This window comes from Chromobacterium vaccinii, assembly GCF_000971335.1.
Lineage (GTDB): Bacteria > Pseudomonadota > Gammaproteobacteria > Burkholderiales > Chromobacteriaceae > Chromobacterium > Chromobacterium vaccinii.
In genome coordinates this window covers 1-49,896 of record NZ_JZJL01000037.1, presented here as the reverse complement: position 1 = coordinate 49,896, position 49,896 = coordinate 1, and the positions used below count along the sequence as shown (strand labels likewise).

44 protein-coding genes and 1 riboswitch are annotated in these 49,896 nt (G+C 62.8%); of the genes, 26 read left to right on the top strand and 18 right to left on the bottom strand.

Features of this window, described 5'->3' with window-relative positions; genetic code table 11:
• Positions 1 to 371 (top strand): hypothetical protein (locus VL52_RS16935; protein WP_235429320.1); only part of this gene is annotated, 371 nt, incomplete at its 5' end.
• Between the two features lie 173 nt (positions 372 to 544).
• On the opposite strand, the gene VL52_RS16930 is transcribed toward VL52_RS16935, so the two are convergent.
• Entirely contained in the window at positions 545 to 1,309 is a 765-nt protein-coding gene (locus VL52_RS16930; RefSeq protein ID WP_046158134.1) for a response regulator, read from the bottom strand.
• 190 nt (positions 1,310 to 1,499) lie between these two features.
• Here VL52_RS16930 and VL52_RS16925 point away from each other — a divergent pair, with 190 nt between their 5' ends.
• The 6 genes from VL52_RS16925 to VL52_RS16900 all read left to right on the top strand — a co-directional run bounded on the left by VL52_RS16925 (position 1,500) and on the right by VL52_RS16900 (position 7,800).
• Positions 1,500 to 2,567, top strand: coding sequence for a response regulator (locus VL52_RS16925; RefSeq protein WP_046158133.1), 1,068 nt, complete (start codon positions 1,500 to 1,502; stop codon positions 2,565 to 2,567).
• Between the two features lie 643 nt (positions 2,568 to 3,210).
• A complete protein-coding gene (locus tag VL52_RS16920) occupies positions 3,211 to 4,257 on the top strand; it encodes a DNA-binding protein (RefSeq protein ID WP_052729371.1) in 1,047 nt (348 codons plus the stop codon).
• Between the two features lie 98 nt (positions 4,258 to 4,355).
• The gene (locus VL52_RS16915) at positions 4,356 to 4,985 is read left to right on the top strand and encodes a hypothetical protein (protein ID WP_046158132.1); all 630 of its coding nucleotides are present in this window, start codon (positions 4,356 to 4,358) and stop codon (positions 4,983 to 4,985) included.
• 140 nt (positions 4,986 to 5,125) lie between these two features.
• Positions 5,126 to 5,854, top strand: a complete 729-nt coding sequence (locus VL52_RS16910) for a pseudouridine synthase (protein ID WP_046158131.1) — start codon at positions 5,126 to 5,128, stop codon at positions 5,852 to 5,854.
• 32 nt (positions 5,855 to 5,886) lie between these two features.
• Positions 5,887 to 6,870: a hypothetical protein gene (locus tag VL52_RS16905; protein WP_160298957.1), complete on the top strand. Its 984-nt coding sequence runs from the start codon at positions 5,887 to 5,889 to the stop codon at positions 6,868 to 6,870.
• Positions 6,871 to 7,107: 237 nt separating this feature from the next.
• The gene (locus VL52_RS16900) at positions 7,108 to 7,800 is read left to right on the top strand and encodes a hypothetical protein (RefSeq protein WP_144410308.1); all 693 of its coding nucleotides are present in this window, start codon (positions 7,108 to 7,110) and stop codon (positions 7,798 to 7,800) included.
• 66 nt (positions 7,801 to 7,866) lie between these two features.
• Here the strand turns inward: VL52_RS16900 and VL52_RS23505 are convergent, their stop codons facing one another.
• From VL52_RS23505 to VL52_RS16885, 3 genes are all read right to left on the bottom strand, one after another.
• Complete coding sequence (locus tag VL52_RS23505; RefSeq protein WP_144410307.1) at positions 7,867 to 8,358, bottom strand: hypothetical protein; 492 nt, start codon at positions 8,356 to 8,358, stop codon at positions 7,867 to 7,869.
• The gene (locus tag VL52_RS16890) at positions 8,312 to 8,818 is read right to left on the bottom strand and encodes a hypothetical protein (RefSeq protein ID WP_046158128.1); all 507 of its coding nucleotides are present in this window, start codon (positions 8,816 to 8,818) and stop codon (positions 8,312 to 8,314) included. The genes VL52_RS23505 and VL52_RS16890 overlap by 47 nt, the downstream gene beginning before the upstream one ends.
• A gap of 212 nt (positions 8,819 to 9,030) precedes the next feature.
• Positions 9,031 to 9,900 carry a hypothetical protein gene (locus VL52_RS16885; RefSeq protein ID WP_046158127.1) on the bottom strand — a complete coding sequence of 290 codons (870 nt, stop codon included), beginning with the start codon at positions 9,898 to 9,900 and terminating at the stop codon, positions 9,031 to 9,033.
• 190 nt (positions 9,901 to 10,090) lie between these two features.
• Here VL52_RS16885 and typA point away from each other — a divergent pair, with 190 nt between their 5' ends.
• The gene (typA, locus tag VL52_RS16880) at positions 10,091 to 11,908 is read left to right on the top strand and encodes a translational GTPase TypA (RefSeq protein WP_046158126.1); all 1,818 of its coding nucleotides are present in this window, start codon (positions 10,091 to 10,093) and stop codon (positions 11,906 to 11,908) included.
• Positions 11,909 to 11,966: 58 nt separating this feature from the next.
• Here typA and VL52_RS16875 read toward each other — a convergent pair whose 3' ends face one another.
• Positions 11,967 to 12,524 carry a hypothetical protein gene (locus VL52_RS16875; protein WP_046158125.1) on the bottom strand — a complete coding sequence of 186 codons (558 nt, stop codon included), beginning with the start codon at positions 12,522 to 12,524 and terminating at the stop codon, positions 11,967 to 11,969.
• A gap of 256 nt (positions 12,525 to 12,780) precedes the next feature.
• Here VL52_RS16875 and nrdD point away from each other — a divergent pair, with 256 nt between their 5' ends.
• The gene (gene nrdD / locus VL52_RS16870; protein ID WP_052729369.1) at positions 12,781 to 14,919 is read left to right on the top strand and encodes an anaerobic ribonucleoside-triphosphate reductase; all 2,139 of its coding nucleotides are present in this window, start codon (positions 12,781 to 12,783) and stop codon (positions 14,917 to 14,919) included.
• A 7-nt stretch (positions 14,920 to 14,926) separates the two neighbouring features.
• Positions 14,927 to 15,430 carry an anaerobic ribonucleoside-triphosphate reductase activating protein gene (gene nrdG, locus VL52_RS16865; RefSeq protein ID WP_046158124.1) on the top strand — a complete coding sequence of 168 codons (504 nt, stop codon included), beginning with the start codon at positions 14,927 to 14,929 and terminating at the stop codon, positions 15,428 to 15,430.
• Here the strand turns inward: nrdG and VL52_RS16860 are convergent.
• Positions 15,374 to 17,089, bottom strand: coding sequence for a hypothetical protein (locus tag VL52_RS16860; protein ID WP_046158123.1), 1,716 nt, complete (start codon positions 17,087 to 17,089; stop codon positions 15,374 to 15,376). The two genes, nrdG and VL52_RS16860, sit on opposite strands and share 57 nt — an antisense overlap.
• A 359-nt stretch (positions 17,090 to 17,448) precedes the next feature.
• On the opposite strand from VL52_RS16860, the gene VL52_RS16855 reads away from it, so the two are divergent.
• Entirely contained in the window at positions 17,449 to 18,645 is a 1,197-nt protein-coding gene (locus VL52_RS16855) for an MFS transporter (protein WP_046158122.1), read from the top strand.
• Positions 18,646 to 18,708: 63 nt separating this feature from the next.
• On the opposite strand, the gene VL52_RS16850 is transcribed toward VL52_RS16855, so the two are convergent.
• A complete protein-coding gene (locus VL52_RS16850) occupies positions 18,709 to 19,410 on the bottom strand; it encodes a glutathione binding-like protein (RefSeq protein WP_046158121.1) in 702 nt (233 codons plus the stop codon).
• Between the two features lie 138 nt (positions 19,411 to 19,548).
• On the opposite strand from VL52_RS16850, the gene VL52_RS16845 reads away from it, so the two are divergent.
• Positions 19,549 to 20,193 (top strand): SOS response-associated peptidase, encoded by a 645-nt coding sequence (locus VL52_RS16845; protein WP_046158120.1) that lies wholly within the window; start codon positions 19,549 to 19,551, stop codon positions 20,191 to 20,193.
• A 50-nt stretch (positions 20,194 to 20,243) separates the two neighbouring features.
• Here VL52_RS16845 and VL52_RS16840 read toward each other — a convergent pair whose 3' ends face one another.
• Positions 20,244 to 21,251 (bottom strand): class 1 fructose-bisphosphatase, encoded by a 1,008-nt coding sequence (locus VL52_RS16840; protein ID WP_046158119.1) that lies wholly within the window; start codon positions 21,249 to 21,251, stop codon positions 20,244 to 20,246.
• Positions 21,252 to 21,390: 139 nt separating this feature from the next.
• Here VL52_RS16840 and VL52_RS16835 point away from each other — a divergent pair, with 139 nt between their 5' ends.
• The gene (locus VL52_RS16835) at positions 21,391 to 22,173 is read left to right on the top strand and encodes a substrate-binding periplasmic protein (protein WP_052729368.1); all 783 of its coding nucleotides are present in this window, start codon (positions 21,391 to 21,393) and stop codon (positions 22,171 to 22,173) included.
• On the opposite strand, the gene VL52_RS16830 is transcribed toward VL52_RS16835, so the two are convergent.
• Positions 22,170 to 23,486 (bottom strand): voltage-gated chloride channel family protein, encoded by a 1,317-nt coding sequence (locus tag VL52_RS16830; RefSeq protein WP_046158118.1) that lies wholly within the window; start codon positions 23,484 to 23,486, stop codon positions 22,170 to 22,172. The two genes, VL52_RS16835 and VL52_RS16830, sit on opposite strands and share 4 nt — an antisense overlap.
• Positions 23,487 to 23,564: 78 nt before the next feature.
• Positions 23,565 to 23,631, bottom strand: a riboswitch (Fluoride riboswitch).
• A gap of 39 nt (positions 23,632 to 23,670) precedes the next feature.
• Positions 23,671 to 24,570 carry a transcriptional regulator GcvA gene (gene gcvA, locus VL52_RS16825; protein ID WP_046158117.1) on the bottom strand — a complete coding sequence of 300 codons (900 nt, stop codon included), beginning with the start codon at positions 24,568 to 24,570 and terminating at the stop codon, positions 23,671 to 23,673.
• 190 nt (positions 24,571 to 24,760) lie between these two features.
• On the opposite strand from gcvA, the gene acnB reads away from it, so the two are divergent.
• From acnB to VL52_RS16800, 4 genes are all read left to right on the top strand, one after another.
• The gene (gene acnB / locus VL52_RS16820) at positions 24,761 to 27,349 is read left to right on the top strand and encodes a bifunctional aconitate hydratase 2/2-methylisocitrate dehydratase (protein ID WP_046158116.1); all 2,589 of its coding nucleotides are present in this window, start codon (positions 24,761 to 24,763) and stop codon (positions 27,347 to 27,349) included.
• 310 nt (positions 27,350 to 27,659) lie between these two features.
• The gene (locus tag VL52_RS16815; RefSeq protein ID WP_082113807.1) at positions 27,660 to 28,292 is read left to right on the top strand and encodes a PAS domain S-box protein; all 633 of its coding nucleotides are present in this window, start codon (positions 27,660 to 27,662) and stop codon (positions 28,290 to 28,292) included.
• Between the two features lie 39 nt (positions 28,293 to 28,331).
• Positions 28,332 to 30,875, top strand: coding sequence for a chemotaxis protein CheB (locus tag VL52_RS16810; protein ID WP_200896041.1), 2,544 nt, complete (start codon positions 28,332 to 28,334; stop codon positions 30,873 to 30,875).
• Positions 30,876 to 31,388: 513 nt separating this feature from the next.
• Entirely contained in the window at positions 31,389 to 31,958 is a 570-nt protein-coding gene (locus VL52_RS16800; RefSeq protein ID WP_052729367.1) for a GNAT family N-acetyltransferase, read from the top strand.
• Positions 31,959 to 31,961: 3 nt separating this feature from the next.
• On the opposite strand, the gene VL52_RS16795 is transcribed toward VL52_RS16800, so the two are convergent.
• The 4 genes from VL52_RS16795 to VL52_RS16780 all read right to left on the bottom strand — a co-directional run bounded on the left by VL52_RS16795 (position 31,962) and on the right by VL52_RS16780 (position 35,170).
• Positions 31,962 to 32,315, bottom strand: coding sequence for a hypothetical protein (locus tag VL52_RS16795; RefSeq protein WP_046158112.1), 354 nt, complete (start codon positions 32,313 to 32,315; stop codon positions 31,962 to 31,964).
• A gap of 142 nt (positions 32,316 to 32,457) precedes the next feature.
• Entirely contained in the window at positions 32,458 to 33,468 is a 1,011-nt protein-coding gene (locus VL52_RS16790) for a BMP family lipoprotein (RefSeq protein WP_082113806.1), read from the bottom strand.
• A 292-nt stretch (positions 33,469 to 33,760) separates the two neighbouring features.
• Complete coding sequence (locus VL52_RS16785) at positions 33,761 to 34,561, bottom strand: siderophore-interacting protein (RefSeq protein WP_046158111.1); 801 nt, start codon at positions 34,559 to 34,561, stop codon at positions 33,761 to 33,763.
• Positions 34,562 to 34,570: 9 nt separating this feature from the next.
• Positions 34,571 to 35,170: a PadR family transcriptional regulator gene (locus tag VL52_RS16780; RefSeq protein ID WP_052717343.1), complete on the bottom strand. Its 600-nt coding sequence runs from the start codon at positions 35,168 to 35,170 to the stop codon at positions 34,571 to 34,573.
• Between the two features lie 200 nt (positions 35,171 to 35,370).
• Here VL52_RS16780 and VL52_RS16775 point away from each other — a divergent pair, with 200 nt between their 5' ends.
• Positions 35,371 to 37,005, top strand: a complete 1,635-nt coding sequence (locus VL52_RS16775) for a methyl-accepting chemotaxis protein (RefSeq protein WP_046158109.1) — start codon at positions 35,371 to 35,373, stop codon at positions 37,003 to 37,005.
• 3 nt (positions 37,006 to 37,008) lie between these two features.
• Here the strand turns inward: VL52_RS16775 and VL52_RS16770 are convergent, their stop codons facing one another.
• Entirely contained in the window at positions 37,009 to 37,923 is a 915-nt protein-coding gene (locus VL52_RS16770; RefSeq protein WP_046158108.1) for a TIGR02285 family protein, read from the bottom strand.
• A 282-nt stretch (positions 37,924 to 38,205) separates the two neighbouring features.
• On the opposite strand from VL52_RS16770, the gene VL52_RS16765 reads away from it, so the two are divergent.
• The 5 genes from VL52_RS16765 (at position 38,206) to VL52_RS16745 (ending at position 43,775) form a co-directional block, all read left to right on the top strand.
• A complete protein-coding gene (locus tag VL52_RS16765) occupies positions 38,206 to 38,706 on the top strand; it encodes a metal-dependent hydrolase (RefSeq protein ID WP_046158107.1) in 501 nt (166 codons plus the stop codon).
• 168 nt (positions 38,707 to 38,874) lie between these two features.
• Complete coding sequence (gene hlyD / locus VL52_RS16760; protein ID WP_046158106.1) at positions 38,875 to 39,855, top strand: secretion protein HlyD; 981 nt, start codon at positions 38,875 to 38,877, stop codon at positions 39,853 to 39,855.
• The gene (locus VL52_RS16755) at positions 39,852 to 41,570 is read left to right on the top strand and encodes an ATP-binding cassette domain-containing protein (protein WP_046158105.1); all 1,719 of its coding nucleotides are present in this window, start codon (positions 39,852 to 39,854) and stop codon (positions 41,568 to 41,570) included. Before hlyD ends, VL52_RS16755 begins: the two co-directional genes overlap by 4 nt.
• Positions 41,567 to 42,679 carry an ABC transporter permease gene (locus VL52_RS16750; RefSeq protein ID WP_046158104.1) on the top strand — a complete coding sequence of 371 codons (1,113 nt, stop codon included), beginning with the start codon at positions 41,567 to 41,569 and terminating at the stop codon, positions 42,677 to 42,679. Before VL52_RS16755 ends, VL52_RS16750 begins: the two co-directional genes overlap by 4 nt.
• Before the next feature lie 4 nt (positions 42,680 to 42,683).
• A complete protein-coding gene (locus tag VL52_RS16745; protein ID WP_046158103.1) occupies positions 42,684 to 43,775 on the top strand; it encodes an ABC transporter permease in 1,092 nt (363 codons plus the stop codon).
• A gap of 6 nt (positions 43,776 to 43,781) precedes the next feature.
• Here the strand turns inward: VL52_RS16745 and VL52_RS16740 are convergent, their stop codons facing one another.
• Positions 43,782 to 44,393: a TetR family transcriptional regulator gene (locus VL52_RS16740; protein ID WP_046158102.1), complete on the bottom strand. Its 612-nt coding sequence runs from the start codon at positions 44,391 to 44,393 to the stop codon at positions 43,782 to 43,784.
• Positions 44,394 to 44,508: 115 nt separating this feature from the next.
• Here VL52_RS16740 and VL52_RS16735 point away from each other — a divergent pair, with 115 nt between their 5' ends.
• The 3 genes from VL52_RS16735 (at position 44,509) to VL52_RS16725 (ending at position 48,143) form a co-directional block, all read left to right on the top strand.
• Positions 44,509 to 45,882, top strand: a complete 1,374-nt coding sequence (locus VL52_RS16735; protein WP_046158101.1) for an MATE family efflux transporter — start codon at positions 44,509 to 44,511, stop codon at positions 45,880 to 45,882.
• A gap of 66 nt (positions 45,883 to 45,948) precedes the next feature.
• Complete coding sequence (locus tag VL52_RS16730; protein ID WP_046158100.1) at positions 45,949 to 47,160, top strand: M24 family metallopeptidase; 1,212 nt, start codon at positions 45,949 to 45,951, stop codon at positions 47,158 to 47,160.
• Between the two features lie 275 nt (positions 47,161 to 47,435).
• A complete protein-coding gene (locus tag VL52_RS16725; protein WP_144410306.1) occupies positions 47,436 to 48,143 on the top strand; it encodes a hypothetical protein in 708 nt (235 codons plus the stop codon).
• Positions 48,144 to 48,205: 62 nt separating this feature from the next.
• On the opposite strand, the gene VL52_RS16720 is transcribed toward VL52_RS16725, so the two are convergent.
• Positions 48,206 to 49,279 carry an acyl-CoA desaturase gene (locus tag VL52_RS16720; RefSeq protein ID WP_046158098.1) on the bottom strand — a complete coding sequence of 358 codons (1,074 nt, stop codon included), beginning with the start codon at positions 49,277 to 49,279 and terminating at the stop codon, positions 48,206 to 48,208.
• Positions 49,267 to 49,896 (bottom strand): sterol desaturase family protein (locus VL52_RS16715; protein WP_046158097.1); only part of this gene is annotated, 630 nt, incomplete at its 5' end. The genes VL52_RS16715 and VL52_RS16720, both read right to left, overlap by 13 nt.

Genomic DNA, 49,896 nt, shown 5'->3' with positions numbered 1-49,896 from the left:
CGGAGCGGCGAATTTCACGGCCGCCATGGGGAATCGTTCCTAATTCCACGAATGCGCCGCCTTCGCCGAAGACACCTCCCCAAAAAGGCCATGCGATGCCGTTGACTATCCTGACGAAATGCCTCAAGGACTGCCTGACCGAGAATGATGGCGTCAGTTATTGCCTGTTCCGGATCGCAGGCATGACTCTGGCCGGCAGCGGCATTCCCACATTCATCTGGGGCACCGTCCATACGGTATTGATGACGGGCGCGCTCGATTATGTCGCTTTCGCGACAGGCTTTGGCGGCATGCTGACGGGGCTGACCGTATTGTGCGCCGGCATCGCATTAAAGGCCAAGACCGACACGCCTGCGTCTGAAGACAAATGATTATCGGGATGCGCTCATCGCGATCGCTCTGGTTCTGACAATGCGGGCTGTCTCGGCGGAACTGGGTTCACAATGGATCTCGCCAAGCGCGCGGCGGGCTGACGACCCACGCTTCGTTCTTCAGCTCAAACCGCCAGACTGGGCGAAACCATTGACCGTCGCCGGAGGCACCATCAGTTCTCGTGGTTTTCCATCCACCGCTGAAGCTGGCAAAGCAGTTCATCCAACTCCGCGCGAAAAACATCGAGGCGAGACTCTAGATTCTCATCACCCTGACGAACTGCATGCTCCAGATCCAGCGTCAGCCGCACGAAATCTTCGTAGGCAAACGTGCCCAGAGAACCGCGGTAACGGTGTATCAACCGCGCGGCGGCCTCCGAGTCGCCTTGCCTCCATTGTTGGCAGGCTTGGTCGAAGTCCTGGCGGCAGGTGTCGATGGCTTCCTGCAGCGTGCTGCGCAGCCGGGTCGCCGAGGCGCGGTGCAGCAACTTCAATGTGTCCAGTTTCAGCTTGCCGTATTCTTCGCCGGCCCGGCGGCTAGCACGGTAGTGGTCGATCAGCCGCAGAAGGGCCTCGCCATCCACGGGCTTGCGCAGAAAACCATTCATGCCGGCCAGGCGGCAGCTCTCCTGATGATCCGGCTCGGCGCTGGCGGTCAACGCGATGATGGGCAATTTCAGCTTCAGCTCTTCGCGGATCGCGCGGGTCGCTCCCAATCCATCCAGCACAGGCATCTGCAGATCCATCAGCACCAGCTGGTAACGCCGGCTATCCTCGCGGAGCCGTTGCAGGGCTTCGGCTCCATTGTTGGCGCAATCGAGCGAAATGCCCAAATCCTCAGCCAGGCTGGAAACGAACAGCTGGTTGATCTGACTGTCATCCACCAGCAGAACATGCAGCTTGGCGAGTTCTGCGCCAGCGGAATGCCCTTGTTCCATAAGCCCTCCAAAGGTGTGCGCGTTCCATTTTCGATGAAATGCCGTCCGCATCATTCAGACGCCGGTGCTACAAGCCGAAGGAAGAGCTATAGCTGTAATACCGGGATAACGCTGCGGCCGGGGGGGGCCGTGAACGCGACAAGTTAAAGCTTAGACAAGCGAAAGGGCGGGCGAAATGGAAAAACACAGGATGCTGGTGATCGATGACGACCCCATTGTGAGCCAAGTCATGCAGATGTTGTTCGAGACGGAGCTGCAACTGACCTGCAAAGTCACCGGCGAAGAAGGCTTGAAGGCGGTGGCGGAAGAAAAGCCGGAGATCGTGCTGCTGGACATCGAAATGGAGGGCATGGATGGATATGAGGCCTGCCGGCGCATCCGCCAGCTGGACCTGCCATTCCAGCCTTACGTCATATTCGTATCGGCTCATAGCGATCCGGTGAAGCGGCTGGCCGCATACAGCGTCGGCGGCGAAGATTTCGTCAGCAAGCCGCTGCAACCGGAAGAGTTGGTCCGCAAGGTGGAGCAAGCTTTACGTTACCGACGGGAGATACACGAGCTGAAAAGCCAGGCCCGGGGCGCGATGTCGGTCGCCATGTCTGCGATGACCGACAGCAGCGCGCTGGGCATCTGCCTGCAGTATTTCCGTCGGCTATTCCAGGCAGTCGACTCCGGGCAGCTGATGCGGACCACACTGGACGCGCTGAGAGAGTTCGGGTTGGCCGCATCGGTGCAGTTTCGCGACAACGGCGAGGTGAAAACACTGAGTTCCGAATCAGGCAATAGCCAGTTGGAATCGCTGTTGCTGCAGGATCTGTCCGCAGAGCGGCAGCGCATCGTCTGCTACGACAGCCGTTGCGCATTCAACTACGGGCCGGTGTCCTTGCTGATCAACAATATGCCGGTGGACGACATTGAGCGTTGCGGCAAGCTTAAGGACTATCTGGCGTTGATGGCGGAAGGCGCCGCGGAACGGGCGGAAGTCATGATTCAGGACGGCGCTGCTGGGCAGGGTCAGGCGGGCGCCACGCTGGCCGCCATGATAGAGAGTCAACGCACAGCGCAGGCCGACGCGCGCGCGCTATTGGACGCGATGCGAGCCCGCATGGAGGATATGCTGGGCAATGAGCCTCGGGCGGCGCTTTTGCTGGGTTTGGTGGACGAAGCGCAAGACTCGCTGGGCAAGCTTCAGCTTCGGCAAATGAGAGAACTCGAGTCGCTTGGGCGGCGGCTGAGGGGTGTCGCGCTGCGAGAGTAGCGCTTAAATTCCGCAGCGCGCAGCCTGTCCGGGCCGCCGGCAAAACCTCCGGGCGTGCCCGAGTCAAAACCCGCCGACGTGGATGGAGCAAGTCGCGCGGCACGTTGGCGCGTCGCTGTTTTTTTGACAGTACCTGTCCGGCAAGACATCCATTCCACATGGGCGGAACTACGGCCCAATTGCAAATAGGTTACAAATTGGTTGCCGCAGGCCGATATGGCCGCGATGGAGCCAACTCGATCTCTTTCATCTCAAGCCCGGACTGCGCATGAGCCGTCGCCACCGGACTTCGGGACCGCGTTGCGACAGGCCAAGCGCGCAATCGCATAAGCCAACCCGCTCAGCCTGATATAACCCGAGAAGCCCGGCTGCCTGGCTCGCCTTCTCGGTTGAGCATGAGTGCGATGATGCCCTGCGCTCAAAACCAGCGGCCAGTTAGTGGTTTCGTATTTGAGAGAGCAGGGCGCTCATCTGCTCGACAGGCAGCTTTCACTGACGCGCATTTGAGAAATAATTCCGATAAGTATAATTATAGGAAAATTTTAGCTATATTGATAAATATAAAATGTTATACGTAATATATTTATCAATTCATGTCTGCTACACTCCAGGCCGAACATAAAGTGCGCAAAGGGAGGCCAAAGTGACGGCCGATATTTATTCGCGGATACGCCAGGCGGCGTTCGAACTGGTGGCGGAAGGAGCCTGGCCCACCGTGGTAGACGTGCGAGCCCGTCTTGGCAGCGGCTCCAACACCACCATCAACAACACGTTGAAAACCTGGCGGCAGGAATTCCTGAGCAAAGTGGCCGTTTCCTCAAGAAGGCCAGACTGGCCCCCCGCGCTGGCCGAGGCCTTTGACCAGATATGGCAGAAGGCATGTGATGAAGCCGATCAACAGCTGGCCTCGGTTCGCGAGGAGGCCGAAGCCGAGGCGGAGGCGCTAGGCAAGCAACTGGCCGAACTGGCGCACAAGCACGAGCTAGCCAAGGCCGAGACGCAGTCGCTGCGGCATGAGCTGGAGCTGCGCGCCGCACGCCAAGTCGAGCTGGACAGCCTGCTGCAACGGGAAAAACTGCTGACCGAGTCTCTAGAGAAGGAGCGCGCGGAGCTGCAAGGCGCAGCCGCGCAACTGCGCGACGAGCTGAAGCAGGAGCGCAAGCGCGCGAATGAGCGGCTGGAGGAGCAGGAAAGCCAGCATCAGCAGCAACTGCAGGCCGAGCGGGAGGAGTCGGAGCGCAAAGAAGCGCTTGCCTACGAGCGACTGGAAGGGCTGCGCGTCAGGTTGTACCAGCAAGTGGAAGAGGAGCGCCGGGACATGAAGCTGCAGACGCAAAAACTGGAGGACGCGCTGAGCCAGGCCCGACAGGATGCCGCAGCGGTGGAGAACCTGTGGCGCGAGCGCCTGCTGGAGCGGGAGCGGGAAAACGGCGGCCTGCAGGCTCGGCTGGAATTGATGGCGCAAAGAGAAGAAGCCCTGCGCCAGGAGGCGCAAGCCCGGCAGCAGGCGCTGGATGCCGGCAACGCCCAGCTGCAGGAACTGGCCGCGCAATGCGCCCGCCTGGAAGAGCGGGGCAGGCAAGAGCGCGCCAGAGGCATGGAGAGAGCGTGCGCAGCCTGGGAAGCGGGAGGGCGGCCGGCGCCGCAGCAAACCCTGCGCGACTGGCTGGGCGAACAGCTCGCGGACTGACCAAGCCGCCTGTCCGACGGAACAGGCCGGATCGGCAGAAATCGCGCATTACTTGGCTATGCTGAATGAGTTTCGCCCACTCACAGCAGGGAGTCGATATGACCATGCAAGGCTATGCCGTACTCTACTCGGCGCTTGTCATCGCGCTGTTCGCCGCCGTCGTCTGGAAAACGGACATCCTGCGCGATCGCGGCCCGCTCGCGCCCGGCGTCGCCAATGGGCAGCAAACCTTCAGCCTGGCGCGCAGCCAGCTGATCTGGTGGACCTTCCTGGTCGCCGTGATTGCCGGCTGGACGCTGCTCACCACCAACAATCTGCCTGCGCCGACGCTTGAACTGTTGGGTTTGCTGGGCATCAGCGTGGCCACCTCCGGCGTCGCCTCGTTGATTGACGCCCCCGCCGGAGCGGCGCCGGCGCCGGCACTGCGCAGCCGCGGCTGGCTGCAGGATATTCTTGACGATGGCCAGGGCGTGTCCATTCATCGCTATCAGGCCCTGCTGGCCAATATCGGCATAGGCGTCGCATTCTTGTACAAGTCGGTACAGTTGCAGAGCTTCTATCCGATAGACGCAAACTGGCTGGTTGTCCTGGGCTTGAGCAGCATCACTTACGTCGGCATGAAGTCCAGGGAGGGTGGCGCCATGGCCGCGCAGACCGCCCCCATCCCGGCGCAGCAAACGAGCGGCCCGGCAAGCGCGCCGCCGTCCACGCCAGCGGTGCCAGCCTGAAACCAGCCGTCCAACTGGTCAAATTTTCCGCCCCGCATGGTCAGCCGGGCGGCAATCTCTTACAATAACGGTCGATTCAATGGCGGTCTCCATGCGCGAATGCGTGTCCGGAGCCCGCTTTTTCATTACGGAAAGACCAAATGGAACCTGTACGACTGTCCAAGCGAATGGCCGAATTGGGGCTGTGTTCGCGCCGCGAAGCCGACAGCTATATCGAGCAGGGCTGGGTCAAAGTGGATGGCGAAGTGGCCATCCTGGGCCAGAAAGTCCTGCCGCATAACCAGATAGAAGTCGACAGGAAGGCGCAGGATGCGCAGTCTGCGCGCGTGACTATCCTGCTGAACAAGCCGGTCGGCTATGTTTCCGGCCAGGCCGAGGATGGCTATCTGCCCGCCGTGGCGCTGGTGAAGCCGGAAAACCGCTGGGCCGAAGACGGCAGCCGCAAACGCTTCCAGCCGTCGCACTTGCGCGGCCTGGCCCCAGCGGGCCGCCTGGACATCGATTCCGTCGGCCTGCTGGTGCTGACCCAGGATGGCCGCATCGCCAAGCAACTGATCGGCGAACACTCCGAGGTGGAAAAAGAATACCTGGTGCGCGTCGAGGGCGAGCTGTCGGCCGACGGCCTGAAGTTGCTCAACCACGGACTGTCCCTGGATGGCAAAAAGCTGCTTCCCGCCAAAGTCGGCTGGCAGAACGACGATCAGCTGCGCTTCGTGCTGCGCGAAGGCAAGAAGCGCCAGATTCGCCGCATGTGCGAGCTGGTTGGCTTGAGAGTGATCGGGCTGAAGCGGATCTCCATCGGCAATGTCAAATTGGGCAACCTCCCCACCGGACAGTGGCGCTACCTTAGAGACGACGAGCAGTTTTGACTAGCGGCGGGAGGGTGAGCATGTTCGAATTCTTGCTGCGCAAACTGGGATGGGATGCCGCCAGCCGGCAACAGGCCCGGGAGCTGGCGCGGCAAGTTGAGCAATTGCTTGAGGCTTGCGACCGACGGCTTTGCCTGCTGCCCGGGCATCAGCACGCGCTAATGCCCGGCATGCGCATCGCGCAGTCCTACCTTGCCACGCTGAGCGACAAACTGCCCCCGGCGCTGGAATTGTCGCTACAGAGTTTTTCCCGCGATCCCAGGCTGGGCCTGCTGTTCGCCGGCCCATCCAGTCTGCTGGATGTCCTTGAGGGCTGCGAGTCCTTGCGGGCGTTTTTCTCATCAGCCTCGAACGGTGATGAGGCCTGGGCGCTGATGACCATGCAGCGCAGCGAAACCGTCAGATTCGGCGTCGCCATGGAAAATGGCGAGCTGCGCAACGATGTCGCCCAGACCGTCGTCAGCTTCGACTGCCATGGATTGCAGCTGCCTTGCGCCAGCGAGGAGGCGTTTCGCACACAATCCGGAGAGCGGGCGCTGCACGTACTGACGGCGGTCATCGCCCGCCAGCTTGGATTGTTGGAGCAGACCCGGCTCCAGTTGGAGGCGGAATTGGGGCGCCTGCAGTTGCGCAGGCTGACGCTGCAATCCCCCTCGCGGATCGTGGTGGATGGACAGGGCGGCGACGATCTCCCCGATACGCTGGCCGATCTGGACAAGCGCCTGTCGGAAGTGCGCCCGCAACTGGAAAGCCTGCGGGAGCTGAATAGTCTGGAAGGGGCCCTGGACACGGTTCGCCATGTGCTTGAGCACCCGGACGACTACTTCAGCCTGGAGAATGTGACGCTGCGCCTCAATCGGATGGGCATCAAATGCGATGCCGGCGAAGATGGCGCGACCACATTGCAGCTGGAAGAGCTCGTTCTGGGCCGGGAGCGGCCGACCCGCCGGGCGCTGATGCCGGTGAAAATTCGCCGGGAGAGCATTGCCGAACTCCGCCGGCAATTTCGCGATTGACAAGACCTGGGCCGGGCGGCTCCGCTCGCCAAAATCATTACGACCGCCCGCAGACGGACTATGCTGAATATGGAACAAGTTTCAATCGACCTCAGGGCGGTCGGTTGAATCTGCCCCGACCTTCTGGCCGGGGCTTTTTTCTGTCCAGGCGCTCTTTTGCCAAAGGAATGGAAACGCCAAATTCGGGATGCTTGCCAAGTGCGATAGAATTTCCACCTCATCATTTCGGAGCCGGCAATGAAAAAAACGATATTGGCGTGCATGTTGGCATGGCGCGGCTTGGCTTCGGCCGCGAGCCTGGAAGCGCCGCCGCTGAGCGGGCATTACTATCTGCAGGATGTGAGGGAGCTCGGCGCGGAGCTGCTGCTGAAACCAGATGGCAGCTTCGAATGGGGAATGAGTTACGGCGCCGTGGATCAATACGCCCAAGGAAGCTGGAAAGCCCTAGGCGGCAAGGTGGAGCTGCATAGCGCCGCCCAGGAAACGGCGCCGATTTTCCGTCTGTTCCGCGATGAAGAGTTTCGCATTCGCCGGCCGGCGGAAGAGGGAGGCTGGCTGGCGATCGTCGGCATGCCCGGCGCAGGCCCGATGGCTGGCGTGGAAGTCAGCTTCCAAAGCCGGTCCGGCAAGGTGCTGACGGCCGTCACCGACCGCAATGGCGACGCCATGGTCAGCGCGCCGGAGGGAGAGACTTGGAGCAGGGCGGGCTTGCGCCGAAGCGGCGGCAAGGATCAGGCGCAATGGTTCGATGTACCCGAGGAGCGCTCCGCGCAGCGCCTGGCCGCCTTTGCCGTCGACGATCCCGCCTACCTGAGGCTGCCGCCGTTCCAGAACCTGATCCTGACGGTGCGGAAAGACGGCAAGCTCGAGGTCGACGACGGCGCCGGACGCATGGTCTATGCCCGTCAGAATGCGGGCAAGGAAGAATAAAAAAACCGCCATGGAGACAGGGGGGCTGCATAACCACGGCGGCGGTTAAATCGGAATGCGCGCTGATCAATAGCTGAGCGCGGTAGCGGCGGCGCTGGCGGCCGCGTGGTAGTTGCAGCCGCCTCCCTGCTGCAGAACGTTTGCGCTCCAAGCCAGCGACACTGGGCTCGAAATGACCTGCTCGTTGATGTCCAACAGCTGGATGCTTCTGAAGCTGATCGCGCCGTCGGCCGGATAGTTTTGGCAATTTGCGACGCCATACACTTCCAGCACGCCGCCGAATGCCCAGTTGAAACTCTGGCCATAATTGCTGGTATGGCTTAGCGTGGTCAGAGTATTTTGCGTGACGTCGCGTGTTTCCACATTCCAGGAGCCGCAAGTGGCCGCGCCAGCCGCGCAGTCATGCCAGACCCGGCCCGCGATCAAGTCGCCGCTGCTTACCTTGCGAGGCGTGCTGTAGTTCGCCGCGCCGTCTCTGCAGCAATTCCAGCTGGCGATCGTCCAGGCCTGGTCACCGAAGGCATTCCACCAGCACCGGTTGCAGAATGCTTTGCACATTGTTGCTGTCCTGCAGGCCGGGAAAGAAATAGACCACTTGCCCGCCGCGGTTCGCCGGCGCAGCGGGAACCTGCCAACTGGCGCTGATTCCGGCATAGGGAGACGTGCCGACCAGCTCCGAATCCTCCACCCAGCCGTTGATTGCCGCCAAAGAATTCGCCGCGCGCGGAGCCTTTGTCGCGGAGCCGGTCGCCGCTGCGGCCTTTCCTTGCGCATCGAAATGCGCGCGGCTGGCGCAAGCGGGCGGAGCGTCCGCATCCATTAGTCTTGCGCCGTCCGCCACTTCGCGGACGCAGAAAGGGTGAAAGTAGCCAAAAGGCGTAATCAGGTAGTTCTGCGGCACGCCGGCGGGGTGAGATCCCGCATTTGCCGTGGTCGGCGAAGCCGCCCAGGCGGACGAGGCTGCCAAAACGATCATCAGCAGGAATGCGCGGCCCGACAGGCCCGTCAATGGCTTCATGCGTCTCTCCCCATGGCGCGGACAGTCTGCCCCTTCGGACTGCGCTCTATGAATGAGGGTAGATGGCCGAGGATGGAAAGAACCTGTCCGATGGTTCAGACGCGCACGAATCAGCTGCACCTGTCGAAGCAAATGAGCCCGGGAAGGTCGGGTGACGAAGAGGGAGGGGACGGTCTTGCCCGCATGCGCGTCGGCAAGACCAGGGAAGGGGTTCAGCTCAGCGGAGACAAGGCCTCGATCAGCGCCACTTCTTGCGCGTAGCTCAAGCCTTTCATCTTGGAAAGCAGAGCTTCGGCGTCGATCTGGTGCTGCTGGTCCAGTTCGTCTTCGATGATTCTGGCTTCCACCGCCAGCCAGACGCCTCGGCAGGAGGCGGCGCTGTCGAAGTGGATGCCCGCGATCACGCCCGCGATCAAACGCAGCTCATCATCGCTGAACATCCGCGACAGCCGGGCCTGCTCGCGGCGGACGATTTCCGCGTAACGGTCGCACATCTGCTGCACCCGCACCGCGTCGCCGTAATGCGCAGGCTCGTCGACAGCGCTGATCTCGCCGCCATGGTGGAACCAGGCCTCGATCAGCGGGCGCAGCTGCGGCAAGTCCTCATGCCAGACGCGCGCCAGTTCTTCGCGGAACTCGGCGTTGTCGGTAAAGGACAGGTCGTCGAACGGCATTGCCGGCAGAACGTTCTCATCCAGCGTGCGCTTGCCGACCCAGACGCGTCCCTCGTCGTCGACGCGGGCTTCCGCACGCCAGACCGCCTGCTCCTCGGTGGCGAGATTGTCGACATGGATTTCGACATAGGGCAGGGCGACGTCTTGGCCTTCGTCTTCGCTGACAAAGCGCAGCGTGATGTCGAACAGCCCGTGCTTCATCACCTCCAGCAGTTGCAGCCCGGCGTCGTGGCCAGCCAGGATGTAGCGGTTATCGTCTTCGTACACCGCGACTTGGCTGGCGTCGGCTGCGGAGCGGATCAGCCGGGCATTCAGCGCGCCGGCCAGCTCGTTCACATCGTTGTGGTGGATGTCGTAACCGGTGCGGTAGGCCTCGCGCTCATGCCACAGTGCGTTCCAGTCGTACATATTGCGTGTTCCTTGTTGCCAGATGGCCGGAAGTGTAGCGCCAAAACGCGGCCCGGACTAATCCCTGAAAATACATGCCGTCTTTACAGGATTGTCATCTGTCTTTACTGAAATTTTCTCGGTGTGGTTCTACCATGCTATAATCTTTCGATTTTTCTGTTTTCAGAATTCCAGCCGAAACACGCTAAACATGACCCGACAAATCCGCAACATCGCCATCATCGCCCACGTCGACCATGGCAAGACCACCCTGGTCGACCAACTGCTGAAACAAAGCGGCACCTTCCGCGAAAACCAGCAGGTCGACGAACGCGTAATGGACAGCAACGATCTTGAAAAAGAACGCGGCATCACCATTCTCGCCAAGAACACCGCCATCAACTACGAAGGCGTGCACATCAACATCGTCGACACCCCGGGACACGCCGACTTCGGCGGCGAAGTGGAACGCGTGCTGGGCATGGTTGACGGCGTGGTGCTGCTGGTCGACGCGGTCGAAGGCCCGATGCCTCAGACCCGCTTCGTAACCAAGAAGGCGCTGGCCCTGGGCCTGCGTCCGATCGTGGTGATCAACAAGATCGACCGTCCGGGCTCCCGTCCGGACTGGGTGGTGGACCAGACCTTCGACCTGTTCGACAAGCTGGGCGCCACCGACGAGCAGCTGGACTTCCCGATCATCTACGCATCCGGCCTGTCCGGCTTCGCCAAGCATGAGCTGGAAGAAGAGTCCAACGACATGCGTCCGCTGTTCGAGACCGTGCTGAAGCACGTGCCGACTCCGGCCGGCGATTCGGAAGCGCCTCTGCAGCTGCAGATCTCCGCTCTGGACTACTCCACCTACACCGGCCGCCTGGGCCTGGGCCGCATCCTGAACGGCCGCATCAAGTCCGGCCAGCAAGTGGTGGTGATGAACCATGAAGAGCAAGTAGCCACCGGCCGCATCAACCAGGTGCTGGGCTTCAAGGGCCTGGAGCGCGTGGAAGTGCCGGAAGCCGAAGCCGGCGACATCGTGATCATCTCCGGCATCGAAGACATCGGCATCGGCGTGACCATCTGCGACAAAGAGCAGCCGGTCGGCCTGCCGGTACTGTCCGTCGACGAGCCGACACTGACCATGGACTTCATGGTGAACACCTCGCCGCTGGCTGGCACTGAGGGCAAGTTCGTCACCAGCCGCCAGATCCGCGACCGCCTGAACAAAGAGCTGCTGACCAACGTGGCGCTGCGCGTAGAAGACACGGCCGACGCCGACATCTTCCGCGTATCGGGCCGCGGCGAGCTGCACCTGACCATCCTGCTGGAAAGCATGCGCCGCGAAGGCTTTGAAATGGCCGTGGCCAAGCCGCGCGTGGTGTTCAAGGAAATCAACGGCCAGAAGTGCGAGCCGTACGAAAACCTGACCATCGACCTGGAAGACGACCACCAGGGCGGCGTGATGGAAGAGATCGGCCGCCGCCGCGGCGAGCTGACCAATATGGAATCGGACGGCATGGGCCGCACCCGCCTGGAATACCATATTCCCGCTCGCGGCCTGATCGGCTTCCAGTCCGACTTCATGACCATGACCCGCGGCACCGGCCTGATGAGCCACGTGTTCGACGACTACGCGCCGGTGAAGCCGGATCTGCCGGGCCGCCACAACGGCGTGCTGATCTCGCAAGAGAACGGCGAAGCCGTCGCTTACGCGCTGTGGAAGCTGGAAGACCGCGGCCGCATGTTCGTCTCCCCGGGCGACAAGCTGTACGAAGGCATGATCATCGGCATCCACAGCCGCGACAACGACCTGGTGGTGAACCCGGTCAAGGGCAAGCAGCTGACCAACGTCCGCGCCTCCGGCACCGACGAAGCGGTTCGCCTGACCACCCCGATCAAGCTGACGCTGGAATCCGCCGTGGAGTTCATCGACGACGACGAACTGGTGGAAATCACGCCGAAATCCATCCGCATCCGCAAACGCTACCTGCAAGAGCACGAGCGTCGCAAGATGGCCAAGGTGGAAAGCATCTGATCCGGACCTTGTCCGGCATGAACAAAGCCCCGCGCAAGCGGGGCTTTTGTTTTGCGCGCTAGTTCGGCCTGGCCAGAGCGTCGCTCAACTGGTCGAACAGCTGACGATAGACCGCCTGATCGCTGCACAGCAGCGTGCGCGAATTGCCGTTGCTGTCCCAAACAGTCTGGCGGATATTCGCCCGCAGCAGCACCTGCCGGGGCTGGCCGCCCGGCTTCAGCGTCAGCAGCACCTCCGTGGTCTGATGATCCGGCTTGCCCGGCAGCGGGAATTTCAATTTCAGCAACCCTCGCAACACCTGGCGCGCTTCGCTGATCAACGTCTCGTCTTTCTCCGCTCGGATCACGCCGTAATCGGCATCAGCATCCACCCGCTTGTATCCCAAACGCTCGAACGCCTTGCGGCCAGCCTGCAGCGCCGCCGCCACGCTCGAGCCCGCCAGTCGCGCATCCCGAGCCTGCAGATAGTTGCGCATCTCCTCGCTCGTAGGCGCCACCCGCACCTGAGTGGCGCTGTAGCGCAGGACGCGGCCGCCCTGGCCCTGCATTTGTTCGTTATCGGCCGCCCAGGCCGCCAGGCAAAACGTCAACGGCAGCAAGCAGAATATGCGTTTCATTGGCGGCCTCCTTCAGAACAATGGCATGACATTCAATCGAAAATCGATGGCAATTGCAACCAGAGCCGTTGTTGCCTCATTTTTAGACGATGGGCACAATATATTGATCACACTCAAGTTCAGCCACCATATTTTGAAGAAAAACCAGCCCGCTACCTGAATAAATCGCCTACAGTATTGACGATTTCAGGGCCTGCTTGGCGCAGGCGTGTTCTATATGGCCGGAATTGGCCAAGAGTCAGGAGAGAACCAGGCGATGCTGCAAGTGAGCAAGCGCGACGGCGCGGTAGTGGGATTCGACATCGGCAAGATCGCCAACGCCTGCCAGCGGGCCGCAGCGGCAGCCGGGCATGCGGAGCCAGCCAGGCTGGCATTGGAAATCGCCGCCCAGGTGGAGCGCGAATGCCGAGAGCTGGCCCAGAACGGCCGGTTGGACATCCCAGCTATCCAGAAACGGGTGGAGGACGCGTTGATGCAGCGCTACCCGGAAGTGGCGCGCGTCTATATCGAATACCGCCACGACCGCGAAACGGTGCGCGCCCGCGGCTCCGAGCTGCACGCCAAGCTGATGGGGCTGGTGCACAAGACCGACGAGGAAGCCACCACCGAGAACGCCAACAAGGACGCCAATGTTTTCCCGGTGATGCGCGACTTGATGGCCGGCATCGTCTCCAAGCAGTTCGCCGGCAATTTTTTGCCCAAAGACATCCTGAGCGCCCACAACGCCGGCGACATCCATTTCCATGATCTGGATTATTCGCCGTTCCTGCCTTTCACCAACTGCTGCCTGGTGGATCTGCAAGGCATGCTGGAGCAGGGCTTCCGCCTGGGCAACGCGCAGATCGAAAGCCCGCGCTCGATCGGCGTGGCCTGCGCAGTCACCGCGCAGATCATCGCCCAGGTGGCCAGCCACCAATACGGCGGCACCACCATCCCGAATATCGATCAGACGCTGGCGCCCTACGTGCTGAAAAGCTATCGCAAGAACCTGGACGTGGCGGAGCAGTACGGCATCGCCGAGCCGGAACGCTATGCGCGCGAGCGCACGGAGAAAGAGTGCTACGACGGCATCCAGGCCTGCGAGTACGAGATCAACACCTTGTTCAGCTCCAACGGCCAGCAGCCTTTCGTCACCTTCTCCTTCGGCATGGGCACAGCCTGGGAGGAGCGCATCATCCAGCAGGCCATCCTGAAAGTGAGAATCAAGGGACTGGGCAAGGAGGGCATCACGCCGGTTTTCCCCAAGCTGGTGATGTTCATCGACAAGGGCGTCAATCTGCGGCCTGAAGACCCCAATTACGACATCAAGCAGCTGGCGCTGGAGTGCACATCCAAGCGCATGTATCCGGACATCATATCCGCCGAGCTGAACCGGCGCATCACCGGTTCCTCGACGCCGGTTTCGCCGATGGGCTGCCGCAGCTTCCTGCCCGCGTGGCAGGACGGGGCGGGCAGGGAGGTGCTGGACGGCCGCAACAATCTGGGCGTGGTCAGCCTGAATCTGCCGCGCATCGCCATCGAAGCGCAAGGCGATGCGCAGGCATTCTGGACGCTGCTGGATTCGCGCCTCGGCCTGTGCTTTCGCGCGCTGATGTTGCGGCTCGACCGGCTGCGGAGCGTCAAGGCCAACGTGGCGCCGATTCTCTACACCGAGGGCGCGTTCGGCATGCGGCTGCAGCCGGACGAGGACATCATGACGCTGTTCGAGGGCGGCCGCGCCTCGATCTCGCTGGGCTATATCGGCCTGCACGAGGTGGGCACGCTGCTGTTCGGCTCGCACCCGGCCGACAGCCCGGAGATCCGCGATTTCCTGCGCCAAGTGGTCGCCCGCATGAATGCGGCGGCGGCGGAATGGCGGCGCGAAACCGGATTCGGCTTCTCGTTATATTCGACGCCCAGCGAGTCGCTGTGTCACCGCTTCTGCAAGCTGGACCGGGAGCGCTTCGGCGATATCGCCGAGGTGACGGACAAGGGCTACTACACCAACTCCTTCCATCTGGATGTCTTCCGCAAGGTCAATCCATTCGAAAAGATAGACTTCGAGGCCGGCTATGCCGAACTCGCGACCGGCGGCCACATCACCTATGTCGAACTGCCCAATATGAAGCACAACCTGCAGGCGCTGGAGCGCATCTGGGATTACGCGCTGGAGCGGGTGCCTTATTTCGGCAGCAACACGCCGGTGGATTCCTGCGGCGCCTGCGGTTTCATGGGCGAGGCGAAGGCGGACGCGGACGGTTTCTGCTGCCCGCAGTGCGGCAACCGAGACAGCGCCTCGCTGTCGGTGACGCGCCGGGTGTGCGGCTACCTGGGCAGCCCCAATTCGCGCCCGTTCAATGCCGGCAAGCAGAAAGAAGTGATGCGTCGGGTCAAGCACTTCGGCGGCGAACACTGAGCGCGGGATGAATTACGATCGCTATTACACTTGCGACCTGGTCAATGGCGAGGGCGTGCGCGTCACGCTTTTCGTCACCGGCTGCGCGCACGCCTGCGACGGCTGCCACAACCGCTCGACCTGGGATCGCAAGAGCGGGCGGCCGTTCACGCCGGAGGCCAGGGAAGAACTGCTGAGCCGCTGCGCCGGCCACGACGGCCTCAGCCTGTCCGGCGGCGACCCGCTGCTGCCGGCCAACCGCGACGAGATTCTGGCCTTGTGCCGGATGTTCAAGCAGCGCTATCCGGACAAGAACATCTGGCTATGGACCGGCTATGACTACGAAGAGGTCCGGGAACTGGAGATTCTGCAGTTCGTCGACGTGCTGATAGACGGCCGCTACCGCCAGGATCTGCCGACAAGCAAACCCTGGCGGGGATCGGACAATCAGCGCCTGCTCAGGCTCGGCGCCCGATCACGGACAGCCGTTGCTGCCGTTGATGCAACTGACATAATTGCTTTCGAAGCCTAGATTGCTGCGGTCTCGCCCGTACAGCGCGATCATCTTGTAGTCGCTGGCGGCCAGCGTCAGGCTGGACAGGTTGAAGCTGGCGCTGCCGGCGCTGCCCAGTTTGCCGCTCAGATCGATTTGCACCGGACTGTTGCAGTTGCCGGCGTTGCAGAATGAGGCATCATGCGGGACGACGCTATTGCTGCCGGTCCAGGAGAAGCTCAAGGTGCCGCCTTGGGCGCTGGCATAGTTGGCCAACGCGCTCTGGCTGGCGCTGTCCAGGGTCAGCCAAGGCAGCGTCGCCAGCTGGGACGATTGCGGCGGCACGCCATCCACGCGGGTGATGACGCTGGCGAGCAGGCTGCTGAAGGCATTGTCGGAGTACAGGTCGATCTTCACTCTCCGTCCGCGCTGGAAGAAGGCGGAGATCAAAGCGTCGCCGGATGCCAGGCTGCCATTGTTGAAGCTGTCGAGTCCCAGCCAAGTGCTGCCGCAAGTGCTGCCTTGCATGGTCAGCCTGGGCTGGCTGCTGCAGCCGGCGTTGCTGAGCGTAGCGATGGGCGTGCCGTCCCAGCCGGTGCCGGCGGCGTTGCGTTGGTAAACCTTGGCGGATTGAACGGCGTTGCTCACGCCACTGGCGCTGGTGCTGATGTCAAACGAAATCGCGCGGTAATAGCTGGGTTGCGGATTGCTGATGCCAACCCGCAGCGTGCGCTGCGCATTGGCGTTGACATGGATTTCATAGGGTGACGCCTGGCCCAGCAGTTTCCATGCCGTGGCGCCGTTGCGCAGCACCACCGCCATTTCCGCGCCTTCTTGCACTGTGCTGCCGTTGATGACATCGAAGCCGACTGTGCAGGTTTTGTCGCTGCCGGAGAAGTCGCAATCGCGCAGCGTGGGGTTGGCGACGCTGCCGCCGAGCAGGCCCCCTTGGGACAGGAAGCCGCAGATTTGCGACGCGAAATTGCTGGTATTGAGGGATTGCTGGTTGATGCTGAGCGTGAACTGCGGATCCAGCATGCTGGCGCTGTTGTTCAGCACGGTAGTGCAGGCGCTGGCGCTGCTGCTGCCGGCGGCGCTATTCAATGCGGCGAATATCTGGCTGATGCTGGTCAGGTCCAAGCTCAGCCCGTTGAGCAAGGTGCTGTCGCTCAGGCTGCCGGATTGGCTGCCGCTATTGTCCGCGTAGAAATTGCTGCTGCCAAAGCGCCCTTCCAGTTGCACGAAGGTATGCCCGTCGTTGGTCCCGGTATTGGTGGCGATGGCGTCCAGCACCTTGTCCATGCCGGTGCGGTTGGCGCTGAAGGCTGTGGTGGTGAGATCGGCGCCGCTATTGAGGCCAGATGCGGCCAGCACTTGCGATAAGGCGTTTTGGAGTGTTTGCTGGCTGTTGTTGAGCGCGCTGGCGGATGGCGCGCCGGCGCTCATGATGCTGGCGGCGTCGCTGCCGGCGGCCAGCGTGACCAGCGCAGTGGTCAGTGACGTGACATTGGCGGTGCCTGCGCTTTGGGCTACGGCGTAATGACAGGTATAGACCGCATTGACCAGGCCGCAGGCTTGCAGGCGGAAGGGCGCAGTCAGCGCGCTGATGTCTAGGTTGCTGTAACTGCCGTCGCTATTGACGCTGACGCTGGCGGTCTGGCCATTGGCTCCCAGCACCGTCAGAGTGGCACTCTGCATCGGCGCGCCGACGGCGACCGTGCCGGACAGCGTGGCGGAGCCAGTGCTTGCGCTTCCGCCCCCTCCGCCCCCGCATGAGGTCAACGCGATACAGCAGGCAAGCCCAAGAAACGCGCGATGAATTCTCATTCCTTTTACCCCCACAGTTCATCCTGCCGTGCTCCCAGATTAGTCAATCGGCAAGCGCGCATGGATATTTCTTCATCACCGCGCCAGGGCGCGCGAACATTGGCCTGGGCTTGCGTGACGCCGCATCGCGCGTGGAAGTTTGTTGCTATTTTTTGCGATGCCAGGCCTCCGCATGAAATACATTTATCATGAATGGATGAGCTGACAATAACTAGAGCTGGAGAAGAGGCATGGCTTGGAGCAAGGAGCAGAAGCAAACAGTGTTCGCCTGCTATCTGGGCTGGACCCTGGACGCGTTCGACTTTTTTCTGATGGTGTTTGTGCTGAAGGATGTCGCCAAGGAGTTTGGAGCCGACATCGAGGCGGTCAGCTGGGCAATCATGCTGACGCTGGCTGCGCGGCCGATCGGCGCGCTGATATTCGGCCGGCTGGCCGACCGCTTCGGCCGAAGGCCGGTCTTGATGGCCAATATCGCGCTGTATTCGATACTGGGATTTTCCTCCGCCTTCGCGCCCAACCTGATGGCGCTGCTGGTGCTGCGCACCTTGTTCGGCGTGGCGATGGGCGGGGAGTGGGGCGTAGGCTCTTCGCTGACCATGGAAAGCATACCCAAGGAGTCGCGCGGCTTCGTCTCCGGCTTGCTGCAGGCGGGCTATCCCAGCGGCTACCTGCTGGCGACTCTGGCATTCGGGCAGCTGTTCGAGCGCATAGGCTGGCGCGGCATGTTCATGCTCAGCCTGTTGCCGGCGCTGCTGACGCTGTACATCCGCCGCAACGTGCCGGAAAGCCCCAGCTGGGAAGCTTCGCGCCATCACGAAAAGCCCGGCTTGCTGCAGGCGATATCGGCCCAATGGCGGCTGTCGCTGTACGCCATCATCTTGATGACCTGCTTCAATTTCTTCTCGCACGGCACCCAGGACATGTATCCAACCTTCCTGCGCGTGCAGCATAAGTTCGATCCGCATACCGTGCAGATGATCGCCATCTGCCTCAATGTCGGCGCCATCGTCGGCGGCTTGGCCATTGGCAGCCTGTCCGAGAAAATCGGCCGGCGCAACGCGATCACGCTGGCCGCGCTGTTCGCGCTGCCGGTATTGCCGCTATGGGCTTTCACCAGCACGCCGCTGCTGTTGGCCATCGGCGCGTTCCTGATGCAGATTTCGGTCCAGGGCGCGTGGGGCGTGATTCCGGCCCACTTGAATGAAATATCGCCGGCGGCGGTGCGCGCCACCTTTCCCGGCCTGGTCTACCAGCTGGGCAATCTGTTCGCCTCGGTCAACAGCCCCTTGCAAGCCCATATGGCCAAGACCAACGGCGGCGACTACGGCCTGGCCATGGCCATCGTCGCCGGTCTCGTCGCGCTGGCGATCGCGATCCTGATCCGCTTCAGCCATGAGCGGCGCGGCGAGACGATGGCCTCGCACTAGCAACAACCAATCAAAACGGCGGCCTGCGGGCCGCCGCTGATGGGCACGGGGCGCGGGTCAGGCTCAGCCGCCTCGCGGCTTGCCGTCCTGGCCGAACAGAATGGCGCGCGAGGCGTCGGTGACCGAGGGCGCCGTATTGATGGTTTCCGCCAGCGCGTAGGCGCGTTTCACGGCGGGCCGTTCGGCGATGCGGTCGAACCAGCGCTTGAGAGACGGAAAATCGTCCAGATTCTGTTGCTGGCGCTGATGCGGCACGATCCACGGATAGCTTGCCATGTCGGCGATCGAGTATTCTCCGGCGATGAAATCGCGGCCATCGGACAGATGCGTGTCCAGCACGCGATAGAGGCGGGCGGTTTCGCGCACGTAACGGTCTATCGCGTACGGCAGCTTCTCCGGCGCGTACTGGGAAAAATGGTGGTTCTGGCCCGCCATCGGTCCCAGGCCGCCCATCTGCCAGAACAGCCACTGCAATGCCTCGTTGCGGCCGCGCAAATCTTGCGGAATGAAGCGCCCGGTCTTGTCGGCCAGATACAGCAGGATGGCGCCGGATTCGAACAGGCCGATCGGCTCGCCGCCGCCCTGCGGCGCATGGTCCACGATGGCCGGAATGCGGTTGTTGGGCGCGATTCGCAGGAAATCCGGCTTGAATTGATCTCCGGTGGCGATGTTGACCGGCTCGATACGGTAGGGCAGGCCGGCCTCTTCAAGGAAGATGGTGATCTTGTGGCCGTTGGGCGTGGTCCAGTAATAGAGGTCTATCATCGTTCGCTTCCTGGCTTGGGAGTGGAAGGAATGACATGGGGGCATGTCATGACTTTCCAAAGAGGCTCTCTGACCAAGCATCGCCCGGCAGTCGTCGGCGCGGTATCATTGTGTGCCACAAAATCCGGCAAAGAGAACATGTGCGTCAATTTCACCCCGCCCAGCCGCGGCCAGCTGCGCGAATGGTTCGGCTGCGATCCGGGCGAATGGCAATGGCAGGATGAAACCTGGCAAGACTATCTGGCGCCCATCCTGACCCGCGACGGGCTGCGAATGGCCAGCTACGGTTTTGTCCCCAAACGCCACCTGCCTGAAGGCGTGCGGCTGAGCACCATGAACGCGCGCGCCGAAACCATAGGCCAACTGCGCAGCTACCGCGACGCCTGGCGCAACTGCCAGCTGTGCCTGGTGCCGATGCAAGCCTTCTACGAACCCTGCTACGAGAGCGGGCGGGCGGTGCGCACCAAGATCGGCATGGCCGATGGCGCGCCGTTCGCGGTGGCTGGCCTGTGGCGGGAATGGCGCGAGGCGGACGGCTCGATCAGCCTGGCCTTCACCCAGATCACCATCAACGCCGACGGCCACGGGGTGATGGGCCGCATGCACCGGCCGGGCGACGAAAAGCGCTCGCTGGTCATCATCCCCGCGGCGTTGCACCAGGAGTGGCTGCACTGCCGCAATCCCGAGCAGGCCAGGGCATTTCTGCAGCTCTTCGCCGCCGAGAGGATGCGCGCGGAAGGCGAAATTCCGAATCCGCCCCAGCAGGGATCGCTGTTCGACTGAGTCAAAGAAAAAGCCCGCAGAACGCGGGCTTTTTCGAGCGAAGTTGGCGCTTATTGCTGCTCGGCGTGGTAGCGCGTCACCAGATCCACCTCTTCCTTGGAACCCAGAAACACCGCTACGCGCTCGTGCAGCTTGGTCGGTTGGATGTCCATGATGCGCTGATGGCCGTTGGTGGCGACGCCGCCGGCCTGCTCGATGATGAAGGCCATCGGATTGCCTTCGTACATCAGGCGCAGCTTGCCGGCCTTGGACGGATCGCGCGCGTCCTTCGGATACATGAAAATGCCGCCGCGGGTGATGATGCGATGCACCTCGGCCACCATCGACGCCACCCAGCGCATATTGAAATCGCGGCCGCGCGGACCGGTCGCGCCGGCCAGCATCTCTTCCACGTAGCGGCGCACCGGCGCTTCCCAGTGGCGCATATTGGACATGTTGATCGCGAATTCGGCGGTGCGTTCCGGCACTTTCATGTCCGGATGGGTCAGCACGAAGGAGCCGTGCTCGCGGTCCAGCGTGAAGCCGTGCACGCCGCTGCCGAAGGTCAGCACCAGCATGGTTTGCGGGCCGTAGACGGTATAGCCGGCGGCGACTTGGCGGGTGCCGGGCTGCAGGAAGTCAGACTCGGTCGGCTGCGTCACGCCCTCGGGGCAGCGCAGGATGGAGAAAATGGTGCCGACCGATATGTTGACGTCGATGTTGGACGAGCCGTCCAGCGGGTCGAACATCAACAGGTATTCGCCCTTCGGGTATTCACCCGGGATGTGGTAAGGCAGCTCCATCTCTTCCGACGCCATGGCGGCCAGGCTGCCGCCCCATTCGTTGGCGTCCAGCAGGAAGTCGTTGGCGATCACGTCCAGCTTCTTCTGCGCCTCGCCCTGAATGTTGCCGGTGCCGGCTTCGCCCAGCACGTCGGCCAGCGCGCCCTTGTTCACCGAATAGCTGATGGCCTTGCAGGCGCGGCCCACGGTTTCGATCAGCAGACGCAATTCCGGCGGCAGCGTGCCCGCCTTGCGCTGTTGTTCGATCAGAAAACGGGAGAGGGTGATGCGGCTCATGACGTTCCTTAGGCTGGGTAGGTGCGCGAATGATAATGCCGTCGGATTGACGGCACAACGCGGCATTATAACGAATAAGCCGGCAGCCGGGGCGGCCAGCGGCTATCAAGAAAATGATAGTTATACGTAGGAGAATGCCATGCCGGTCCGCGCCCTTGTCCTGTTGCTGTTCAGCCTGTCCGCCTGGTCGGCCCGGGCGCCGGCGATCACCATTTACACCGAGGAGTGGCCGCCCATCACCTTCCAACGCAATGGCATCGCCGACGGAATGGCGGTAGAGGTGGTGCGCGAGATCCAGGCGCGCATCCACGACAACAGCCCGATCGACGTGGTGCCTTGGGCGCGCGGCTACAAGGAGCTGCTGACCAGTCCCGGCGTAATGCTGTTTACCGTCGGCCGCAGCGAGGCGCGGGAGAAGCAGATGACGCTGCTGGGGCCGATCGCGGTGTCGCAAACCGTGCTGTTGGCGCGCAAGGGAGAGGCATCCAAATTGTTGGCGCTGGGCGCCGGCATCTACCAGCGTCCGGTTGGCGCTTACCGCGGCAGCATCTTCGCCGACGCGGCCTCCGCCGCAGGCTTCGTCGAGGTGGACCTGGCGCCGACGCCCCAGGTGACTGCGCAGAAGATGCTGATGGGCAGGTATGACATGTGGGTGGAGGGTGGTTTCGTCGTCGCCTCCGTGCTCAAGGACATCCATCAGCCGGCCGATGCGGTGGAGGTGGTGCGCGTGCTGGAGTCGCTGGAACTTTACCTGGCCTTTTCCCGGGGCACGCCGGCCGAAGAGGTCAAGCGCTGGCAGGACGGCTTCGCGGCGATCAAGAAAGACGGCACCTACAAGCGCACTTATAACAAGTGGCTGCCGCGGGACACCGCGCCGATGGAAGTGAAGCTGATCGGCCTGCCTCCCGGACCGGCGCGCTAACCGGCGCCGCGCTCGGACGCGCGCGCCTTCTGGCTGGCGGCGCGGCGCAATGCCGGCCACTCCGCCAGCCGGATGTTCTCCGGCACGCCGCGCCGCTTGGCAACGCCCACCCGCTGCGAGCGGTAGATGCCGGAGTGTCCCGAGCATAAATAGCTGACCACACTGGCCAACCCGGCGTAGACGCCGATTTCCGGCCCGAACAGCTCCATCGCCATCACCGTGGAGGCCAGCGGCGTATTGGCCGCGCCGGCGAACACCGCGACGAAGCCCATGCCAGCCAGCAAGGGGAAGGGCAGATGCAGCCACGGCGCCAGCGCGTTGCCCAGCGCGGCGCCGATGTAGAACAGCGGCGTGACTTCTCCGCCCTTGAAGCCGGAACCCAGCGTCGCCACGGTGAACGCCAGCTTACCAGCGAAGTCGTACGCCGGCAGCGGCTGCAGGAAGGCGGACACGATGGTGGGGATGCCCAGGCCCAGATAGGCCTGCGCGTCCATCAGCGAGGCTGCGATCGCGACCGCGCCGCCGCCGATCAGCGGCCGCAGCGGCGCGAAGGCGATGAAGCGCTTGAAGCCGCTGGCCAAGCCATGAACGGACTCGGCGAACAGCTTGCCGACCAGTCCGAAGGCGGCGCCGGCCAGCACCGCAGCGCCCAGCCCCCAAGCGCTGGCCGCTGGAATGAAAGGAATCCGGTAGCGCGTGTGATGCACGCCCCAGAGCTGCCCGATCTGGTCGCCGAGAATGGCAGCCGCCAGGCAGGGCAAAATCGCGTCGTAGCGCAGACGGCCGATGGCGAGCACCTCCAGGCCGAAGATCGCGCCGGCGAGCGGCGTGCCGAACACCGAGGCGAAGCCGGCGCTGATCCCGGCCATCAACAGGATGCGACGGTCCTCCCGCAGCAAGGGCAGCCATTTGTGCACCTGGTCGGCCAGCGCGCCGCCCATCTGCACCGCAGTGCCTTCCCGGCCGGCCGAGCCGCCGCACAAATGCGTGGCGACGGTGCCGATCAGCACCAGCGGCGCCATCCGCAACGGAATGGTTTTTTTCGAATCGTGAATCTCGTCGATCAACAGATTATTGCCGGCCCCCACCTCGCGCCCCAGCCGCCAGTAGGCCAAGCCGACCATGAAGCCGGCCAGCGGCAGCAGCCAGATCAGCCAGGGGTGGCTCAGGCGGGTTTGCGTGGCCCAATCCAGCGAAAACAGAAACAGGGCGGAGGCGCTGCCAGTCAGCGCGGCGACCAGCGCGGACAAAAGCAGCCATTTCCCGATATGGGGCAGGGTGGAAAATCTTTCCGGAAGAAGAGGGTATTTCATGGGCGTCCAATGCGTTGTGATGGCAATCGTCTGGACGGGCATGCTTTGAGGCGCAGGCCTACAGCTTCCCGGTCCAGGAATACTGTAGGCATCATCAGCCTCTTTGCGAGGCGGTTACGGGAGGCATGCCATCTCCGCTTGCGCCGATTGTACTGGCCGAAACGATGCAGAGGCAAGCCCGGGCTCAGCGCGGCGAAGTCCCGGCTTTGTCCGCTTCGCTTTCCAGCCAGCGGCAGAAGGTCGCCACGGCGGCATCCTCCGCCGACATGCGCGGCGCCACCCAGCAATAGTCGCGCACTGTCACCACCGGCGCCGGCAGCGGAGACACCAGCCGGCCCGCGTCTATCAGCGCCTGCGCCATCGGCATGGGCCCCAGTACCACGCCCAGTCCATCTATCGCGGCCTGCAGCGCCAGGGAGAACTTGTCGAAATGCATGCTGCTGGCCGGCTTCAGTTCGGGAACGCCTGCCAGCGTCAGCCAGCGCGGCCAGGCGGTGGGGCGAGTGTCCGCGTGCAGCAGCGTATGGGTGGTGAGGTCATCCGGGCGATTCAGCGGCAGCGTGTCCAGCAGCGCCGGGCTGCACAACGGCAGCTCCCATTCCTTCAGGAATGGCTTGGCGATGTGGCCTGGCCAATCGCCGGGGCCGCGGCGGATGGCGATGTCGAACGGCGAATCCAGCCGGCTCAGATCGCGATCCGAAGTGGCCAGATGCAGCTCAAGGTCGGGAAAGCGCTCGCGAAAGCGCTCCAGCCTGGGCAGCAGCCAGTAGGCGGCGAAAGTGGGCGTGGAATTGATGGATAGCCGCCGCTGGCGGTTGGGTTGCAACAGTTGGGCGGTGGCATTGGCGATCAGGTCAAGGCCGTCCTGCACCTGCACCAGATAGCGCCAACCAGCGTCGGTCAGCCTGACGCGGCCGCCGCTGCGCTCGAACAGCGGCACGCCCAGCCAATCTTCCAGCTGCTTAATCTGTTTGCTCACAGCGCCATGAGTGACGAAGAGTTCGCCCGCCGCGGCGGAAAAGCTTTCCAGCCTTGCCGCGGCCTCGAAAATGCGCAATGAGTTAAGAGGAGGATAAGTGCTCATGTTGTGATTTTATCTCACAATCCATGTTGCGATTACTCGTTTGTATGCAAGCGCCGAAAAGCGTAATCTTCAGTCACTACAAAGTGCATATTCCGGCGCGAAGCGCGCGGAGCGATGCAGACCCAGCAAGTGGAGACTGGCGGCACGCCGCCAGGCCTGCGACAACCTAAAGCCAAGAAGGTCCCGAGTCATGCTAGAAGCTTACCGTCAGCACGTAGCCGAGCGCGCCGCGCTGGGCATTCCGCCCCTGCCGCTGTCCGCCAAGCAGGTCGAAGAACTGGTCGAACTGCTGAAAAATCCGCCCAAGGGCGAAGAGAGCATCCTGGTCGACCTGATCACCCACCGCGTGCCGCCGGGCGTGGACGACGCCGCCAAGGTCAAAGCCTCCTTCCTGGCCGCCGTCGCCGAAGGCGGCGTGAAGTCGCCGCTGGTTTCGCGCGAGCTGGCCACCGAGCTTCTCGGCACCATGCTGGGCGGCTACAACATCAAGCCGCTGGTCGATCTGCTGGACGATCCGTCCGTCGCCAAAATCGCGGCCGCCGGCCTGAAGAAAACCCTGCTGATGTTCGATTCCTTCCACGATGTGAAGGAAAAGATGGACAAGGGCAACGCCGTCGCCAAGGAAGTGGTCGAGTCCTGGGCCAACGCCGAGTGGTTCACCAGTCGCCCGGAAGTGGCGCAGAAAATCACCGTCACCGTATTCAAGGTGCCGGGCGAAACCAATACCGACGACCTGTCGCCGGCCCCGGACGCCTGGAGCCGCCCGGACATCCCGCTGCATTACCTGGCGATGCTGAAGAACACCCGCGCCGACGCGGCCTTCAAGCCGGAAGAAGACGGCAAGCGCGGCCCGATGCAATTCATCGACGATCTGAAGAAGAAGGGCCACCTGGTCGCCTACGTCGGCGACGTGGTCGGCACCGGCTCCTCGCGTAAGTCCGCCACCAACTCCGTGGTATGGGCCACCGGCCAGGACATCCCGTTTGTGCCGAACAAGCGCTTCGGCGGCGTGACCCTGGGCGGCAAGATCGCGCCCATCTTCTTCAATACTCAGGAAGACTCTGGCTCGCTGCCGATCGAAGTGGACGTGTCCAAGCTGGAAATGGGCGACGTGATCGACGTCTACCCGTACGCCGGCAAGATCGAGAAGAACGGCGCCGTCGTCTCCGAATTCAAGCTGAAGTCCGAAGTGATCCTGGACGAAGTGCGCGCCGGCGGCCGCATCAACCTGATCATCGGCCGCGGCCTGACCTCCAAGGCGCGCGAAGCGCTGGGCCTGCCGGCCTCCACCGTGTTCCGCCTGCCCAAGGCGCCGGTCGATTCCGGCAAAGGCTTTAGCCTGGGCCAGAAGATGGTCGGCCGCGCCTGTGGCCTGCCGGAAGGCAAAGGCGTGCGCCCGGGCACCTACTGCGAACCGAAGATGACCACCGTCGGCTCGCAGGACACCACCGGCCCGATGACCCGCGACGAGCTGAAAGACCTGGCCTGCCTGGGCTTCTCCGCCGACCTGGTGATGCAATCGTTCTGCCACACCGCCGCTTACCCCAAGCCGGTGGATGTGAAGATGCACAAGGAACTGCCGGCCTTCATCTCCACCCGCGGCGGCGTTTCGCTGCGCCCGGGCGACGGCGTGATCCACAGCTGGCTGAACCGTCTGCTGCTGCCCGACACCGTCGGCACCGGCGGCGACAGCCACACCCGCTTCCCGATCGGCATTTCCTTCCCGGCCGGCTCCGGCCTGGTGGCTTTCGCCGCCGCCACCGGCGTGATGCCGCTGGACATGCCGGAATCGGTGCTGGTGCGCTTCAAGGGCAAGCTGCAGCCGGGCGTGACCCTGCGCGACCTGGTCAACGCCATCCCGCTGTACGCGATCAAGCAAGGCTTGCTGACCGTGGCCAAGGCCGGCAAGAAGAACATCTTCTCCGGCCGCATCCTGGAAATCGAAGGCCTGCCTGATCTGAAGGTCGAGCAAGCGTTCGAACTGACCGACGCCTCCGCCGAGCGCTCCGCCGCCGGCTGCACCGTGCACCTGAACAAGGAGCCGATCGCCGAGTACATGCGCTCCAACATCACGCTGATGAAGACCATGATCGCCGACGGCTATCAAGACGCGCGCACGCTGGAGCGCCGCATCAAGTCGATGGAGGAGTGGATCGCCAACGGCCAGCTGCTGAAGGGCGACGCCGACGCCGAATACGCCGCCGTGATCGACATCGACCTGGCCGATGTGAAAGAGCCTATCGTCGCCTGCCCGAACGACCCGGACGACGTGAAATTCATGTCCGAAGTGGCCGGCACCAAGATCGACGAAGTGTTCATCGGTTCGTGCATGACCAATATCGGCCACTTCCGCGCCGCGTCCAAACTGCTGGAAGGCAAGGCCGACATCCCGGTCAAGCTGTGGGTCGCTCCGCCGACCAAGATGGACGCCAAGCAGCTGACCGAGGAAGGCCACTACGGCGTGCTGGGCCGCGCCGGCGCCCGCATGGAAATGCCGGGCTGCTCGCTGTGCATGGGCAACCAGGCGCAGGTGCGCGAAGGCGCGACGGTGATGTCCACCTCCACCCGCAACTTCCCGAACCGTCTGGGCAAGAACTCCAACGTGTTCCTGGGCTCGGCGGAACTGGCCGCGATCTGCTCCAAGCTGGGCAAGATCCCGACCGTGGAGGAGTATCAGGCCAATATCGGCATCATCAACGAGAAGAGCGCCGAAGTTTACCAGTACCTGAACTTCGACCAGATCGCCGAATATCAGGAGCTGGCCGCCAGCAAGGCCTGATTGCCTCGAGGCGTCGAATAACGCCGTCCGCCCCAAGGGTGGGCGGCGTTTTTTTCTTGGCCGCATGAAAGCCAGCTACGGCAGCCGTGCTACCATGCTCCATATTCTTCTTGGCGTATTTTCCGTCCTTCCCGAGTAAAATGGCCGGCTGGCAGGCAAGGAAATGCGCATCGGAATGACGTTGGCGTGACGCGGGTCTATAATTGAATGGATTTCATGGCGCATTGAAATTCATCCTTCAGCCTAAAGCTCAGCACAATTTCTTGTCCCATGGCTACAAGCCGTTTCCTTGGCAGGCTGGGCAGCCTCCATGCATGCAACACTCCCAAAGGTTATCCACGCAATGAAAAAATCATCGAATGGGGTAAAACGGCGGGCCGCGCAGCGGAAAAGCGCGGAAGCCATGGTGGAGGGCTTGTTTTTCGACGGCCCCGGCACCGAGCCTGCCGGGATGCTGATGCATGAGTTGCTGATCCACAAAATCGAGTTGGAAGCGCAGCTCATAGAGCTGCAGAATAACAATGCCTTCGTGGAGCAAATACGCGATCAGTATGTCGATTTTTACGAGACCGCGTCTGCCGGCCTCATTACCGTTGATGCTAGGGGCATGATAACTGAGGTCAATAAAACCGCAATCGAGTCACTGGGTATCAGCAAAGAGAAAGTCGTCGGCGCACTTTTCTCTCGTTTTGTTGCGAGCGGCGACCAAAATCGATGGAGTCTATTTTTTGAACGGGCGCTGTATGACAAGGAAAATAATGGGGAAAGCATCATCCTGGCATTGAATGTCCGCTCTTTTCATCATACAGGCGTGTTTCACATCGACTGCCAGAGAAAGTACGTGGTGGGAATGGGGGTGATAGTACGCTTGACATTGACTGATTTCAGCAAGATCAAGCGCGCGGAAGCCGAGATGCTGGACCGCTTGGCTCGGCAAGAATAAGTGCATAGCCCCGATGATGGCGGAGCCATGAATACAGCGATGCAGATCGCATTGCCGCAACCCGGCCGCGAACTGATCGGCTTCCCGGTTGTCGGTATTGGCTGCTCTGCGGGAGGGCTGGAGGCGCTGAAAAATTTTTTCACCTGCGTTCCAGATAAAAGCGGGCTGGCGTTTATCGTTGTCCAGCACTTGGCGCCCACCTCTACGCATATCAGCATTCTGGCGGACATCCTGCAGAATCACACCCGGATGGATGTGCTGGAAGCGGCGGAAGGCCTGCAGCTATTGCCCAACCATGTTTACATCGCGCCGCCGCGTCAAAACGTCTTCCTGAAAGATGGTCGCTTGCGTCTGAGCGTGGAAGAAAGCGCCGGATTGCGTTTGCCTATCGATTTGTTCTTTCAAAAACTGGCGCAGGGACTGCGGGAAAGCGCGGTGGGCATTGTCCTGTCCGGCATGGGCTCCGACGGCGCTCAGGGCCTCCAGTCCATCCGCGAGGCCGGTGGACTGTGCCTTGCGCAAGAGCCAGCCACCGCGGGCTTCGATAGCATGCCGCTTGCCGCTATCGCTTCAGGGTGCGTGCAGATCATAGCGCCGCCAGAGAGGCTGCCGGCGCTACTCATCCATTATCTGAAATACGCAATGAAAAAGACCGAATCCCCATCAGTCATCGTGCTGGACAGCCAGGAATACTATAGGAAAATCATCGCGCTTCTGCTCGAGCACTGCCATGCCGACTTTTCTCACTACAAAATCAATACGCTGACACGGCGCATTGAAAGGCGCATTGCCGTTCACAAGATGGATAATATCGCCGAGTATGCAAGCTACCTGGGAGCCAACCCGCAAGAACTGGTCTTGCTGCACAAAGAGTTGCTGATTGGGGTGACCAATTTCTTCCGCGATCCGGAAATATGGCAGTGCCTGCGCGACGATGCTTTCCCCACCCTTTTTTCTCGATATCCAAACGGCCGCAAGCTGCGCGCCTGGGTGGTTGGCTGCTCGAGTGGCGAAGAAGCCTATTCTCTGGTGATATCTTACAAAGAAGCATCCAGAGCGCTTAACCTGGATGACAAGTTCTCGCTGCAAGTCTATGCGACCGATCTGGACCCCGAGGCGATTCTCCGGGCTAGAAAGGGGATTTTCAGCAACAAGATAAAATCTGATATTTCCCCTGACTATCTAGCGCGTTACTTCGTGGAGGAGGGCGGCGAGCATCGGATCAAAAAAGAAATTCGAGATTGCATTGTATTTGCCACGCAGAATGTAATTTCAGACCCGCCATTCACCAAGTTGGATTTGTTATCCTGCAGAAATCTTTTGATATATTTCGATGCCAAACTGCAGAAGAGACTGCTATTATTATTTCATTATGCATTGAATCAAAATGGCATTCTGATGCTTGGCAATGCAGAGTCCATCGGGCAGCTGTCACAACTCTTCTTTCCAATAAAAAACAAGATACGCCTTTTGGGGAGGCTCAATCAGGCTTCAGCATCGTCCGAACTGATTTTCCCAAGCAAATCGCTGGAGAAGAATAATATGAGCGTCACGCCGGCATTTTCCAAAGAGGCCGCTTTGACTGAAAGCATTGGCCCGCAAATAGATAGCCTGATTCAGCAGAATTATGCCCCGGCTGCAGTTTTGGTGAATGCCGAAGGGGATATAATCTATATTAGCGGCCGCACGGGATCATACCTGGAGCCCGCAGCCGGCAAGGTCAACATCAATATTCACGCCATGGCCAGGCCTGGCCTGAGAGAGGCGTTGACCGGCGCGGTGAAAAGGGCGTTACAGAACCCGCTTCCGATTCAGATCAAGGGAGTCCCCATTGAGGACGGCAATGGGCATAAAGTGGTAAATGTAACCATCCATGCCCTCCAGGCTCCGGAGGCGCTGCGAGGCCAGGTGTTGATCGTGTTTCACGATGTTGTCCAAAACAAATCGCCGAGAAGGAAAGGCGGGGTGGTTTCGCGAGATGAGCACCAACAGCTGGAACGCGATCTGCAGCAGGCGCGCGAATCATTGCAGGCCATGCATGAGGAAATGCGCTGCTCGATGGAGGAGTTGAAGTCCGCCAACGAAGAGTTGCAATCGATGAATGAAGAGCTGCAATCAACCAATGAGGAGCTGACCACCTCAAAGGAAGAGATGCAGTCGATGAATGAAGAGCTGCAGACGGTGAATGCCGAGCTGCAATCCAAGATGGATGACCTGTCCGAGGCGAGGAATGACTTGATGAACTTGCTGAACAGCACTGAAATCGCCACCATTTTCCTGGATGGCGGGCTGAAAGTCAGACGGTTCACTTCGCATGTCACCACCTTGTTCAAACTTATTCAGAGCGATATTGGCAGGCCGCTTTCAGACATCGCCAACAATCTGGATTACCCTGAGCTGAGTCAGGATGCCTATGGAGTTATTCGCACGCTGGTTTTCAAGGATAAGCTGATCCGCGCAACGGATGATCAGTGGTACAGGGCGAGAATTATGCCGTATCGCACTCAGGAAAACGTGATTGACGGCATTGTGATCACTTTTACCAATATCAGCGAAATCCGCGCGCTGGAGAAAAATTTTTAAGGCTTCCTGTCACGCTGTTGCGTACTGGATATATTTTCCATTTGCGTATGCTGCCGCACATACGCACGCCAAACGACGGTCTATTCTCCCGGTATCACTTGCTTAGGGAGCGACGGTCATGGTCAATGCAATTGCGCAAACAGAGATTGAATCGCACCATGGTCTCATGCCTGAGGCAAAAGAGTCCGACGCGGCCAAAAAGGATCACAATGGGCTGATATGCTTGGTTCAGATGCGCTACGGTCTAAGCCGGGAGGAGGCAGAAAAACAGGTCAGGGAATTCCTTGCAACCTGCAAATAGCGCTGTTCTTCCTGGGGAGCGTTGCCTAGTGGCGATGTCTTGGCGGTCAATTGAAACGACAAGAAGTCGTTTTGAAAGCATAACCGCTGACAAAACCTCGCAGAGAACCTGAGCCAAGGCGCGCCGACACAGGCTGTCTAGATAGTACGGCAAGGAAGCGCGACGCAGGATCAGGGGGATATAAATGATTAGCAGCAAGATGGATAAGCGAAGTGAATGTTTTGACCATCCCGTGCGAGGGCATGCCGCAGCCATTGCGGCGCGAGATCAATGCCATGTTGCACTTGGCCTATCGGTGCGATGGTGAAGTCAGCCCAGATGAAGCGCTGCATCGTCCTGAGCTCGAAGCCCGAGCATTCTATCTGAAGGATAACGGACGGCTTGCCGCCTACGCGTCGGTGTTTGGCAAAGCCATCACTCAACAGGGGCGGGTTTTCTCGTTGGGCAGCCTTGGCTGCGTCGCCACTCATCCGGAGCTGCGCGGACGCGGCCTGGGCGAGCGCGTTGTCGTGGCCGCTTCGGATTGGCTCAGAACTTGCGGCCGTTACGACATCGCCGCGTTTTCCTGCGACGCCGGGCTGCTGCCGTTCTATCGACGGGCGGCGGGCTGGGAGGCTGCCGACGTCGTTCTGGTCGCCAACGAGAATGAAAACGCCTTGCGCAGCGATACGCTGGGCAAGGTTGTTATGCTGGAGCTGTTATCGGGCCGGGCGAGGACCGCCGAGCCATTGTTTCGCGGCGCGACGATCAATCTGGACCTGCCGCCGGGAGAGTTTGTCTGAAGATCAGCGCGGCGATTTGCGGCGCGAAGCCTTGCCGGGCAATTGCATGCCCAGTTCCAGTTCGAACAGGCTGCCGGTGCGGCCGGTCTGCGATTGACAGGCGATCATCAGCGCGCGGTTGATCGCCTCTTTCTTGCTGACGCCCCACCACTCGATCATCTTGTCCAAAGACTTCTGCGCGTCCCGGCTCAGCTCCACCGTCACCGACAACTCCTGCAGCCGGTTTCGGCGCAGCTCGCGGCTGCGGCGCTTGCGTTCGGCCACCGTCATCGCACGTTCGCCCAGCGGTTTGCGGCCCGGTTTTTTGGCCACCCCGCCTATCAGGTCGAAGGTGTAGTGATCGCAAGGGTCTTTCATTGATGAGTGACAGGTCACGGCAAAATAAACGAGGGGGCGCAAGAATACCATAAACAGGACATTTGCGCTGAAAGCAGAAGCGCCTGGGCAATAAAAAAAGCCCCGCATGCGGGGCTTTCCTGCAAACCGGATCCGGCGAGGCTCAGTTCACCGGGCAGCTGTTGGCTGCGCGGTAGTCCACCACCTTGATCTTGCCGGCGATGATATCCTTGCGCGCGGCGACGATCTTCTTTTCCATTTCCGGCGTGATCAGCGCGCGGTTGTACTGGTCCAGCGCCCAGTCCACGCCGTTTTCCTTCAGGCCCATCAGCTTGGTGCTGGGCTTCCACTTGCCGTCTTTGGCGTCGCGCATGGTTTCGTACACGGCGTTGTCCACGCGCTTGACCATGGAGGTCAGCACGGTGCCTGGCTGCATGTAGTTCTGGTTGCTGTCCACGCCGATGTAGTACTTGCCGGAGGCCTTGGCGGCCTGGATCACGCCCACGTTCGACAGCGCGGCCGCGGCGAAGATCACGTCGGCGCCGCGGTCGAACTGGCTCTTGGCCAGTTCATTGCCGCGGGACGGGTCATTGAAGGCGGTGTGGGTGGTGCCCAGCATGTTCTGCAGCACCACGGCCTTCGGATTCACGTAGCGCGCGCCCTGCGCGTAACCGCAGCCGAAGGCGCGGATCAGCGGCACGTCCATGCCGCCCAGATAGCCAACCTTGCCGGTCTTGGATTTCAGCGCGGCGGCCATGCCGACCAGGAAGGAGCCTTCCTGTTCCTTGAAGGCGATGCTCTGCACATTGGCCCCCTTGGCCACCGAGTCCACCAGCGTGAACTTGGTGTTCGGGAATTCCTTGGCGACGGTCTCGATCGATTGGGTGTAGGCGAAGCCCACCGCCACTACCAGGTCGGCGCCTTTGCGCGCCATATTGCGCAGCACTTGTTCCTTCTGCGCATCGTTGCTGGGCTGACCTTCGCGGTAATTGATCTTGAACTCTTTCTTGAAGCGTTCGGCGCCGGTATAGGCCGCTTCATTGAAGCTCTTGTCGAACTTGCCGGCCTGGTCGTACACCACGGCCACGTTGAAGTCCTTGGCCAGCGCGGAGCCGGCGAGCAGGGCGGCAGCTACGGCGCATCCTGCGGTCTTGATCGCAAACGTCATTTTCATCAGCTTTTCTAGTAGTAGTTTTCGAGATGGCTTGCCCGCGAGCCTGTCGCGGGCGCTTCAACGAGGGGACATGCCGTGCCGGGGAGAGGGCGGCCTCGCGCGGCAGGATGCGACGAGGCGGGCGCCGCGCCGTCGTCAGACAGCGCATGCAACCCGCCCATTGAAGCGGCGAAATTCTACCCAGCGCCACCCCTCGTGTAAACCAATATAGACGAAACGCGCGCAAAAACCGCCGGCTCAGCCTTTCGGCATCCGCGGCGACCGCTTTGCGATGCGGGTCGCATCGCCGGCGTCACTCCTCGCTGATGCTTTCATGCGAGCCGGCGTCGCCGCGCTTCCAGTAGCCGGCCACCCGCATTCTGTCCTTGGACAAGCCGCGCTGCTTCAGTTGCTGGTGGATGGGGCGCATCTCGCCGCTTTCGCCCGCCGCCCAGACGAAGCCGGCGCCAGAGGGCAGGTCGCGCCCGTCCAGCGCTTGCTCCAGGCTCTCGCTCCGGCTCCGGTAGCGCCAGACGACTTCCACCCCGGCCGGCGCGGCCAGTTCGAAGCGGCAATCCGGACTGTCGGCCAGGATCAGCGCCAAGCCCCGCGCATCGTCCGGCAACTCCTCCAGCCTGCGGGCGATGGCTGGCAGCGCGGATTCGTCGCCGAGCAGCCAGTGCCAGTCGAAACCAGAGGGGATGACGCGCGAGCCGCGCGGACCGCCGATGCCCAGCTTGTCGCCGGGCTTGGCGCTCAAAGCCCAGTCGGCGGCGATGCCGCCCGCATGGACGACAAAATCGATATCCAGCTCTCCGGCGGCCGCGTCGTAGCGGCGCGGGGTGTAGTCGCGCATCGGCGGCTTGGGCTTATCGGCCGGGAAGCGGATGCCGCCATCCTCGGCGATGGCGGGCAAGGCGGGTTGTTCCGCGCCGGGCTCGGGGAAGAACAGCTTCACGTGGTCGTCGAAGGACGCGGAAACGAAGCCATCCAGGTCATCGCCCGCCAGGGTGATGCGCAGCATGGACGGAGACAGCCGCGATACACGCGCCACCTGCAGCAGACGGAAACGCAGGGGATGGCGCAGGCGTTGGATTTCAAGTTCGGTATTCATAAGATTTCCTCAGGATTTTTCCGCGCCGGCGATTTCGGCGACGGCGCGTTGCAGGATGGCCGCGATGCGGCGCTGTTCGTCAGGCTCCGCCTGGTCTCGTAGCAGCAGCGCGTGCTTCAGCGCGCGCCTGGCCTCGATCAGCTCGCGGGTCCAGCCTGCCGCGCCGTCCTCGCCGATTTCCTCGCCGGCGTAGGCGCGCCGCGCCAGCTCCATCTTGCGGCCGATGTGGGTCAGCTTGGCCAGCGTCAGCTCCACGTGTTCGCGATGGAGGGCCAATCGTTCCCGGCCGGCATCCGCGATGGCGTAGCACTTCCGCTTGCCGTGGCTGGCGGCGGTGACCTGGCCCGCTTCCTCCATGCGAGTGAGGGCGGGGTAGGCCACTCCTGGGCTGGGGCTGTAATAGCCGTTGGAGCGGGAGGCCAGCTCCTTGATCAGTTCGTAGCCATGACAGGAGCGCTCATTGATCAGAGCCAGCAGCAGCAGTTGGAGATCGTCGGAACCGAACTTGCGTCCGCGGGCCAGCGCGCCGTCATCGCCGCCGCGACGGTGCGATCCGCGCATCGCCCGCAGCATGCGGCGAATCGGGTATCGGTATGGATTGCATGGCATGGCTGGCCCTCTCTTCTGGATGGTATATCTTACGATATATATCGTAAGATATAAAGTCAAGAAGGAAAGCCAAGCTGGCGAGCGGATCAAACCTCAGCGCCATTTCCATGACAAAAATCAACAAAATACATTTGAATATTGAAATTGAATAATGGCATCGGTTATCGTTGGCAGTTGTTTACAAATTCCGTGAGCGAAACATGGCCAGAACCCTTTCCTTGAAACGGCGGCTGTTGCTGCAGACCGTCAGCGCGATCGTCCTGGTCTGCGTGCTGGGCGCCTTGCTGATGAATGCCCTGCGCCAGCAGATGATGGACGACAGGCACGACCAGGTGCGCAGCCAGGTGGAAAACGCCGCCAGCCTGGTGGCGATGCATGAAGAACAGGCCGCCGCCGGACTGGTGCCGGAGGCGGAGGCGCAGAAAATGGCGCTGCAGGAGCTGGCGAGGCTGCGCTTCGACGGCGACGAGTACTTCTTCACGCTGGACCGCAATTTGAAGTGGCTGTCGCACGGCATGAATCCCAAGCTGGTCGGCAAGGACATGCATAGCGTCAAGGACGGCGCCGGCGCCAATATCGGCGCGCTGTTCGAACAAACCATGCGCAGCGGCGGCGGCAAGGGCTTCGTCAACTACGTATGGGACAAGCCGGGCGCCAGCTCGCCGCAGCCCAAGCTCGCCTATTTCCAAAGCTCGCCGCGCTGGGGCTGGGTAGTGGGCACCGGGCTGTATCTGGATGACATCAACGCCATGCTGACGCGGCAGCTGCTGAGCGTGGGCGCGCAGGTGCTGCTGTTCATGGCAGTCAGCCTGTCGCTCGGCTGGTGGGTGTATCGCAGCGTGATGCGGGAGTTGGGCACGGAGCCCTCCGAAGCCGCCGACATCGTGCGCGAGATCGCCGCCGGCAAGCTTGACCGGGAGATACAGGTGGGCGCCGGTCATCAGGACAGCCTGCTGGCCCATATCCGGGAAATGCAGGGGCAACTTCGCCAACTGGTGGGCGACATCATGCGCGACGCCGAAGAGCTGGGCCGCCTGAACGCCGACGTGGTGGATGGCGCGCGCATGGTGGCCGGCAACTCCCAGGGGCAGAGCGAGGGCGCCGCGGCGATGGCGGCCTCGGTGGAGCAGCTGACCGTCAGCATCAACCATATCGCCCAGCACGCGTCCGACGCCCGCGCGGTATCTCAGGACTCCGGCCACCTGTCCGAAGCCGGCAGCCAGGTGATCGCGCGCGCGGTGGAGGAAATGCAGGGCATCAGCGCCACCGTGGACTTGACCGAAGCCGCCATCTCCGAGCTGGCCAGCAAGACATCCACCATCTCCAACATCATGCAGGTGATCAAGGACATTGCTGATCAGACCAATTTGCTGGCGCTGAACGCCGCCATCGAGGCGGCGCGGGCGGGCGAAACCGGCCGCGGCTTCGCGGTGGTGGCTGACGAGGTGCGCAAATTGTCGGAGCGCACGGCCAAGGCCACCGAGCAGACGGCGGACATGATCGCGGAGATCCAGGCCAGCTCGGACCTGTCTCGCAGGAATATGAGCGATACGGTGGCCAAGGTGAAAACCGGCCTGGAGCTGGCGGAGCAGGGCGGCGAGCTGATCCAGCAGATTCGCGGCAGCGCCAGCCAGGTGGTGCAGGTGGTCAACGACATCTCGCACGCGCTGCAAGAGCAAGGCACCGCCAGCCAGGACATCGCCCGCCACGTCGAGCAGATCGCCCAGGTGGCGTCCGGCAACGCGGTCGCAGCCACCCAGGCGTCGGAAAGCATACAGCGGATAGACGAGGTGACCGGCAACCTCAGGCTGTCGGTCGCGCAATTCCAGGTGTGACGCTCAAGGCCTCGCCAGCGAGTAGCGCGCGGGGTCAGCAGCCCGCGCGCGCTGGCGATAAAAGCGGTCCAGTTCGGCGCGATAACGCTGCGCGGATTCGGGAGAAAGCCAGCGATCCTGCGCCTGGCGGTAAGCCGGGTCGGAAACGACCTCGCTCAGAAGCTGGTCTATTTTCATCACCGCCATCCTTCCCCAGCGAGTGCGCGGGCAGGCGATGCCCACCGGGATCAGCGCCGCGCCGGCGATGGGCAGGCTGGTCAGCGGATGCTCCCGGCTCTGCTCGTCCCGGTATTTGAAGTTGGGCTCGTAATCCAGCGTGTAGTCGGCGCGCCCCAATTCCAGCAGTTTGAACAAGCCGTCGTTGGACGGGAGATTGGGAATCTCCCTGACGTTCGATCCGCCCTTGCTCTCCGCCAGCAGGCGGTCGATTTCAGCGGTGTAGCTTCTGCCGGCGGCGGTGATGCCGCGAACCCCGGGCTTGCGGATCAGCTTGTCGAGCACCGCCTCTCCCGCCTCGTTCAGCGGCGCTTGCGCCGCCGCCTCCTTGCGGATCACCAGCCGCAGCGGCAACTGCATGTGGGTCAGCGTGAAAAAGGCGAATTTCTCCCGCTCTGGCGTCGGAATCAGGTTCATCCTGCATAGCTGGCTGCCGCGTTGAAGTTCTAGCGTGCTGCGCGCGGTGCTCATCACCATGAAGCGATGCTCGGCCTCCGGCCAGCGCGCGATGATCAGCTTCAGGTAGATGTCGTTCTGGCCGGTGGTGGGTTTGCCGTCGCGAATGATGAAGTTGGGCGCCCAGTCGGACAATACCCAGGTGATCTGGTAGGGCTCGCTCGCGTGGGCTGCGGCGGAGGCAAGCGCCAGCAGGGCGAAACGGGCCAGATTGCGCCATGAGATGGCGGGCGGGAACACGAGCATCGACACTCCACGCGGCGCCAAGGCCGCTGAATTCATTCTAGACCGTCGATTTTCAGCAACCAATTCCTCGGCGGACGGTCTGTTCCTGCCTTACTGACGGATTTCGCGCGGTCTGCCTTGCCGCGACGGCGCAGACTGGGCTTTTCAGATGGCCGCTTTTGCTTCCGCCGCCCGACTGCAGTAGCATGTGCGCCCCGCGCAAGCGCGTGGTAGAGCAACGAAGCAACAGGCCGCAAAGGCAACAACAATAATGACTGACAATTTCCGCGGCGGGGTGGCGCCATGATGGTGGCCACCCATGTCGCATTCGGCGCGTTCTGCGCGGTTTCCGCGGCGCTGATCCTGCACTTGCCCGCCATGATGGCGGTGTTGCTGCTGGCCGGCGGGCTGGCCGGCTCGCTGCTGCCGGACATCGACCACCCCCAGAGCTGGCTCGGCCGGCGCATTCCCTTTCTTTCCCGCCCCATCGCCTATCTGTTCGGCCACCGCGGCATCACCCATAGCCTGCTGGCGGTGGTCGGCGTGTTCTACGCCAGCGCCGCCTGCCTGCATGGCTGGGACGTGCGGCTGGGCCATGCGATGCCCATGGTGCTGGGCCTGTGCGTCGGTTACGCCTCCCACCTAGTGGGCGATTGGCTGACACCCGCCGGCATTCCGCTGCTGTGGCCGATCCGGGTGCGTTTCCGGGCGCCGCTGATGCTGCTGCGCCCCAAAATGGCCGAGCCCATCATGACGGTGCTGCTATGGTTCGGCGCCGGCTTTTTGATGTCCCGCGCGCTCTAGCTGTTGCATCCGCGCCCCGGAAATCGCGCCGCCACCGGGATCGAGCGCGGAATGCCATGCGCGGCGGCCCCGCGCGGGTATGCTATCGGGTAGCCGCCGCATCCTGACTGTTTGGGCGGCGAGGCCGAATGGCGGATGCGCCCGCTTCCGGCCGGAACAGGGGACGGAATGAAAAAATGGATGGCGCCCGCGGCGCTGTTGCTGGCGGCTGCGCTGGCTGGGGGCTATTACCTTTACCAGCGAGAGGCCGAGGCCGCGCGCCAGGGCACGCTGTACGGCAACGTCGATATTCGCGAAGTGGTCCTGGCCTTCCGCGTCTCCGGCCGACTGGCCTCTGTGCTGGTGGACGAAGGCGACAGCGTGCAGCCGGGGCAGATCCTGGCGCGGCTCGATGTCGAGCCGCTGAAGAACAGCCTGAACGCCGCCCTGGCCAACGAGGCGGCGCTGGCGGCGCGCAACGCGCTGATGCGCAAGGGCAACCGCAGCGAAGACATCGCCCAGGCGCGCGCCAGGCTTGAGGCGGCCCAGGCCGCCGTGATCCAGTCCGAGAGCGAATACCGGCGCCAGCGCGATCTGGTGCCGGCCGGCGGCAGCAGCCGGCAATTGCTGGAGGCCGCCCGCTCGCAGCGCGATCAGTCGCTCGCCCAGCGCGACGCCGCCGTCCAGCAACTGAAGGCGCTGGTCGCAGGCTTCCGGCCCGAGGAGATCGCCGAATCCGACGCCCAATTGAAACAGGCCCGGGCCAGCCTCGCCTCCGCGCGCCTGGAGCTGAAAGACGCCAGCCTGCAATCCCCCAGCGCCGGCATCATCCTCGCCCGCGCAGTGGAGGCCGGCAGCATGGTCCAGGCCGGCACGCCGGCGTTCACGCTGTCGCTGCGCCAGCCGGTATGGGTCCGCGCCTATGTCGGCGAAACCCAGCTAGGCAAGTTCGCTGCCGGAACCGAAGTGCGGGTATCCAGCGACAGCCGCCCGGGCAAGACCTATCGCGGCGTGGTGGGTTTCGTGTCGCCCACGGCCGAGTTCACGCCCAAGTCGGTGGAGACGCCTGATCTGCGCACGGCGCTGGTCTACCGGATACGCGTGGTGGTCGGGGATGCCGACGCCGCGCTCAGCCAGGGCATGCCGGTGACGGTGAGGCTGGCGCAGTGAGCGCCGCGATTCGCGCCGTCGGGCTGGGCAAACGCTTTCCCGGCGCGGCGGCGGACGCGGTGTCCGGTGTGGATCTGGACATTCCGCCCGGCTGCGTGGCCGGATTGGTGGGGCCGGACGGAGCCGGCAAGACCACGCTGCTGCGCATGCTGGCCGGCTTGATGACGCCCAGCGCGGGGGAGGCGAGCGTGGCGGGGCTGAATCCCGTCGCCGACAGGGACGCGCTGCGGCGGAGCATAGGCTATATGCCGCAGAAGTTCGGCCTGTACGAAGACCTGACCGTGCAGGAAAACCTGGACCTGTACGCCGATTTGCGGGAAGTGCCCATCGCCGAGCGCGAGCGGGACTTCGCGCGCCTGCTGGCGCTGACCGATCTCGCGCCGTTCACGGGCCGCCACGCCGGCAAGCTGTCCGGCGGCATGAAGCAGAAGCTTGGCCTGGCCTGCTCGCTGCTGGGCAGACCGCGCGCCTTGCTGCTGGACGAGCCCGGCGTCGGCGTCGATCCGATCTCCCGGCGCGAGCTATGGAAGCTGATCCGCGCGCTGTCGGCCGACGGCATCACCGTGCTGCTCAGCACCGCCTACCTCGACGAGGCTGAATCCTGCGACAGAGTCTACCTGATGGCCGGCGGCCGGATCCGCGCCGGCGGGCCGCCCGCCGAACTGACCGCGCCGCTGTCCGGGCGCTGCCTGCAGCTGTCCGGCATCGCGGGCAACCGCCGGCGCCTGCTGCAGCGCCTGTTGCGCCAGCCGGCGCTGATGGACGGCACGATACAAGGGCACAGCCTGCGCCTGTTGCTGCGCGACGAAAGCCGCTGGCCCGACCTGGCCGCGGCGGAGGCGGGACCCGATGCCAAACTGCAGTCTGCCCGGCCCAGGCTTGAAGACGCGTTCATCAGCTTGCTGGGCGGCGGCCCGGGCGGGGACTCGGCGCTGGCGGAAGTGATGCCCGACCTGCCGCGCCGCGGCGACGAAGCCGTGATCGAGGCCCGGCGGCTGAGCAAGCGCTTCGGCGACTTCCGCGCCGCCGACGACATCAGCTTCGCGGTGCGCCGCGGCGAGGTGTTCGGCCTGCTGGGGCCTAACGGCGCTGGGAAGTCCACCACCTTCAAGATGGAATGCGGCCTGCTCAAGCCCAGCGAGGGGCAGGCGCTGGTCATGGGGCTGGACTTGAAAGCCAGTCCCAGCGCCGCCCGCCAGCAGCTGGGCTATATGGCGCAGAAGTTTTCGCTGTACGCGCAGCTGACGGTGCGGCGCAATCTGATGTTCTTCTCCGGCGTCTATGGCTTGGCGGGAAAGACGCAGCGCGACAAGGTGGCGCAGATGGAGCGGGTGTTCGGCCTGAGGCCGCACATGGACAGCCCGGCCGGCGAGCTGCCGCTGGGCTTCAAGCAACGGCTGGCACTGGCCTGCGCGGTGATGCATGAGCCGCCGCTGCTGTTTCTGGACGAGCCCACCTCCGGCGTCGATCCGGTCACTCGCCGGGAGTTCTGGACTCACATCAACGGCCTGGCGGAAAAAGGCGTCACCGTGCTGGTGACCACCCACTTCATGGATGAGGCCGAGTACTGCGACCGCATCGCGCTGGTCTATCGCGGCCGGCTGCTGGCGCTGGATACGCCGGACGCGCTCAAACGCCGCGTGGAGAGCGCGGCCTTGCCGGATCCGACGATGGAGGATGCCTTCATCCAGCTGGTGGAGGAGGCCGACCGATGAACCTGCGCCGCCTGGCCGCGCTGTGCCGCAAGGAGAGCTATCAGATCGTCCGCGACCCTAGCAGCATCCTGATCGCCTTCATCCTGCCGGTGGCGCTGTTGTTCATCCTGGGATACGCGGTGAATCTGGACTCCGCCCACATCCGGCTGGGTTTGCTGCGCGAGGATGGCGGCGGCGCCGCGCAACGGCTGGCCGCGACGCTGTACGCGACGCCGGCGCTGGACGTGCAGCCGCTGCGCTCCCGTCCGGAAATGGAGGAGAAGCTGGCCCACGGCAAGATACGCGGCGCGGTGGTGATTCGTGAGGGTTTCTCCCGCGAATGGGGCGCTGGGCGGGGAACGGTTCAGTTGCTGACCGACGGCGCGGAGCCGAACACCGCCAACTTCGTCGCCGCCTATGTCCAGGGCGCCTGGCTGCGCTGGCAACAGGCCGAAGGCGACGAGCGCGCCCAACCCATCACGCCAGCCATCGATATCCGCCAGCGCTTCTGGTTCAACCCCAGCGCGGAAAGCCCCAATTTCCTGGTGCCCGGCACCATCGCCATCGTGATGACCATCGTCGGCGCGCTATTGTCCTCGCTGGTGGTGGCGCGGGAATGGGAGCGGGGCACGATGGAAGCTTTGCTGGCCACGCCGGTGAGCCGCGCCGAGCTGCTGCTGTCCAAGATACTGCCGTATTACGCGCTGGGCATCGCCGCCATGCTGCTATGCCTGATCGTCGCCGTATTCGTGATGCGGGTGCCGTTCCGCGGGCCGCTGTGGCTGCTGTGGCTGATGTCCTCGCTATTCCTGGCTAACGCGCTGGGCATGGGTCTGTTCCTGTCCACGGTGATGCGCACCCAGTTCGACGCCGCCCAGGCCGCGCTGACCGCCGGCTACTTGCCGGCGCTGATGCTGTCCGGCTTCGTGTTCGAGATTTCCAGCATGCCGGCGCCGCTGCAATGGCTGACGCGCATCCTGCCGGCGCGCTATTTCGCCAGCACGCTGCAGACGCTGTTCCAGGCCGGGGTGATTCCATCGCTGCTGTGGTTCAATGCCGGCAGCCTGATTCTGTTGGGCGCGTTCTGGCTGGGGCAGACCGTGCGCAAAACCCGCCGCACCCTGGACTGAAGCCATGTGGCAACGATTGCTGTGGCTGATCATCAAGGAACTGCAGGCGCTGGCCGGCAACCGCCAGGGGCGGCTGTTGCTGGTGGTGCCGGTGCTGCTGCAGCTGCTGGTGTTTCCCTTCGCAGCCACGCTGGAGGTCAAGCATGCCAGCCTGGCGGTTTACAATCAGGATGCCGGCGCGGCCTCGCAGGAGCTGGTGAAGCGTCTGGCCGCCAGCGCCACGTTCGACCATATCGTGCCGATGCGCAGTCATGAGGCATTGCGCGACTGCGTAGACCGGCAATGCGCGCTGCTGGCGGTGGTGTTTCCGCAGGACTTCTCGCGCGCGCTGGCCGCCGGCCGCCCGGCCACGCTGCAGGTGATCGTGGATGGCCGCCGCTCCAACAGCGGGCAGATCGCCAGCGCCTATATCGGGCAAGTGGTCGCCGCTTACCAACAGGAGCGGGCCGGCCCGGGGCCGCAGCTGTCGGTGCGCAATCTGTACAACCCCAATCTGGAGTTCCAGTGGCACGTGCTGCCCAGCCTGGTGGCCATCATCACCACCATAGGCTGCCTGATCGTCACCGCCTTGTCGGTGGCGCGGGAGCGCGAGGAGGGCACTTACGACCAGTTGCTGGTGTCGCCGCTGACGCCGGCCTACGTGATGGCGGGCAAGGCGGTGCCCGGCGTGCTGGTGGCGCTGCTGCAGGGAGGGCTGATCGCCATCGCCGCGGTCTGGGCCTACCGGGTGCCCTTCGGCGGCTCCATTTTCCTGCTGCTGATCAGCATGGCCAGCTATGGGCTGGCGCTGGCCGGGGTGGGGCTGTTCATCTCGTCGATCTGCCGTACCCAGCAGCAGGCGTTTCTGGGCGTGTTTTCCTTCATGGTGCCGGCGGTGATCCTGTCAGGATACGTATCGCCGATCGAGAACATGCCGGACGCGCTGCAATGGCTGGCGCGGGCCAATCCGCTCAGCTACTTCATCCCCATCTTGAAGGGGGTGTTCCTGAAAGGCTATGGCCTCGCCGACGCCTGGCCATGGCTGCTGCCGCTGTGGCTGATCGCCGTGGCCACGCTGAGTCTGGCGCTATGGCGCTTCCGGCGCCATGTCGAGTAGCGGCGCTCAGCGCATGATGCTGGCCGCGTGCGGCAGACCCTGCAGCGCGCCGCGCAGAATCCGCTCGCAGCGGGGCAGGGCATCGGGGCTGGCTTCCAGCAGCTCGTACAAGCCCAGGAACAGGCAGACCAGATAGTCCGCCGCCAGTCCGATGTCCAGCGAGGCGGGCAGCTCGTTCTGGGCGATGGCCCGCCGCAGCTGCCTGCGCGCGTAATGCGTGGTCAACCGGTCCGCCAGTTCGCGCCGCCGCAACACGCTGCGGTTTTCCTCGATCTGCTCGCACTTCTGATACAGGATCTGGTACACCCGCTGCGGCGAACCCGGCTCCAGGAACTGGGCCAGGTAGTAAACGCCGGCCGCCACCAGCGTATCGCCGGCGGACTCGCCTTGAGAGGGGAAGCGCAGCGCGTCCAGCGCGAACGCGCGGTCTATCATCGCCTGGCACACTTCCATCTTGTTGTCGTAATGCCCGTACACCGCGCCGCGCGACACCTTCGCCGCGTCGGCGATCTCGGCCATGGTGGCGTTGGCGATGCCCTTGTCCAAAAACACCCGCTCCGCGCCATCCAGTATCGCGTCCCGGGTTTTCTGCGAGTCTTCCTTGGTTTTGCGGGCCATCCGTCTCTTCTTTCATGTCATTGTCCGTCACATTGTGTCATTAATTAATCAATCATGCATGATTAATTAAGTGCTAGAATGGCCATTCCTCATCGCTCTTTACTGTAACGACCCCATGCACAATACCAATACCCACATCCGTGACCTGGACACGCTTCCCGTCTCCACGCTGTTCTGGCGCTACGCCATCCCCTCTATCGCCGGCATGCTGGTAACCGGCCTGTATGCGGTGATAGACGGCATTTTTGTCGGCCACTACGTGGGCAGCCACGGCCTGGCGGCGATCAATCTGGCGTATCCGCTGGTGATGCTGCAAGTGGGCCTGGGCGCGATGATCAGCATGGGCGCTGCCACCCGGATCGCGATCCAGCAAGGCGCCGGCGACATGCGCGCCGCGCGCGGCACCTTGCTGGCGGCGCTGGCGCTGCTGGCTTTGCTGAGCGCGCTGATCCCCGCGCTGGGCCTGCCCAATATCGATCTGCTGCTGTCCTGGCTGAAAGCCGACGTTCAGCCCCAGGTGGCGGAACAGGCGCGCGGCTATCTGCTGCTGATGCTGTCCGGCGCCGGCTTGACCATGGGGCCGATGCTCCTGACCTATCTGGTGCGCAACGACGGGCGGCCCAAGCTGTCCACCGCCTTGATGACGCTGGGCGCGCTGCTGAACATCGGCCTGGATTATCTGTTCGTCGGCGTGATGGGCAAAGGCCTGGCCGGGGCGGCCATCGGCACGCTGCTGGCCGAGGCCGTAGTGCTGATTCTGGCGCTGGCGTATTTTTTCAGCCCGCGCGCGGCGCTGCGCATCCGACTGGGCCGGCTGCGGCCGGATTGGCAGGGGTTGTGGCCCATTCTGGCGCTGGGCGCGCCCAGCCTGCTGATGGAGCTCAACCTGGCCCTGCTGCTGTTCGCGCACAACCGCCAGCTGCTGGTGTGGGGCGACGATCTGAGCGTAGCCGCCTATGCGGTGGCGGGCTACAGCGAGTCGCTGTTCACGCTGGTGATCCATGGCTTGGCGGTGGGCATGCAACCGCTGCTGGGGCACGCCATCGGCGCAGGCCAGCCCGAACGGGCGCGCGCGGCTTTGCTGCATGGATTGAAAGTGGGCCTGGCCATCGGCGTGGCCGCATGGGCGGCGGTCCAGCTGTTTCCAGCCTGGATCGCCGGCTGGTACAGCGACGGCAGCAGCGAACTGATAGAAGCCGGCAGCCGCGCGCTGCGCCTGCATCTGCTGGCCATGCCGCTGGATGGACTGGTCATCGTCGGCGCGACAGCCTTGCAAGCCATGGCGCTGACCCGCCTCGCGCTGGGCGTGACCGTGGGCAAGACTGCGCTGCTGCTGCCAGCGCTGGCATTGCTGCCGATGGCCATGGGCCTGGACGGCGTATGGCTGGCCATGCCGCTGGTGAACCTGCTGCTTGGCGCGGCGGTCGCATTGCTGCTATGGAAGCAATTCGACCAGTTGCAAGGCGCAGCCGGCATTCGGCATGCATAACGGACGGAAATGATATTTGATTTATGTCATATTGATATCTCAAATCCAGAAATGGGAGGGGACGATATGGCGCATTTCGAACAGCCACGCCAGCAAGAGATGGCGCGCCGCGACCAACTGTTGCGCAACCGCCTGCTGGAGGCCGGCATCCAGCAATATGTGGCTAGCGGCACGGAGAGCATCTACTACCTGTCGGGCATCAGCTACGAACCGCTGGAGCGCCCGTTCTTCCTGTTGCTGGACGCCGCCAGCGGCAAGCGCAAGCTGCTGGTGCCCCAGCTTGAGCATGCGCACCTGAAGCAGGCCTGGAATGTCGCGGAAGAGGATGTTCACAGCTACCGCGAGTACCCGGCGCCGGCTGGGCAGCGTTGGGAGGACGCGCTGATTCCGCTGCTTTGCGACCGCTTTGCCTTCGACCCCGCCACGCCGCTGCACCACGCCGAATTCATGCAATCGGTGGGCGGCCGCGCCGACGACGCGCTGGACAGGATACGGATGGTCAAATCGCCATGGGAGATCGCCAAGCTGGCTCGCGCCGGACGCTACGCGGCGGAAGGCGTGAACCAGCTGCTGCGCGGCGTTTACGACGGCGTGTCCGTGGCGGAGGGCTATGCCACCGGCCAGCAGCTGCTGCGGCGGATCATCCGCGAGGAGCCGGATTTCGACCCGCTGTGCACCCGGGTGCTGCTGGCGCCCTGGCCGGCGCCGCTGAGCGCGCAGCCGCATGCGATTCCGCAGTTGTCGCAACGGCTGAAGGATGGCCCCCACGTGGTGATTTCCGTCGTGCGCCTGGACGGCTACACCGCCGAATGCGAGCGCACCTTCTTCACCCGCCCGCCCACAGCGGCCCAACGCGAGCGCTTCCAGCTGATGGGCGAAGCGCGCAGTCTAGCGATGTCCATGCTGAGGCCGGGCGTCGCCTGCGGCGAGATCGATGAAAAGGTCAACGACTTCCTGCAGGACAAGAGCTTCGGCGATTGGCGCTTGCGGCTGCACCGCTGCGGCCATGGCCTGGGCTTGGGCAATCACGAAGCACCCTGGCTGGCGCAGGGCAGCGCCGATGTATTGCAGGCCGGCATGGTGGTATCGATAGAGCCGGGCATCTATCTGGCGAATGAGGGAGGCTACCGCCATTCCGATACGCTGGCCGTCACCGACGAAGGCTGGATCAACCTGACCGGCCAGGCGGCGGTGGAGCTGGAGGCGTTGACCATTGCGGCGGCCAAGCCGGCCCAGAGAATGAAAGGCTATTTCATCCGCAAAATGGTTTCAGCCTAGTAGATATATCCTCTTGGATTTTCATCAATAAAATTAAACCCATCAAAATATAACTAGGCCAGTCTTTGACTGGCCTTTTTTCCTATTTCAGTCACTCAAACGTTTGAATTAATATTTGTGGCGAATATTTGCCGTTTTATTGCAATAAATTTCATGTTATTCGCAGTGAAAGTGATATTTTCCATTCAAATAAAATAGGGGCTAACATGTCTGAAATGGGAAAGTCCGTTGTCGTTGCGCCATCCTTGATGGATGCGCCCGACAGGGAAAAACTGGTGGATGAGTTATATCTGGTGCATTGCGATATATTCGATGGCGTCAGCAAGGAGGATTTCGCCAGCTATGTCGTATATTCCAAAGCCAACGAAACGCGCATTCTGATTCACAAGAACGCGCAGGGACAATCGGTTGGTTATTGCGCGATCCATTTCTTCGAACAAAACCTGGAAGGACGGCAGTCCACCGTGATTCGGATGGAGGCAGGGCTGATGCGCGCCTACCGCGGCAAAAACCGCAACGCGCCATTCGTTTGCCGCCAGGTGCTGGCTTACCGCCTGACCCGTCCTGGCCGCCGGGTCTATTACCTGGGCGCTTTGGTGCACCCATCCAGCTACATGCTGCTGGACAAGTACGCCACTCGGGTATGGCCCAGCGCCCAGCAATCCTCTGAGCTGGATTACGGCGGCGTGATCGTCCAGCTGGCGCGCCTGTTCGGCCTCAAGCCGGTGGACCCGGACAAGCCGGGCGTGGTCCACGTGGGCTGGCAAACGCGGGACAACGAGGGCGACCGCAGGCAGTGGCAAGCCAGCCCCAACTCGGCGGCCCAGTTCTACATCCACCGCAACCCCGGCTACACCAAGGGCCATGGTTTGCTGACGCTGGTGCCGATCACGCTGGGTTGCATGGCGCACGCCACCGGACGCATGTTATGGAACCGTCTGAGCCGGCTGTTCGCGCCGTACCCGCATGGCAACCGCGGCTAGAAAACGAAACGCCCGCGCAGCTGCGCGGGCATTTTTTTATCCAGGCGGACATCTCATAACTTTTATTCGGGCCGTCGTCCCATTCCCCGCAAGAAGTTCTGCTGCGCGCGCCAGAGCCCCTGATAACCGATGCGGCGATAGGGGAGGCCATGCCGGCGCGCCTGTTCCTCGACGATGAGGGCCAGCGCCGGATAGTGGCGGTGGCTGTAGGCCGGGAACAGGTGATGGGTAAGGTGCAGATGCAAGCCGCCCAGCAAATGCCCCAGCGCCCGCGGCCTAGGCTGCCAATCGCAGCAGGTCAGGAACTGGTGCTCATGCCAGGTATGCGGCATTTCCGCGCCTTCGGGGCTGAAAAACTCCACCTCGGCCCAATGGGTGCCCAGGATCATCGCTACCAGAAAACAGGACGCCGCCATCAAGCCGGCCAGATAGCAAAGCAGCAAGCCGCCCCAACCAATCGCGCCAGCCGGCAGGCAATACCAGGGCAACGCCAACAACAGGACCAGATGTCCCAGCTTGCCCAGCAGGAATCCGCCGACAGGAACGGGCTGATTGTCGTATTGCCGCAGCTTGCTTTTGCCCAGCAGGTCCAGCCAATCACCGTACCAGCACAGGTAGGGCAGGGACAGGGCCGCCACTAGCGGCCAGTAGCGGTGCTGGAAGCGGAACTGCGGCGCCCAGTCCTGGAACGGCGTTTGCCGCAGGAAAGGGTTGGGCTCGATATCCAGGTCGTAGCCGTCGATATTGGGGTAGGTATGGTGCAGGTGCACATGCCGCCGGGTCCAGATGTCGGCGTCGATGCCCATCGGCAGGCTGGCGGCGCGGGTCAGCCACTGGTTGAGCCTTGCGTTGCGAAACAGGGCGCCATGGGCGGCGTCGTGCAAGGTGTTCATCGCCAGCAGCATCGCCATGACGATGGCTGCGATGTAGGCCGGCGCGAACGACCACGCCGTCGTCGCGCGCAAAGCCAGCGCATAGCAAGCCAGGCTGAGCGCCGCCAGCGCCGCGCCCTTAAGCCCCACGCGCCAATCGGCGTGGCGATGGTCGCCGCGCTCGGCCAGGTAGGCCTGAGTTGCTCGCTGCAGGTCGATGCGGAACGGCAGTTGCGCCGACGATTGGAATCTCAGTTTGCCCATGCGGCCTCCCGCAGGCGCAGCCCGGCCAGACCATGGACAAGCAACAAAGCCAGCAAGGCCAATGCCCAGCCGTCGCGCATGCCGAACAAGCCGGCGCACAGCGCCGGCATCGCCAGCGTCAGCGCCAGCCAACCCATCCAGCCCCAGCGCCGCTCATCCGACATGCCGCCGATGGCGATGGTGCCGGCCACCAGGCAGGCGAATACGCTCCATTGGCCGATGGCGTCCCAGCCGGCTACCTGCTCCACGTAATAGATCACCATGCCGAACAGCAAAATCCCGCCGGTGGCGATGTAGGCGGCGGGCATCCGCATCGCGCGCCGCCCGGACGGAGCGAAACGGCGCCGGAACCAGGCTTGCAGCCCCTGGTTGCTGGCCCAGAAAGGGTTGTAGCCGGGCGAAGCCCCGTTCACGCCGTAATGCAGCGGGATGTCGTCGCGCTCGGGCTGATAGCTGCCGAACAGCTTGTCCCAGATCAGGAAGGTGCCGCCGAAGTTCTTGTTCAGGTACACCGGATGGGTGGCGTGGTGGACGCGATGATTGGACGGCGTCACCAGCACCCGGTCCAGCCAGCCGCTCTTGCCGACGAAGGCGTTGTGGTTGTACAGCTGCACCGC

Excerpts from the sequence above, each read along its gene's own strand:
- VL52_RS16930 (WP_046158134.1), bottom strand. The coding sequence starts at position 1,309 with ATGGAACAAGGGCATTCCGCTGGCGCAGAACTCGCCAAGCTGCATGTT.
- VL52_RS16925 (WP_046158133.1), top strand. The coding sequence starts at position 1,500 with ATGCTGGTGATCGATGACGACCCCATTGTGAGCCAAGTCATGCAGATG.
- VL52_RS16915 (WP_046158132.1), top strand. The coding sequence starts at position 4,356 with ATGACCATGCAAGGCTATGCCGTACTCTACTCGGCGCTTGTCATCGCG.
- VL52_RS16910 (WP_046158131.1), top strand. The coding sequence starts at position 5,126 with ATGGAACCTGTACGACTGTCCAAGCGAATGGCCGAATTGGGGCTGTGT.
- VL52_RS16900 (WP_144410308.1), top strand. The coding sequence starts at position 7,108 with ATGAAAAAAACGATATTGGCGTGCATGTTGGCATGGCGCGGCTTGGCT.
- VL52_RS23505 (WP_144410307.1), bottom strand. The coding sequence starts at position 8,358 with ATGTGCAAAGCATTCTGCAACCGGTGCTGGTGGAATGCCTTCGGTGAC.
- VL52_RS16890 (WP_046158128.1), bottom strand. The coding sequence starts at position 8,818 with ATGAAGCCATTGACGGGCCTGTCGGGCCGCGCATTCCTGCTGATGATC.
- VL52_RS16885 (WP_046158127.1), bottom strand. The coding sequence starts at position 9,900 with ATGTACGACTGGAACGCACTGTGGCATGAGCGCGAGGCCTACCGCACC.
- typA (WP_046158126.1), top strand. The coding sequence starts at position 10,091 with ATGACCCGACAAATCCGCAACATCGCCATCATCGCCCACGTCGACCAT.
- VL52_RS16875 (WP_046158125.1), bottom strand. The coding sequence starts at position 12,524 with ATGAAACGCATATTCTGCTTGCTGCCGTTGACGTTTTGCCTGGCGGCC.
- nrdD (WP_052729369.1), top strand. The coding sequence starts at position 12,781 with ATGCTGCAAGTGAGCAAGCGCGACGGCGCGGTAGTGGGATTCGACATC.
- nrdG (WP_046158124.1), top strand. The coding sequence starts at position 14,927 with ATGAATTACGATCGCTATTACACTTGCGACCTGGTCAATGGCGAGGGC.
- VL52_RS16860 (WP_046158123.1), bottom strand. The coding sequence starts at position 17,089 with ATGCAGAGTGCCACTCTGACGGTGCTGGGAGCCAATGGCCAGACCGCC.
- VL52_RS16855 (WP_046158122.1), top strand. The coding sequence starts at position 17,449 with ATGGCTTGGAGCAAGGAGCAGAAGCAAACAGTGTTCGCCTGCTATCTG.
- VL52_RS16850 (WP_046158121.1), bottom strand. The coding sequence starts at position 19,410 with ATGATAGACCTCTATTACTGGACCACGCCCAACGGCCACAAGATCACC.
- VL52_RS16845 (WP_046158120.1), top strand. The coding sequence starts at position 19,549 with ATGTGCGTCAATTTCACCCCGCCCAGCCGCGGCCAGCTGCGCGAATGG.
- VL52_RS16840 (WP_046158119.1), bottom strand. The coding sequence starts at position 21,251 with ATGAGCCGCATCACCCTCTCCCGTTTTCTGATCGAACAACAGCGCAAG.
- VL52_RS16835 (WP_052729368.1), top strand. The coding sequence starts at position 21,391 with ATGCCGGTCCGCGCCCTTGTCCTGTTGCTGTTCAGCCTGTCCGCCTGG.
- VL52_RS16830 (WP_046158118.1), bottom strand. The coding sequence starts at position 23,486 with ATGAAATACCCTCTTCTTCCGGAAAGATTTTCCACCCTGCCCCATATC.
- gcvA (WP_046158117.1), bottom strand. The coding sequence starts at position 24,570 with ATGAGCACTTATCCTCCTCTTAACTCATTGCGCATTTTCGAGGCCGCG.
- acnB (WP_046158116.1), top strand. The coding sequence starts at position 24,761 with ATGCTAGAAGCTTACCGTCAGCACGTAGCCGAGCGCGCCGCGCTGGGC.
- VL52_RS16815 (WP_082113807.1), top strand. The coding sequence starts at position 27,660 with ATGCATGCAACACTCCCAAAGGTTATCCACGCAATGAAAAAATCATCG.
- VL52_RS16810 (WP_200896041.1), top strand. The coding sequence starts at position 28,332 with ATGCAGATCGCATTGCCGCAACCCGGCCGCGAACTGATCGGCTTCCCG.
- VL52_RS16795 (WP_046158112.1), bottom strand. The coding sequence starts at position 32,315 with ATGAAAGACCCTTGCGATCACTACACCTTCGACCTGATAGGCGGGGTG.
- VL52_RS16790 (WP_082113806.1), bottom strand. The coding sequence starts at position 33,468 with ATGAAAATGACGTTTGCGATCAAGACCGCAGGATGCGCCGTAGCTGCC.
- VL52_RS16785 (WP_046158111.1), bottom strand. The coding sequence starts at position 34,561 with ATGAATACCGAACTTGAAATCCAACGCCTGCGCCATCCCCTGCGTTTC.
- VL52_RS16780 (WP_052717343.1), bottom strand. The coding sequence starts at position 35,170 with ATGCCATGCAATCCATACCGATACCCGATTCGCCGCATGCTGCGGGCG.
- VL52_RS16775 (WP_046158109.1), top strand. The coding sequence starts at position 35,371 with ATGGCCAGAACCCTTTCCTTGAAACGGCGGCTGTTGCTGCAGACCGTC.
- VL52_RS16770 (WP_046158108.1), bottom strand. The coding sequence starts at position 37,923 with ATGCTCGTGTTCCCGCCCGCCATCTCATGGCGCAATCTGGCCCGTTTC.
- VL52_RS16765 (WP_046158107.1), top strand. The coding sequence starts at position 38,206 with ATGATGGTGGCCACCCATGTCGCATTCGGCGCGTTCTGCGCGGTTTCC.
- hlyD (WP_046158106.1), top strand. The coding sequence starts at position 38,875 with ATGAAAAAATGGATGGCGCCCGCGGCGCTGTTGCTGGCGGCTGCGCTG.
- VL52_RS16750 (WP_046158104.1), top strand. The coding sequence starts at position 41,567 with ATGAACCTGCGCCGCCTGGCCGCGCTGTGCCGCAAGGAGAGCTATCAG.
- VL52_RS16745 (WP_046158103.1), top strand. The coding sequence starts at position 42,684 with ATGTGGCAACGATTGCTGTGGCTGATCATCAAGGAACTGCAGGCGCTG.
- VL52_RS16740 (WP_046158102.1), bottom strand. The coding sequence starts at position 44,393 with ATGGCCCGCAAAACCAAGGAAGACTCGCAGAAAACCCGGGACGCGATA.
- VL52_RS16735 (WP_046158101.1), top strand. The coding sequence starts at position 44,509 with ATGCACAATACCAATACCCACATCCGTGACCTGGACACGCTTCCCGTC.
- VL52_RS16730 (WP_046158100.1), top strand. The coding sequence starts at position 45,949 with ATGGCGCATTTCGAACAGCCACGCCAGCAAGAGATGGCGCGCCGCGAC.
- VL52_RS16720 (WP_046158098.1), bottom strand. The coding sequence starts at position 49,279 with ATGGGCAAACTGAGATTCCAATCGTCGGCGCAACTGCCGTTCCGCATC.